We start from the raw sequence: 54,317 nt of genomic DNA, 5'->3' as shown, positions 1-54,317 counted from the left end.
CAGATCCTGTCGGCACTTGGGCTGTCGAAACTGGTCCTGCTGACGAATTCGGGCCTGCCGAAGGTGGTCGGGCTTGAGGGCTACGGGCTCGAAATCGCGGGCACGCGCGGATACTGAGGAGACGATCATGGCCGGACACGAGTTGCACTACACCCCGCCGATGCCTAGCTTTGACAAGCCGGTGCGTTTGCTGATCGTCGTGGCGCCTTACTACAAGGATATTGCCGACAACCTGATCTCCGGAGCAAAAGCCGTTGCCGCTGAAGCCGGCGCTAGCGTCGATCTGATCGAGGTGCCCGGCGCGCTCGAGGTGCCCACCGCTATCGGGATGGCCTCGCGCATGGCCGACTATGACGGCTACGTCGCGCTTGGCTGCGTGATCCGGGGCGAGACCACGCATTACGACACCGTCTGCAATGACAGCTCGCGCGGGTTGACCCTGCTGGGCCTGCAGGGCGTGTGCATCGGCAATGGCATCCTGACGGTCGAGAACCGCAAGCAGGCCGAGGTCCGCGCCGATCCGGCCGACCAGAACAAGGGCGGCGGCGCTGCCGCTGCGGCCTTGCATCTTGTCGCGCTATCGCGCAAATGGGCGGGCCGGACGAAAGGGATCGGATTCCGCCCGCAGGGTGAGTCGTTCCGCATCGCCGGCGAGACCGAAGGACCGAGCCAAGCATGACCGACGACACCGCCCCCGAAACGCCGAAGAAGCGCACGCTTGAAGAAAAGCGCCAGATGAAATCCGCCGCCCGACTTTATGCGGTGCAGGCGCTGTTTCAGATGGAAGCCTCGGGGCAGGGGGTGGACCGCGTCGTGCGCGAATTCGAGTCCTTCCGGTTCGGCACCGCGCTGGAAGACGGCGGCGATGAGCTGGCCGAGGGCGACAGCAAGCTTTTCCGCCGCCTGATGGACGACGCGGTCGTCTGGCAGGCCAAGATCGACCAGGCGACGGATCGTGCGCTGGTGGCGAAATGGCCGATCGACCGGATCGACCCGGTTCTGCGCGCGCTGTTTCGTGCGGCGGGCGCCGAGCTTCTGAACCCCGGCACCCCGCCCAAGGTGGTCATCACCGAGTTCGTGGATGTCGCGCGGGCCTTCTTCCCCGACGGGAAAGAGCCGAAATTCGTCAATGCCGTGCTTGACCACATGGCCCACGAGTTCCGCCCCGAGGCGTTCTGAGCCTCTAACTCTGCCAAACCGTTGGGCAAGTGGCGGTATTTTCACGCCGAATTCCGCCGCGACGCCGCCCTGCGGCGAGATAGCCCGTTTGATTCTGCGAATCCTGCGCTACATTGGAGGCAATGGAAGGGGAGTCGCCATGCCTGAACTCGTTCGGCTTTACATTCGCAACGTCATCGCCGGTCTCGGCCTTTCGGTGGCCTTCGTCGGACTTCTGCTGTGGTTCAACGTCGCGAACCTGTGGCACCTGATCTCCAGCTCGGACATCGGCTATATCGCGGTGGCGCTTCTGGTGGTGTTCAACACGGTCGTCTTCTCGGGCGTGCAATTCGCGATCAGCATCATGCGCATGGCGCATGACGACGATACCCCCGGCGGCGGCAAGCGCGATGCGATCCCTGCGGTCGATGCCTCGGCGCAGATGGTGCCCGTGCGGGTCGAGGCCCCGGTGCAGCGCCGCAAGATGCCGCGCTGATTCAGCCGACAAGATGCAAGGCCCTCCGGTTTCGGGGGGCTTTTTCTTTGCGCTGAGGGAAGGTGGCGGAAACCGCAGCGACCGTGGGGGCGTGAATTTCCCGAGAGCCTGAATAAATCAGGTGGGAGCCAGATACCGAGACCACGATCCCGGCAGAGCCAGCCCCCTCGGAAATGCTTATCGGCCACTGGAAAAGGGCCCCGTTCACGAGAAGAGCAGTAACCGCCGCTCCCACAGATAGGCGCGCGCTGGCCGCTCGACAAGGGCCATCATGCGCTTGCCTTGCCGCGCCGGGTCGTGCACCGTCGCCCTGACCCGGAGGCGCCATGACCCCACCAGATCGGATTCCCCCGCGCAAGCATGGGCTTGCCCATCTCTTTGCCGCTGCGCGCTACTCGGCCAGCGGTCTGCGGCGGCTGTCGCGCGAGTCTGCCTTCCGGCATGAGGTGCTGGCCTTCGTCGCGCTGCTCGCGGCCTATCTGGCGCTTGGGGCCGGGGCGGCGGTGATCCTGGGCTTCGTTATCCTGTTTTGCCTGCTGGTCGCGGTCGAGGCGCTGAATACCGCGATCGAGGCGCTGGTAGACCGCGTCTCGCCCGAATGGTCCGAGGCGGCGCGGGACGCCAAGGATCTCGGCTCGCTTGCGGTGATGTGCCTGCTGGTGGCGCATGGTGCGTTGCTGGCCTGGGTGCTCTTGCAGGCATTCGTCGGCACATAGCCCGCGCTGGACTTGTGTTCACGCTTCGTTCATATTTTACCTATGAACACCGAGACTGCCCTTACCCCCGGTCAGATTCTGGCGCGCGGCACCAGCCGGTGCCTACTTGATCTGGGATTCGCCTGCGTGTCCGAGATGCCCCTGCGCCCGCGCCTGCGCGCCGATGTGATGGCGCTTGGCCGCAAGGGCGAGGTCTGGATCATCGAGTGCAAGTCCAGTCGCGCGGATTTCATGTCCGATCGCAAGTGGGAGGGCTATCTCGACTGGTGCGACCGCTATTTCTGGGCGGTGGACCGGGACTTTCCGATGGATCTGCTGCCTGACGAAACGGGGCTGTTCATCGCCGACGGATACGGCGCCGAAATGTTGCGCGAGGCGCCGAACCGGGCTTTGGCGCCCGCGCGGCGCAAATCTCTGATGCTTGATTTCGCGCGCGTCGCGGCGCAGCGCCTGCACGCGCGGACTGATCCGGGCATGCCGCGCGCCGGGCTGATCTAGCCCTTAACGCTTGCCCTTCTTGGGCTTGCCACCCGAGGTGTTCGCGCCGCCTGAAAGGATCTCGCGCGCGGCCTCGGCGGCTGCCAGAAGCTCTTCGGCGATTTCCTCGGCCTCTTCGGGGTCGAAATCCAGCGGCAGGTCGATTCCCTCGCCCTCGACATAGATCCGCACCATCCCGATCGAGGTCGGCCCGATCTGAAGATTCGCCGCGACGTCGCTTTCGCTGTCGATACCCATGCTGGCCTCCGTTTTCTCTGAATAGCTTCGGTAGCGTTGAAGGGGCCGCGGCGCAACGGAAATCGCCGGAAGCATTGGGGCGGAAAATGCGCGCGCTTTGGTCCACAGGCTCTTGCAATCCCCGGTCACTGAGGCTAAATCCGCCCGCAGTGCAGCCTTAGCTCAGTTGGTTAGAGCACCAGATTGTGGATCTGGGGGTCCCCCGTTCGAGCCGGGGAGGCTGTACCATCTCTCCCCATAGCTCCCGATTGTCATGGCCCATCAGGCCTTGCGCGCGTTCCGCCGCCAATCAGATGGGGTTTGCCCGAACATCGCCCGAAACAGCCGCGAGAATTGCGCCTGGTCCGAGAAGCCGAAGCGATAGGCGATCTCGGCCATCGGCACGTGCAGTGACGAGCCGATCATGTCGCGCGCGGCGATCAGGCGCTCATCCCGGATGAACTGCGAGACGGTCTTGTTGGTGTCGCTGAACAGCTCGTGCAGGTAGCGCTTCGAGATGCCGCAGGCATCGGCCACCAGATCGGGGGCGAGGTTCGGATTGGAGAGGTTCTGGCGGATGATCTGTTCCGCGCGGCGCAGGTGCCCCGCGCGGACAGCGGTGCGCACGCCCTCGTCGCGGTCAATCTGATCGTCAAGCGCGAGTGCCAGCACCTCGATCAACTGACGGCCAAGGATATCTGCGGCCCGCGCCTCGGTCGCCGGCAGGGCCTGCAACTGCGCCATCATCTGCGTGAAAAGCGCAGGCAGCCCCTCGCTGGCGTCAAAGACCCGCGCGCAAAGCCTGTCCGGGTCGCGCAGCTTCTCAGAAAGCGCGCGCTTGGAGATCTTGAGCACGCCAAGCTCATTCGGCGCGCCGTAAGAAAATCGGTAGGGCTCATCCCCGCGTTCCAGGATGAACCCGCCCGGATCGCAGCGCACCTCGCGGCCAAGCTGGCGAAACTCGACCGGGCTGAGGCGCGGCACGGTGATCAGATATTCCTCGTCATCGGCGTAAGAGATGTGAGTGGGGCGGCGCTCATATTGCAGCGGCTCGGTTACCAGACGCGATAGCGACACGTGGCCCATCTGCCGCTTTTCCAGCAGACCGCTGAAGGAACCCGCATCGCGAAAGGTCAGGTGCAGGGGAAAATAGGTCTCCGCGATCACGCGATTCCAATGCGCGGATCGGTGGGCCGGTTCTATCTGTGCCGTGCTATGTGCCGTCAGTTCCATGCGCCTTCTCCCTCAGCGCCTGTAGAATCGCTAGCCGTGGGCACCCAGCATATCAAGAAAATTGCGTGACGGATTTGTCCCTGTGCGCGGATTGCCAAGGTTTCATGCGCGCAGGGATAAATGCGCCCGCTGGACTGCACGGAATTGCAAATCATCCCGCACGGCGCTGCAAGATCGCGGCACGATTTCCCCGCAAGCTGATCGTCATGTTGAGAGGCCGGAAAGCGGCCCGGTGAACAGGGAGACTAACGACAGCGCCGTTTCGGCGCCCCTGTCGTCGTGGCTGCTTCCCAAACGGGGAGAATGCAAATGCCTAAACGTAATGTGGACCCGATCACCCTGTCGGTGGTGCGGGGCGTGCTGGAAACCACGCAGCGCGAAATGACGCTGACCCTTGAGCAGACGGCGCGCTCGTCGGTGTTCAACCTGGCGCATGACTATTCGACGGCGCTGTTCAACCACACGCCCGAGATGATCCTGCAGGGGCAGGACATCCCGATTCACCTCGGCTCGCTGATTCCGGCGATGAAATCGGTGGCCGGGTTCTTCGATGGCGACATCAATGAGGGCGACCTGATCCTGCATAACGATCCGGCCTATGGCGGCAGCCATATCATCGACACCTGCATGTATATGCCCGTCTTCTACGAGGGCGAGTTGGTGTTCTGGACCGTCTGCAAGGGCCACCTGACCGATATCGGCGGCCCGGTGCCCGCCGGCTACAACCCCAATGCGACCGAGATTTTTGCCGAGGGTCTGCGCATTCCCCCGGTGAAGCTGTGGGACAAGGGCAAGCCGCGCCATGACGTGATGAACCTTCTGCTGACCAACATGCGCGCCCGCCGCGATCAGGAAGGCGATTTCAACGCGCTGATCGGCGCCTGTCAGGTGGGGGCGCGCAACCTCAAGGGGCTGATGGACAAATACGGCAAGGATGTCGTGCAGGATTGCATCGCCGAGCTGCTCGACATGGCCGAGGCGCATATGCGCAAGCTGATCTCGGAAGTGCCCGACGGCACCTATACCGGCACCGCGATCCTCGAAGACGCGGGCCACGGTTTTGGCGATTTCGAGATCAAGGCGACCGTCACCATCACCGGCGACAGCTGCCATATCGAGATCGTGAGCCCGCCGCAGATCCCCTATTTCATCAACAGCTATGAGGGCAACAGCCACTCGGGCGTCTATCTCGGGCTGATGATGTTCGCTCAGTTGCCGCCACCCTATAACGAGGGGCTGTACCGCTGCGTCAGCACCGACATGGGGCCGAAGGGCACGCTGTGCAACGCCAAGTCGCCGGCGCCGCACATGAACTGCACCACTACGCCGATGGAGACCCTGACCGATGCGGTGCGCCTTGCCTTCGAACAGGCCGCGCCCGCCAAGGTCTCGGCCAGCTGGGGCCATGCCAACGGCTGCAACATCGCGGGCTGGGACAACCGGCACGACGAGGAATACGTGACCATGGTGCTGGCCTCGATCATCTCGGGCGCCGGGGCTACGGCCAGCCAGGACGGCTGGCACGCCTGCGGACCCGAGTGCTGCTTCGGCGCGCTGACCTCGGGCGATATCGAGATGCTCGAACACAGCTACCCGATCATCATCCATCGCTACTCGCTGATGGAAGACTCGGGCGGGGCGGGCAAGAACCGTGGCGGCTCGGGCACCTGCTGGGAGGTCGAGCCCCTGGACAGTCCGATGACGCTGATCACCTTTGGCGAGGGCCGCCGCATTCCCGCGATGGGCGCGGCCGGGGCGAAATCAGCGATGGTGCAGCCCAAGGTCGGGCGGCTTGAGGTGACCCGAAACGGCGAGACGCAGATCATCACCGAGAACGTCATCGAGACGATCCAGCCCGGCGAGCGCGCGGCCAACAAGAACCCCGGCGGCGGCGGCTATGGCAACCCCTTCGAGCGTGACATCCAGAAGGTGGTCGAGGATGTGCGCAACGGTCTCGTCAGCCTCGAAGGCGCCCGGCAGGACTATGGCGTCGTCATCACCGACCGCGACACGCTGAGCGTCGATACCGAGGCTACGGCCAAGCTGCGCGCCGCCTGATCCGTTCATCTGACTGAAATCACCGGACTTTCCGGGGGGTGCGACGCTCCCCGAATGACCCCGGCCATCCGAAAGGAGCAACCCATGCAGAACCAGTATCGTCTTGGCATCGACGCCGGCGGCACCTTCACCGACTTCATCCTGGCCGATCGCAAGGGCGGGGTGCGCATCTTCAAGGTGCTCTCGACCCCGACCGACCCGACCATGGCCATCCGCAATGGCCTGAAGCTGATCGAGGAAGAAACAGGCCTGTCGCCCGAGACCATCGTGTCGAACTCGGACCTGTGCATCAACGGCACGACCGTGGGCCTGAACGCGCTGATCACCCATAACGGCGCCAAGACCGGCCTGATCGCCACGAAGGGCCATGAGGACAGCATCGAGATCCGTCTGGGCCACAAGGAAGACGGCTACCGCTACGATCCGGAATATCCGCCCGCGACCATGCTCGTGCCACGCTACCTGCGCCGCGGCGTGTCCGAGCGCGTGCTCTCGAACGGCACAGTCCACACTGCCCTGAACGAGGAGGAGGTGCGCGAGGCCTGCCGCCATTTCCTGCGCGAGGGCGTCGAGTCGGTCTCGATCTCCTTCGTCTGGTCCGTCCTGCACCCCGAGCATGAGCTGCGCGCCGGCGAGATCGTGCGCGAGATGATGCCCCATGTGCGCCTGACCATCGGTAGCCAGCTGTATCCGCAGGTGCGCGAATATACCCGCACCTCGACCGCCATCGTGAACGCCTATCTCGCGCCGATCCTGCAACGCTATGTCGAAGCGGTGGACGCCTATTTCCAGTCGCTCGGGGCGCGGCACCCGGTGCGCTACTTCCAGTCGAACGGCGGCCTTGCGCTTGGCAAGGTGGTCACCGACCAGTCGGTCTACGCGATCAACTCGGGCCCGGCCTCGGCGCCGCAGGCTGCGCTCTGGCTGGGCGAGCCCTGGGCGATGAAGGACATCATCACCGTGGACATGGGCGGCACCTCGTTCGACATCACGCTGACGCGTGACGGGCGCGCGAATGTGTCGAAGAACATCGACTTCCTGCGCTACCGCATCGGCATTCCGATGATCCAGGTTGAAACGCTTGGCGCGGGCGGTGGCTCGATCGGCTGGATCGACAGCATGGGCCTGATGCAGATGGGGCCGCAGTCGGCGGGCTCCGAGCCCGGCCCGGCCAGCTACGACCAGGGCGGCGAGCGGCCCACGACCACCGACGCGAACCTGATCCTTGGCTATCTCAATCCCGATGGTCTCGTCGGCGGGCGCCTGCCTCTGAACGTCGAGAAGGCCCGCAAGGCGATCAAGACGCATCTGGCCGATCCGCTTGGCATCAGCGTCGAGAAAGCGGCCTTTGGCATGTTCACCATCGTCAACAACAACATGGTCAACGCCATCCGCCGCGTCTCGGTCGAGCGTGGCTACGACCCGCGCGACTTCGTCCTGAACTGCGCGGGCGGGGCCACGGCGGCGCATATCACCGCGCTGGCGCGCGAGATGGGCATCCGCAAGGTGTTGATTTCCAAGCTTGCCTCGGGACTTTGCGCCTTTGGCCAGATCATCTCGGACGTGAAATACAACTACATGGCCCCCGCGCCGGTGCGTCTTGAGGGCGCCGAGGCGGCGGCGCGTCTGGACGGGCTGTTCAACCAGCTGGAATCGCGCGGCACCGAGGATCTGAAGTCCGACGGCTTCACCGATGACAACATCTCGGTGCGTCGCAGCCTTGATATGCGCTACGTCGGGCAGGTCCATGAATGCACCGTCGATGTCGAGCCCTTCGAGGTCACCGAAGCGGCGCTGGCGCGCCTCAAAGCCGCGTTCCACGCCCGTCACGAAGAGCTGTACACCTATTCCGAGCCGCAAAGCGCGGTCGAGGTGGTGAACGTCGAAAGCGCGATCACCGGCGCCGTGGATAAGCCCGGCCGGATGGAGATTGCACCGGGCAAGGGCGCGCATGCCGCCCTCAAGGGCACGCGCGAGATGATCTTCAACGCCGACGGTATCGCGCATGAGACGCCGGTCTATGACGGTGCGCTCTTGGGCGCGGGTGATCGCATCACCGGCCCCGCCGTCATTCAGGAGGTCACGACCACCATCGTGATCGAGCCGGGGTGGTTGGCGGAACTTGATGCCTCGGGCGTCTATCTGCTCTCGCAGCACGAGGCCCACGCCGCGCGCGTTCTGGCAGATGCCGTGACCGAGGACGCGTAAGATGTCGCTTGCGCTGGAAAACGTGGGGGTCGCCTTTGGCGGCTTCCAGGCCCTCGCCGGGGTGACCTTGGCGGTCGAGCCGGGGCAGGTGATGGGGCTGATCGGCCCCAATGGGGCGGGCAAGACGACCTGCGTCAACACGCTCACCGGCTTTCAGCGCCCGACCACCGGGCGGGTGCGGCTTGAGGGGCGGGATGTCTCGGCGCTGGCCGCCCACGGGTTCCGGCGCGAGGGCGTCGCGCGCACCTTTCAGGCGGGGCGTTTGTTTGGCGGGCTCGACGTGCTCGACAATCTCGCCTGCACAGGCGTGGGCCTGGGTCAGCGCCGGGCCGCGGCCGAGCACGAGGCCTCGGACATCCTTGGCTGGATGGGGATTTCCGATCTGGAAAGCCGCCCCGCCGCGGGCCTGCCTTATACCGACGAGCGCCGCGTGGCGATCGCGCGGGCACTGATGGGGGCGCCGCGCTACCTGCTGCTCGACGAACCCGCCGCGGGCATGTCCGAGAAGGAGGCCGCCGATCTGGCCGATCTGATCCGCCGCATCGCCTCGGAGCGCGGCATCGGCTGCCTGCTGATCGAGCATAACGTGGGCCTTGTCCTTTCGGTTTGTGCCCATGTCGTCGTGCTCGACGGCGGGCGCGTCATCGAGGCGGGCGACCGCGCTGCGATCTTGGCCTCGGACGCCGTGCGCGAGGCCTACTTCGGCGCCAATGTGGAGGTCGCGTGATGGCCAAGATCGGCGTTTTCGACCTTTCGGTGCGCTACGGCAAGCTGACTGCGCTGTCGGACCTGTCCTTCACCATGCCCGAGGGCGAGCGGCTGTTCATCTCGGGGCCCAACGGGGCGGGTAAATCCTCGCTTCTGGGGGCGATCTCGGGGGCGGTGCGCGCCGCGCATGGCCGCATCGAGATGGATGGAGAGATCCTGTCGGGCCTCGGCCCCGAGCAGATCGCGCGGCGCGGGCTGTCGATGGTGCCCGAGGGGAGGCGCATCTTCGCAAGCCTGAGCGTGCGCGAGAACCTTATGGTGGGCACCGGTCTGCGGCGCGATGAAAGTGCCGTGGCCGACGATCTGGAGGCCGTGTTCACAGCCTTCCCGATCCTGCGCGAACGCGCGAACGCCCCCGCCGGCGCGCTCTCCGGCGGCCAGCAGCAGATGCTGGCGATCAGCCGGGCGCTGATGACCAACCCCAAGGTGATGATGGTGGACGAGCCCTCGCTAGGCCTCGCGCCCAAGGTGGTGGACGAGGTCTATGACCGACTGTGCGAGCTGCAAAAGCTGCGCGGCCTGACGCTTGTGATCGTCGAGCAATCCTCGGCCCGTGCGGCGCGCGTGGGTGGGCGGATGCTGCTGATGCGCGGCGGGCGCATCGTCGCCGACGGAGACGCCGCGGAATTCGCCGCAGGCGATCTGTTGACCGAGGCCTATTTCGGAGATCCGGCATGAGTATCCAGCTGCTGTTCGACGCCCTTGCCCTGGGCGGCATCTACGCCATCGCGGCGCTTGGCATCGCGCTGATTTTCGGGGTCATGAAGCTGGTGAACTTTGCCCATGGCCAGTTCATCGCCTGCGCGGTCTTCGCGCTGATCATCCCCTCGACCGATGCGGTTGCGGTGATGGGGCTGGGGCGGTTGCCCGCGCTGATCCTGATCCCGGCCGTTCTGGCGGTGGGCGCCTTGCTGGCGCTGGCGGCCGAGGCGCTGGTCTTCCGGCCGCTGCGCAATGCCTCGCCCGTGGCGCTGATGGTGGGCAGCTTCGCGCTTGGCGTGGCGCTGCAAAACCTTCTGCTGGTGCTTTATGGCGGGCGCCCCAAGGCCGTCAGCCTTTGGGCGGATCTGGGTGCGCCGATCGCGCTTGGCCCGGCGCAGGTGCCGCTTTTGCAACTGATCGTCATCGTGGCGGTGGGGGCGATCCTGCTGGCGCTGGCGCTGATGCTCAAGCACACGCGGATCGGCCTCGAGATGCGCGCCGCGGCCGAGGACTTCGGTATGGCGCGGTTGCTTGGGGTGCGCGCAAACCGCGTGATTTCGGGCGCCTTCGCGCTGTCCGGGGCGCTCGCGGCGGTGGTTGCGCTGGTTCTGGTTGCGCAGACGGGGGTCGCCGATGTGCGCATGGGCGGGCAGATCATGCTGGTGGCCTTCATCGCGACCGTGGTCGGCGGCATGGGCAGCCTGGCCGGTGCAGTGGCGGCGGGCCTCGCGCTTGGCGCGGCCTCGGCGCTATTGCAGGCGGGCCTGCCGCCCGAGGCGCGCCCGTTCCGCGATGCCTTCCTCTACGCGCTTGTCATCTTCGTTCTTCTGTTCCGTCCGCAGGGTCTTTTTGCCTCTGCGGGTGCCAAGCCGAGGGTCTGAACCATGATCACCCAACACCAGATCCGCCGCCGCATGGCCGCGACCACGCCGCTTCTGCTCTCGCTGCTGATCCTTGCCTTCGTGGTTGCTGCCGTGACTCTGGGCGACCGCGCGACCGCGCGCATGGCCTCGGAAACGCTGATCCGCGTCACGCTTGTCGTGGGCTTCTGGATCTTTGCCGGAAACTCGGGCGTCATCAGTTTCGGCCACGCGGCCTTTGCCTGCGTGGGGGCCTATGTCTCGGCCTGGACCACGCTCAACCCGATGATGAAGGGCACGTTGCTGCCCGGCCTGCCCGCCGCGCTGGCCGAGCTGCACTGGCCTGTTCTGCCCGCGGCTATCACGGGAGGGCTTGTCGCCGCGGCATTGGCGTTGGTCTCGGGGGCGGCGATCCTGCGGCTGTCGGGGATCGCGGCCTCGATCGCCTCATTCGCCTTTCTTGCGATGATCAACACGATCTGGGCGAACTGGACGCCGGTCACCGGCGGCACCTCTTCGGTCGTGGGGCTTGCGCGCTATATCACCCCTTGGGTAGCACTTGGATGGGCGGTGTCGGCCATCGTAATCGCCAGCGTCTACGCCGCCTCGGCCTCGGGCCTTGCCCTGCGCGCCACGCGCGAAGATGAGGTCGCCGCCGCGGCCTCCGGCATCGACCAATACCGGCACCGGCTGCTGGCCTATACCGTCTCGGCCTTTTTCTGCGGGGTTGGCGGGGCGCTGATGGGGCATTTCATCGGCGTGATCAACCCGGACGGGTTCTACCTCGACCTGACCTTCCTCATGCTGGCCATGCTGGTCGTGGGGGGGATCGGCTCGCTCTCGGGTGCTGTCGTGGGTGTGCTGGCCGTCTCGCTCGCGGTCGAGGCGCTGGTGCGCCTGGAAAAGGGCATCACCCTGGGCGCCACCACCTTCGCGCTGCCTCCGGGCAGCCAGGAAATCCTCATCGCCATTGCGATGATCCTTGTTCTGGTCTTTCGCCCCACCGGCCTGATGGCCGGGCGCGAGATCATGCTGCCCGCCCGTTGGGTCGTCGGACGCGGCACATCCCAAGACAGACCCGAAACCGACAGGAGATAACCATGAAACTTGCCTGCTCCATGCTGGCCGTGCTGGCGCTTGCCGTGCCGGTTCAGGCCGACGATATCACCGTGGGCTTCGCCATCGCCAAATCCGGCTGGATGGAAGCCTATGACACCCCCGCCGCCACCGCTGCGAAGATCCGCATCGACGAGATCAACGCCGCGGGCGGCCTGCTTGGCAACCAGATCGCCGTGGTCGATGCCGACACCCGCACCGACCGCGCCGAAAGCGCCAAGGCCGGGCTCGATGTGCTCGATCAGGGCGCGCAGATGATGGTCGTGTCCTGCGACTATGACTTCGGCGCCCCCGCCGCGCTGGTGGCCGAGGGCGAGGGGATGAACAGCTTCTTCCTTTGCGCCGAGGATGTGAAGGCGGGTATTCAGGGCGTTGGCCCGAACAGCTTCTCGGCCTCGGTGCTGGCGCCGGTTCAGGGCGCGACCATGGCCGAATGGGCCCATGCCAAGCGCGATGCGCGCGCCGCCTTCGTACTTGAGGATACGTTCATCGAATACAACAAGGGCATCTGCACCGGGTTCGAGTGGATGTTCCCCCAGCTTGACGGGGCCGAGATCGTCGGTCGCGATACGTTCAAGAACGACGATGCCTCGATCGCCAGCCAGATCACGCGGATCAAGTCGCTTGAGAAGGCGCCCGACGTGATCATGCTGTGCTCGGTCATGCCGGGGGCGGCGGCGGCCGTGCGCCAGATCCGCGCGGCGGGGATCGATGCGCTGATCCTGAACGGTTCGGCGGTCGACGGGTCTTACTGGCTTGATGCGGTGCCGGATCTGTCGGGCTTCGTGCTGCCGGTTCAGGGCTCGATCTACGGCGACGATCCGCGCCCCGAGGTCGAGGCCTTCAACAAGGCCTATGAGGCCAAGACCGGTGCGCGCCCGACCAGCCAATATGCCTATCCGGGCTATGTGCTGATCGACCTCTGGGCCAAGGCGGTTGAGCGTGCAGGCACCGTGGATGGCGCCTCCGTCACCGCCGAGTTGGAGAAGATGCAGGCCGAACCCACGGCCTTTGGCCCGCGCAGCTTCAGTGCGGACCTGCACCATCAGAACACCGCGCTGATGCAGGTCATCGAGATCACTGACGGCAAGCCCGCGCGGGTGGACGAATGGCAGATCTCACAGCCGGTGCCGTTGGATGTGCTGATGGGTAAGTGATGCCCGGCGCGCCCTTACCGGGCGCGCCTTCCCCTTTACTCCCCAAACTGGCCCCGTTCTGTACCCGCGCAGGATGCGGGCCACTTTTTTGGAGGCGAGGTCGCCCGTCTGGGCCATGTGGAGTGCGCAACGAAAAAGGCCGCGCCCGGGGGCGCGGCCTTTTCAATTCGCTGATACGCGATCACTTCGGCAGGATGCGCACACCGCCCTTGGCGGCCGACGAGGCCAGCAGTGCATAGGCCTTGAGCGCGGTCGAAACGGCGCGCGGGCGCGGTGCGGCCGGGGCCCAGGGCAGGGGGCCTTTGGCGGCGCGGCGCGCCTCCAGCACGTCCTCGGCCACGGCCAGTTGGATCGTGCGGTTCGGGATGTCGATCTCGATCAGGTCGCCGGTTTCCACCAGGCCGATCAGCCCGCCTTCCTCCGCCTCGGGCGAGACGTGGCCGATCGAGAGACCCGAAGTGCCGCCCGAGAAGCGACCATCCGTCAGCAGCGCGCACTTGGCGCCGAGGCCCTTCGATTTCAGATACGAGGTCGGGTAGAGCATCTCTTGCATGCCCGGACCGCCACGCGGGCCTTCATAGCGGATCACCACGACCTCGCCAGCGACGACCTTGCCGGTCAGGATACCCGAGACCGCGTCGTCTTGCGATTCGAAGACCTTGGCCGGGCCCGAGAACTTGAGGATCGACTCATCCACGCCCGCGGTTTTCACGATGCAACCATCGAGCGCGATATTGCCAGACAGCACCGCAAGCCCGCCGTCCTTCGAGAACGCGTGCTCGACCGAGCGGATCACGCCCTTGGCGCGGTCGCGGTCCAGCTCCTTGTAGCGGTTCTGGGTCGAGAAGGCCTGCGTGGTGCGCACGCCACCCGGTGCCGCGCGGTAGAATTCCTCGACCTTGGGGTCGTTGGCGGTCATCACGTCCCATTTGGCGATGGCCTCGGCCAGCGTCTCGGAATGGACGGTGCGCACGTCGCCATGCAGCAGGCCGCCGCGGTTCAGCTCGCCCAGAATGGCCATGATGCCGCCCGCGCGGTGGACGTCTTCCATATGCACGTCCTGCTTGGCGGGCGCGACCTTCGAGAGGCACGGCACCTTGCGCGACAGGCGGTCCATGTCGGCCATGGTGAAGTCGACCTCGCCCTCGTAGGCGATGGCCAGCAGGTGCAGCACGGTGTTGGTCGAGCCGCCCATGGCGATATCAAGGCTCATGGCGTTCTCGAAGGCCTCAAAGGTCGCGATGTCGCGCGGCAACAGGCCCTTCTCTTCGCCCTCGTAGTGGCGCTTGGTGATCTCGACGATCTTGCGGCCGGCTTCAAGGAACAGCTCTTTGCGGTCGGCATGGGTGGCCAGCATCGAGCCGTTGCCCGGCAGCGCAAGGCCAAGCGCCTCGGCCAGACAGTTCATCGAGTTCGCGGTGAACATCCCCGAGCACGAGCCGCAGGTCGGGCAGGCCGACTTCTCGATCGCAAGGACTTCCTCGTCCGTGTATTTGTCATCGGCGGCGGCGACCATCGCATCGACCAAATCGAGGTCATGGCCGACGATCTCGGCGCCTTCTTTGCCCGCTTCCATCGGGCCGCCCGACACGAAGATCACCGGGATGTTGAGGCGCATGGCGGCCATCATCATGCCGGGGGTGATCTTGTCGCAGTTCGAGATGCAGACCATCGCATCGGCGCAGTGGCCGTTGACCATATACTCGACGCTATCGGCGATCACCTCGCGCGACGGCAGCGAATAGAGCATCCCGTCATGGCCCATCGCGATACCGTCGTCGATGGCGATGGTGTTGAATTCCTTGGCGACGCCGCCCGCAGCCTCGATCTCGCGCGCGACCATCTGGCCCAGATCCTTGAGGTGGACGTGCCCCGGCACGAATTGCGTGAACGAGTTGACGACCGCGATGATCGGCTTGCCGAAGTCGCTGTCGGTCATGCCGGTGGCGCGCCAGAGGCCACGGGCGCCCGCCATGTTGCGGCCATGGGTGGATTTGCGGGAACGATAATAGGGCATCTGGCTCCTCCGGAATCTTGGGCGCCCTTCGGGCGACGTTGCGCCCTCATAGCGCAGGCGAAGGGGAATTGCCAACGCCGAACGGCGCGGGCGCTCCGCAATTTAAGGGGTCAATCGGCGCAAAGCGGATGCGGCGCGCCGCCGCTGGCGGCCAGCGCGTCGGCAGGGGCAAGGGCGACCATCATGCCGCGTTTGCCACCGTTGATGACGACCTCGGGCTCCGCAAGGGCGCTCGCCTCGAAGGCCACAGGCACACGGCGCTTTTGACCGAAGGGGCTGATGCCGCCGGTGTGAAAGCCGGTCAGGCGCTCGGCCTTGTCAGGCGGCATCATCGTCGCCGCCTTGCCGCCGAAGGCCGCAGCCACCCGTTTCATCGACAGCGAGCGGTCCGAGGGGATCACCGCGCAGGCGGGCTTGCCGTCGACCTCGACCATCAGCGTCTTGAGAACCCGGCCCGGATCGGCGCCGATCGCTTCGGCTGCGTGCAGGCCGATCTTGTCCTGACCGGAAACGTAGTCGTATTCCATCACGCGAAAGGCCACCTTCGCCTGTGTCAGCGCGCGGGTGGCCGGGGTCTGGGTGCTCATCACACGTCCAGCTCTTCCACGAATTGTGCGTTTTCCTGAATGTATTGGAAGCGTAGCTCTGGTTTCTTGCCCATCAGGCGCTCGACCAGATCGGCGGTTTCACCGGGCAGATCGTCGTGGATCGTCACCCGGATCAGCTTGCGCGTGGCAGGGTTCATCGTGGTGTCCTTCAGGTCCTTGGCATCCATCTCGCCCAGACCCTTGAATCGCTGCACGTCGATCTTGCCCTTGCCGCCCAAGCCCTTCTTCAGCCATTCCTCTTTCTCGGCGTCATCGGCCACATAAAGCCGCTTGGCGCCCTGCGTCAGGCGGTAAAGCGGCGGGCAGGCGAGATAAAGGTGCCCCTTGTCGATCATCGGCCGCATCTGGGTGAAGAAGAATGTCATCAGAAGCGAGGCGATATGCGCCCCGTCCACGTCAGCGTCGGTCATGATGATGACCTTGTCGTAGCGCAGATCCTCGACGTTGAACTTGCTGCCGAGGCTTACGCCAAGCGCCTGCGACAGGTCGTTGATCTCCTGGTTCTGGCCGAGCTTGTTCGACGCCGCGCCAAGCACGTTCAGGATCTTGCCGCGCAGGGGCAACAGCGCCTGGGTCTGCCGGTCGCGCGCCATCTTGGCCGAACCGCCTGCCGAGTCGCCTTCGACGATGAACAATTCGGTCCCGGCGCGGTTGGTGGCCGAGCAATCCACGAGCTTGCCGGGCAGGCGCAGCTTCTTGGTGGCGGATTTGCGCTGCGTTTCCTTTTCCTGGCGGCGGCGCAGGCGCTCCTCGGCGCGCAGCACGAGGAAGTCAAGGATCGCGCCTGCCGATTTCGTATCGGCCGCCAGCCAGTTGTCGAAGTGGTCGCGCACCGCGCCCTCGACCAGCCGCTGCGCCTCGACGGTGGCAAGGCGGTCCTTGGTCTGGCCGACAAATTCCGGCTCGCGGATGAAGCACGATACCAGCGCGCAGCCGCCCGTCAGCAGATCCTCGCGGGTGATTTCCTTGGATTTCTTGTTGTTGACCAGCTCGCCATAGGCGCGGATGCCCTTGAGGATCGCGGCCCAGAAGCCCGCTTCATGCGTGCCGCCCTCGGGGGTGGGGACGGTGTTACAGTAGGACTGGATGAATCCGTCGCGCGAGGGCGTCCAGTTGATCGCCCATTCGACCGAGCCGGGCACGCCGAATTTCTCCTGGAACTGCACCTTGCCTGCAAAGGGGCGGTCGGCATAGGTCGCGGCCTTGCCAAGCGTCTCGGTCAGGTAGTCGGCAAGCCCGCCGGGGAAGTGGAAGACCGCTTCGGTCGGCGTCTCGCCATCGTCGATCTCGGACTTCCAGCGGATCTCGACGCCCGAGAAGAGATAGGCCTTCGAGCGCACCATCTTCATCATCCGCGCGGGCTTGAAGCGGTGGTGGCCAAAGATCTGCTCATCGGCGTGGAAGGTGACCGTGGTGCCACGACGGTTCGAGGCGGCGCCGATCTTCGCGACCGGACCCTGCGGGATGCCGCGCGAGAAACGCTGCTCGAACAGCTCCTTGTTGCGCGCCACCTGCACCACCATCGAATCCGACAGAGCGTTCACGACCGAGGCACCCACCCCGTGCAGACCGCCCGAGGTCTGGTAGGCGTCGCCCGAGAACTTGCCGCCCGCGTGCAGGGTGCACAAGATGACCTCAAGCGCCGATTTGCCGGGGAACTTGGGGTGCGGGTCGATCGGGATGCCGCGGCCGTTGTCGCGGATCGTGACCGAGTAATCGGCGTTCAGCTCGACCTCGATCCGGCTGGCATGGCCCGCCACGGCCTCGTCCATCGAGTTGTCGAGGATCTCGGCCACCATATGGTGCAGCGCGCGTTCATCCGTGCCGCCGATATACATCCCCGGCCGCTTCCGCACCGGCTCCAGCCCTTCGAGCACCTCGATCGAGGAGGCGTCATAGGCTTTCTCGGGCTGCGCGGAGAGGAGATCGTCGGCCATGCTGCTCGCTTTCTTTTGTAGCTTTGAGGGAAAGAGATACAGCAGCTAGGGGCAGGTGAGCAAGCGCGGGGGAAAGCCCGCGCCTGCTTTGGGCGCGATCAGGCCGGTTCGCCCTCGCGCGTCGCCCACATCTTCTTGAAGGCCGGGCGCGACTGGCACAGCTCAAGCCAGCTCTTGACGCGCGGCACCTGCGCCATCAGCGGCGCATGGGGTTGGGCATAGCGCACGATCTCGGCCATGTTGATGTCGGCCACGGTGAAGCGCCCGCCAACCATGTGGCTATGCGTCGCCAGATGCGCCTCGAGCGCTTTGAGCGGGCGCAGCAGTTGATCAGCCGAAGCCTCGATCACGCGCTGGCCGCCCTCATCCACGCCTTTGGCATAGGCAAAGGTGATCTCAAGCGCGGGGCCTTCAATAGCGGTCGCGCCGTAAAGCGCCCATTGCGTCATCAGCGCCTCTTCGCGCGCATCGCGCGGGGCCAGCGCACCGCCCGCTTTCTTGGCCAGATAGAGGTTGATCGCGAGCGACTCGGACAGCACGAGGCCCGCATCTTCCATCACCGGGATCGCGCCCGCCGGGGTCAGGCGCAAATATTCCGCAGTGCGCGTGTTGAAGGGCGCATCGGGGGCCAGCGGGTCGATGCCCTTGGCCTCCAGCCGGTAGGCCTGGATGACCGGCTTGAGGGTATAGGGCAGGCCCAGTTCCTCAAGGGCCCAGATGTTGCGCGTCGCGCGCGAGCGGTACATGCCGTAAAGTGTAATCATCGCCGTCTCCTGTTCGATGGGGGCAGGTTGGCGTGCCCGGACGCGGAAGAAAAGAGCGATTTTCAATCTGGAATTGGTCTAGGTTGATGCGCATCAAGGCATGTTTGTGGGTTTTCCGCTATGGCGCATCGAGTTCCGATTGATTGGAGGGATGTGTATGGAAGATCAGATTAAAAAAGAAGAAATTAAAGCAGTAGAAGAAACTCCGGCAAGCCCGGTCGCCAAGGCTGCGGCGGCACCGCTCGCCAAGCCCACCGACCCGGCCGAGCCGCATCCGGCGGTGGTTCCGGGGGAGCCCGAGGCCCGAGGCCCCAAGAGCTTCCCGCGCGTCGATCCCAATGCCATCCGCCTTGCCTTCGAGACTGGCAAGTACCCCTATGCGCATCGTCTGGGCCGCCCCGCCTACGAGAAGGAAAAGGCGCAGCTGCAGGCCGAACTGCTCAAGGTTCAGCTTTGGGCGCAGGAGACGGGGCAAAAATTCGTCATCCTGTTCGAGGGCCGCGACGCTGCCGGCAAGGGCGGCACGATCAAGCGCTTCAACGAACATCTTAATCCGCGTTTCGCGCGCGTCGTGGCGCTGAACAAGCCCTCGGACGAAGAGCGCGGCCAGTGGTATTTCCAGCGCTACATCCAGCACATGCCGACGGCGGGCGAGATGGTTTTCTATGACCGCAGCTGGTATAATCGCGCGGGCGTCGAGCGTGTCATGGGCTTCTGCACGCCCACCGAATATCTGGAATTCATGCGCCAGACGCCCGAGTTGGAGCGGATGCTCGTGCGCTCGGGGATCCGGCTTTACAAATACTGGTTCTCGGTCACCCAGACCGAGCAGCGCGCCCGCTTCAAATCGCGCGAGACCGATCCGCTCAAGCGCTGGAAGCTCAGCCCTATCGACCTTGCGTCGCTCGACAAGTGGGACGATTACACCGAGGCGAAGGAGGCCATGTTCTTCTATACCGACACCGCCGACGCGCCCTGGACCATCGTCAAGTCGAACGACAAGAAGCGCGCGCGACTGAACTGCATGAAGCACTTCCTCTCGACGCTTGATTACCCGGATAAGGACCTGAGCATCGCGACGCCGCCCGATCCGCTAATTGTCGGCCACGCGAGCCACGTGATCCATCAATCGGACCATATCCTGGGCGCCTCGCTGCATCCCGATCAGCGCCGCGCACGGACCTGAACACGCGCGCGCGGCAGGTTGTCAACTTGCCGCGCGCCGATTTTCCACCATCTTTGGTCCAGTCGAACGGGGGCGGGGATGAGCTGGAACGAAAGATTTTCCGGAACCGAATTTCACTATGGCACCGAGCCTGCGGATTTCGTGCGCCGCCAGGCGTGGCGGCTTCCGCCGGGTGCCCGCGTGCTTAGTCTCGCCGAGGGCGAGGGGCGCAACGCGGTCTATCTGGCGGGGCTGGGGCTGAGGGTCACGGCGCTGGAATCTGCCCCTAACGCGCTGGCAAAGGCGCGCGGGTTGGCGCAGGCGCGCGGCGTCAGCGTCGATTGGCAAGCGGTGGATCTTGCGCGCTTCGACTGGCCCGAGGCACAGTTCGACGCGGTTCTGGCCTGTTTCATCCAGTTCGCTGATCCGGCCTTTCGCGCCCGCATATTTGAGGGTGCCGCACGGGCGCTCCGGCCGGGCGGATTGTTGTTGATCCACGGTTTTGCCACGCGCCAGCCCGGCTATGGCTCGGGCGGGCCGGGGAATTTCGATCATCTCTACACGCTCGATCTGCTGCGCGCTGCCTTCCCCGGCTGGCCCATCCTGCATCAGGCCGATTACGACGCGGTCCTTGACGAGGGCGCGGGCCACGCCGGACGCGCGGCGCTCGTTGACTTTGTCGCGAGCAAGCCGTGAGGTACTGGACGTCCCTGTCCGCAGGATGTCACATTTCGATTGAAACATATCTGCGCCGGAAAGCGTGTCTGACCGCGTAAAACCACGACCATACATTCAACGGAGAAGCTTTATGCGCCGAATTGTTCTTGCCGCCATTCCCGCAGCCCTTGTGTTCGCCTCTTCGGCCTTCGCCGACCCGATGGCCACGGTCGAGGCCCGTCAGGCCTATTTCAAGTCGCTTGGCGCGTCGATGAAGGCGATGGGGCCGCTGACCCAGTCCTTTGATACCGAGGTCGCCAAGGTCGAGACCGCCAAGCTGGAAGCTATCTTGGCGACCGATATCTCGCCGCTCTTCGCACCGGGCAGCTCGGATGCGGATGTGCCCGGCAAGACCCGTGCAAAGGCCAAAATCTGGGAAGACATGGAGAATTTCGGCGCCAAGGGCAAAGCCATGCGCGCGGCCGGTGCCGAGTTGATTGCCGTGGCCCAAGGCGGTGACGGCGATGCTTTCGCTGCCGCCTATGGCAAGTTCGGCGGCGCCTGCAAGGCCTGTCACGACGAGTATCGCCTGCCTGAGTGATCGCGCAGCACAATGACCCCGTGGGGTCGCGCCACGCGCGGCCTCGCAAGACGGATCGAGGCCCCTTGAGCACGCCCCATGATAAATCCGCGCCGCAGATCTGGGATCCGGCGCTGCGCGCCTTCCACTGGCTGCTGGTGCTGGCCGTGGTCAGCGGCTGGTTGCTGGGGCAGTTCGGGCCGCTCAAGATGACGCTGCATTTCTACGCGGGCTACGCGGTCGCGGGACTCTTGGCGTTTCGCCTCATCTGGGGGCTGATCGGCCCGCGCAACGCGCGTTTCGTGCGCTTCGTCAAAGGGCCGATGGCGGTGCTCGCCTATGCGCGCACGCTGCCCGCGCGGGTGGCCTCGCATACCGAGGGGCATAACCCGCTTGGCGGCTGGTCGGTCGTGGCGATGCTGCTGGTTCTGGCGGGGCAGGTGGGAACCGGCCTCATCATCGACCCGGAGGATTATATCAATATCGGGCCGCTGGCGGACTCGGTCTCGACGTCCTGGAACCGTTGGGCGCTTGGCTGGCATCACCGGCTTGGGGTGCTGTTGCTGATCCTTGTTGTGTTCCACATAGGCGCCATCCTGTTCTACCGATTCTGGAAGCGCGAAGACCTTGTGACCCCGATGATCACCGGGCGCCGGAAAGAGCGCTAGACCACAGGAATCTGTGGACGGGGCAAATCCGCTCGGCTAGCGTCGCGCGATGTTTACCTTGCAGTCAAATTTAAACACGGGCCGGATGACATTTCCCGGCCATTCCAAGGCGCTCCTGACGCTCGGCCTGCCGATTATCGGCTCCAACCTGGCGCAGATGGGGCTGCATGTCACCGACACGATCATGCTCGGTTGGTATGGCGTGCCCGAGCTGGCCTCGGTCGTGCTCGGCTCCAGCTATTTCTTCATCCTGTTTATCCTGGGGTCCGGGTTTTCCTATGCCGTGATGGGGCGCGTGGCCGCCAGCCTCGGCGCGGGGGACGACACGCAGGCGCGGCGCGATGCGCGGATGGGGCTGTGGCTGTCGATCCTTTATGGCGCGCTGGTGACGCCGCTGATGTGGAGTTCCGGGCCGATACTGCTGTTGCTGGGGCAGCAACCCGAGCTTGCCGCGCTGGCGCAGGATTACCTGCGCGTGGCGATGGTGGGGATGGTGCCCGCGCTGATCATCGCTGTCCTCAAAAGCTTCCTTGCCGCGCAGGAGCGCACGCAGATCGTGATGTGGGTCACCTGGCTGGGGGTTGGCCTGAACATCGTGCTGAACTGGATGCTGATCTTCGGCAATCTTGGCGCGCCCGAGATGGGCGTTCGCGGGGCAGCGCTGGCTTCGGTCGCGGTGCAGATCGTAACGGCGGGGCTTTTGATGCTTTACGCGGCCTATGCGCCCGCCCTGCGCCATGTGCATCTGTTCCAGCGGTTCTGGCGCCCCGATTGGCCCAGCTTTTTCTCGGTCGCGCGGATGGGGCTGCCGATCGGGCTGACCTCGGTTTCCGAGGCGGGGCTGTTCCAGGCCTCGGCGCTGATGATGGGCTGGATCGGCACGCGCGAACTGGCGGCGCATGGGATCGCTCTGGAACTCGCCTCGCTGACCTTCATGGTGCATATGGGCCTGTCGAACGCCGCGACGGTGCGTGCGGGCCGCGCCTCGGGCGCGCGCGACATGACGCGCCTGCGCGATGGGGCGCTGGTGGCGCAGGTGCTTTCGCTCGTGTTCGGTCTGGTCACCGTGGTGGTCTTCCTGGCCATCCCTCAGCAGCTTGTCGGCCTGTTTCTGGACCGCACCAACCCCGAGGCGCCCGAGATCATGGCCTTCGGCGCGCGGCTGATGGTGGTGGCGGCGCTGTTCCAGCTGTTCGACTCGACGCAGGTCATGGTGCTTGGCCTGCTGCGCGGGGTGCATGACACGCGAGTGCCGATGTGGGTGGCGACGATCAGCTATTGGCTGATCGGCATCCCGTCGAGCTACGTTCTGGCCTTCCCGCTTGGGTATGGCGGGGTCGGGCTGTGGCTTGGTCTCGTGATCGGGCTGGCCTGCGTGGGCCTGACGCTCAGCGTGCGCTTCTGGCGCGGGCCGTGGCTGCGCGCATGAAAGGGCGCGTCAGCTGCGGTCGAGGTTCAGCGCGATCAGATCAGTCAGTTGCTGCGCATGGGTCAGGGGCAGCATATGCCCCGCGCCCGGAACGCAGGCGGTGCCGACATCGGGCAGACGCGCGGCGATGGCCTCGCACACGCGGGCCGAGATCGGCGGGCTGCGGTCGCCGTAGACCAGAAGCACCGGCGCGTCGATCTGCTCCATCCCGCCTTCGCGGGTGATCTGCCCGGGGTCGTCGAAATTCGACGGGGTCACGTTGGCCACGATCTCCATCTGCGCGATGAAGCGGGCGCGTTGATGCGGGGGCAGGGTGTCCCACTCTTGCCCGGTGCCCCAGGCGCGCATGAAGCGCCGCGCGGCCTCTTCGTATTGCCGGGTTTGCATCAGCTCATCCAGATGATCCTGATGCGGGCGCAGCTCTTGCCACTCGGCCGAGCCCTCGGCGGCCTTGAACAGCACCGGCTCGACCAGCGTGAGCGAGCGCACCGCCTCGGGCGCCGCCACGGCGATGCGCAGCGCGACCGAGGCGCCGAAGCTGTGCCCGATCAGATCCACGGGACGTTCGATGAACGAGGCCGCGATCTGCGCCGCCAGCCGCTGATAGGCGCCCGGTTCGACTGTCTCCGGGGTCCAAGGCGCACTTTTGCCATGGCCGGGAAGGTCGAAGGTCGTCGCGCTGGTCTGCGCGCCAAGCGGTGCCAGAACCGGCGTCCACATCTCGCCCGAGCCCAACATGCAGTGGATGGCCAGCGCAGGCCGCTCTCCTTCGCCGATGACCTGCCAGTTGGTCTCGGCGCCCTGTCGCATATCCTTGGGCATCAGAGCGATCCCAGATGCTCGTCGAGGAACTCCAGCCGGTCCTGCCCCCAGAACCGCTGATCGGTTTCGCGCACGATGTAGAAGGGCGTGCCGAAGACGCCAAGTTCGGAGGCGTCCTCGAGGTTGCGCTCATAGGCCATCGCGCCGTCGAAGAGCCCGGTGGTCACGAGATTGCCGTCAAAACCGTTGGCCTCCAGCGCCGCGCGGATCACCGCGTCGTCGGCGATGTCCTTGCCCTCGGCCCAACGCGCCCGCAAGATCGCATGGGTCAGGCCGCCCAGATCGCCGTCGCCCGCCTTCTGCGCCGCGATGATCGCGTAAGAGGAGGGGGCAGGGTTGTGCGCTGCGGTCAGGCCGGTGTCCATCTCCATCCCGAGGCGTTTCGACCAGCGATCAAGCTCTTGCTTGCGGTAGGCCACGCGGTTGGGATGGCGCGCGGCGGGGCGCGTGCCGCCGGTGCGGTCGAACAATGACATCACGTCAAGCGGGCGATAGGTGATCTCGGCCCCGTGGCGGGCGGCGATTTCCTCAAGCCGGGTGCCCGCCAGATAGGTCCAGGGGCTGAGAACGGAGAAAAAATAGTCAATATGGGCCATCGGGCACCTTTCACGCGCGCGTCATGTTTGCGGGCAGGCTAGGCCGGTGCTAAGGCAGGCGCAATCCCCCCGAATCCGCCGGCGCTGCTCCCGGCGCAGCCGAAAGGTGACCTGATGCCTGCCATGACCGAACCGAAACTGATCTCCGGCAATGCCAACAAGGTGCTGGCGACTTCCATTGCGCGCCGCATGTCGATGCACCGCGGCATGTCGGTCGGGCTGGTCGATGCGCGTGTCGAGCGGTTCAACGACCAGGAGATCTTCGTCGAGGTCTATGAGAACGTCCGCGGCGAGGACATGTACATCATCCAGTCGACCTCGCGCCCGGCGAACGACAACCTGATGGAACTGCTGATCATCACCGATGCGCTCAAGCGTTCCTCGGCTGATCGCATCACCGCCGTGATCCCCTATTTCGGCTATGCCCGTCAGGACCGCCGCGCCAAGGCGCGCACGCCGATCTCGGCCAAGCTGGTGGCGAACCTGCTGACCGAGGCGGGCGTTGACCGCATTCTGACGCTTGATCTGCACGCAGCCCAGATCCAGGGCTTCTTCGATATCCCGGTGGACAACCTCTATGCCTCGCCGATCTTCGCGCTGGATATCCTGCACCACTTCAAGGGCCAGACCGACGACATCATGGTGATTTCGCCCGACGTTGGCGGCGTGGCCCGCGCGCGTGAGCTTGCCAAGCGGATCAACGCCCCCCTCGCCATCGTGGACAAGCGCCGCGAGAAGGCGGGCGAAGTGGCCGGCATGACCGTGATCGGCGACGTGAGCGGCAAGAAATGCATCATCGTTGACGACATCTGCGACACCGCCGGCACGCTGTGCAAGGCCGCCGAGGTGCTGATGGAAGCCGGCGCGACCGAGGTCCACGCCTATATCTCGCATGGCGTCCTGTCGGGCCCGGCGATTGAGCGCGTGACCAACTCGGTCATGAAATCGCTCGTCATCACCGACTCGATCGAGCCGACCGATGCCGTGAAGGCCGCCAAGAATATCCGCATCGTGCCGACCGCGCCGATGTTCGCCCAGGCGATCCTGAACACCTGGTCGGGCACCTCGGTCTCGTCGCTCTTCGAGACCGATACGCTCGTGCCGATCTACGAAGGCCTCTATTCGCAGGGCTGAGTTCTGGCCAGCACCCGCGACCAGAGATAAGGTCCGGATCATGTGGATCCGGGCCTTTTTTCTTTTCCTGCTGACGACCTTGCCCGCCTCGGCGGAATGCGTCGTGCTGCTGCACGGGCTTGCGCGCGGCCCCGCCAGCCTGACAGTGCTGGAAAACGTACTCACGGGGCGCGGCTATCAGGTCGTGAACGCCGACTACCCCTCGACCAGCCGCGCGCTGCCCGAGCTTGTAGCCTATGTCGAGGAGGCCGTGACCCGCTGCCCCGAGGGGCCCGTGCATGTCGTGACCCATTCCATGGGCGGGATATTGCTGCGCCTTTGGGCGATCGAACCCGGAAACAGCGCGCGTATCGGCCGCGCGGTCATGCTGGCACCCCCTGCGCAGGGATCGGAGATCGTCGATACTTTCGGCGATCAGGCGTGGTTTGCCTGGCTCAACGGCCCCGCCGGTATTGCCCTCGGGACCGGCCCCGACGGGATCGCCGCTGAGTTGCCGTCCGTAGATTTCCCCGCCGGGGTGATCGCGGGCAACGAGAGCCTCAATCCGGTGACCTCTGCGCTCATTCCCGGACCGGATGACGGCAAGGTGTCGGTCACCAGCACCCTCGGCGCGGGGATCAGCGCGCATATCGTTCTGCCTGTCACCCATACCTGGATGATGAACGATCCCCGCGTGATCCTCGAGGTGCTCAGCTTCCTCGAAACCGGCCAGTTCCGCCCCGCGATGAGCTGGCTTGACGCCTTCAAAGAGCTGTCCTCGCACCGTTGAGCCCCACCAAAGGCGCGATTGCATTCCCCTCCGCCCACGCGCAGGATGCCGCCATGCGCCTTTTCCTGCTTGTCTCCCTTGTCATGGTGGCCTTCGCCTCGAATTCGGTGCTGAACCGGATGGCGGTTTTCGGCGCTGGTCTTGACCCGGAATGGGTGGCGGTGCTGCGCCTTGGCGCGGGGGCGGTCGTGCTGCTCGGCCTGACACTGACACTGCAAGGCGCGAAGTCGTTGCGGATCAGTCCCAAGGTCGTCGCGGCGGGCATGGCGACGCTGTTTCTCTATATCTACGGCTTTTCCATCGCGAGCGGGCTGATCGACGCGGGCATCGGCGCGCTGGTGCTGTTCGGCTCGGTCCAGATCACCATGTTCCTGGGGGCCTGGATGATGCGTGAACGCCTGACGCGCTGGCGCCTGATTGGCGCGGCACTGGCCTTCGTGGGGTTGATGACGCTGCTCCTGCCCGGCACAAGCGGGGCCGCCATCAACCCCGCCGGAGTTGGCCTCATGGCGCTCGGCGGCATCGGCTGGGGGCTCTATTCGCTCAACGGCAAGCGCGTGCGCGACCCGCTCGCGGCAACCGCCCTCAACTTCACGCTGGCGCTCGTCCTGGCGCTCGGCTGGCTTGCGGCCTCGGGCGATCCTGGGCAGGGACAGGTCTGGGGTATCTGGCCCGCGCTGGCCTCGGGCGCAATTACCTCGGGGCTTGGCTATGCGCTCTGGTATCGCGTCCTACCACAGGTTCCCGCCAGCCTCGCCGCAATAGCACAGCTATCGGTGCCCCTGATCGCGGCACTTGGCGGCGCGCTTCTGCTCGCCGAGATCCCCGGCCCACGCTTCTGGATATCGGCCACCCTTGTCCTGGGCGGCATTGCCCTCTCGCTGAAGAAACGCTGATTTCTTCTTGGCGAAAATACCTCGGGGGAGAGGGCCGCAGGCCCGAGGGGGCAGCGCCCCCATGCGCTCAGAGCACGCGGTTCACATGCCCCATCTTGCGCCCGGGCTTGGCCTCTGCCTTGCCGTAGAGATGGATCTGCGTGCGCGGCGCCTTGGCCAGATCGGGCACCATCGCCACATCGTCGCCAATCAGGTTCAGCATCTCGACATCGGCATAGCGGCTGCCATCGCCAAGCGGCCAACCGGCGACCGCGCGGATATGCTGCTCGAACTGATCGACCGTGCAGCCCGCCTGCGTCCAGTGGCCCGAGTTATGCACCCGCGGCGCGATCTCGTTCACCAGCAGCCCCTTGGGGGTCACGAACAGCTCCACCCCCATCACGCCGACATAGTCGAGCGCATTGAGGATCCGCGCCGCGATCAGGATCGCATCGGTGCGCTGCGCCTCCGAGATCCGCGCGGGCACGGTGGTGGTGTGCAGGATGCCGCTCTTGTGGACATTCTCGCCCGGATCGAAACAGGCGACCGAGCCATCCAGCCCGCGCGCCGCGATCACCGAAATCTCGGCCGAAAAATCGACAAAACCCTCAAGAACGGCGGTGGCCCCTTCCATCGCGGCCAACGCGGCGGGGGCATCCTCGGGCGCCATGATCCGCGCCTGGCCCTTGCCGTCATAGCCAAGCCGCGTGGTTTTCAGGATCGCCGGAGTGCCGATCTTTGCGATCGCGGCCTCAAGCGAGGCCATATCGCTCACCTCGGCCCAGGGAGCGGTGGCCAGACCGATCTCGTTCACAAAGCTCTTCTCGTGAATACGGTCCTGGCTGATTGCCAGAACGCGGCGGCCCGGGCGGATCGCGCGGGTGGCCTCAATCAGATCGAGCGCCTCGGTGGGGATATTCTCAAACTCATAGGTCACCACATCGACCGAGGCTGCGAACTCGGCCAACGCCACGGCATCGTCATAGCCTGCGGTGGTCACCCGATGCGCAACATGGCCCGCGGGGGGCTCCGCGCCGGGCTCGAAGATGTGGCACTTGAAGCCAAGCCGCGAGGCCGCAACCGAGAGCATCCGCCCCAGCTGGCCGCCGCCGAGAATACCAATGGTCGCGCCGGGGTGCAGCATCTCACTCATCGGCGGGCTCATCGGGGATCGAGGCTGAAAGGGCGTCGCGCCAGGCATCGAGGCGGGCGGCCAGATCGGCGTCGTTGATCGCCAGGATGCCAGCCGCCATCAGGCCCGCATTGGCCGCGCCCGCCGCACCGATTGCCATGGTCGCAACCGGAAAGCCCTTGGGCATCTGCACGATCGAATAAAGGCTGTCCACGCCCGACAGTGCACGGGTCTGCACCGGAACGCCAATCACCGGCACGCGGGTCTTCGAGGCCATCATGCCCGGCAGGTGCGCCGCGCCACCCGCGCCCGCGATGATCACATGCAGGCCGCGCTCGACGGCGCTTTTGCCATAGGCCCAGAGACGGTCGGGGGTGCGGTGGGCCGAGACGATCTTTTTCTCATAGGCGATGCCCAGTTCGTCGAGGATTGTTGCCGCCTCCCGCATGGTGGACCAGTCCGACTGGCTGCCCATGATGATTCCAACTTTAACGCCCATGATCGTCCCTCCGTCAGAGGCGCGCACTATAGGCAGGTGCGCCGTGGGGGCAAGGGCTCAGGCGATGATGTCGGGGGTCAGCTGGTCCTCGATCCGCGCAATCTGGTCCTTGAGCGCGAGTTTCTGCTTTTTCAGCCGCACAAGGCGCAACTGATCCGGGTGTCCGGTCTGTTGCAGCGCGTAGATCGCCTCATCAAGGTCGCGGTGCTCGCTTCTGAGCACCCCAAGCTTCATGCGGAGCACCTCTTCTGGGTTCATTTCGATATGTGCGTTCATATCTGGCTTCCGTTTGGCTGGCAGGGCGACTCGGTCGGGGTGAGGGTTAATATAACAATTCCGCGCCCTTGCGGTGGAAAAATCGCCCTGTGCGCGAAGGCCGCACCCTCTTGCAGGCCATCTTTCGCCTGCCCATATCTTGGGGGAAGGGATCGCCGCAGAAGCGGGATCCGGTTTGCAACGTCGCTTGAAGAAGGGCTTGCCTCATGACGAAACTGAGCTTTGGCGCACATCCTTACCTGCTGGGCTTCGACCAGCTTGAGCGCCTTGTCGAGCGGACGGTCAAAACCGGCTCGGACGGTTACCCGCCCTATAACATTGAGCAATCCGGGGCCGATGCGTTCCGCATCACGCTGGCGGTTGCCGGTTTTTCCGACGCCGATCTGTCGATCACGATGGAGGACCGCGCGCTGGTCATCCGCGGGCGGCAGGCCGACGAGGGGGCCGAGCGGCTGTTCCTGCACCGCGGTATCGCGGCCCGCGCCTTCCAGCGCAGCTTCGTGCTGGCAGAGGGAGTCGAGGTTGCGGGCGCGGGGCTGGAGAACGGCCTTTTGCATATCGACCTGAAGCGGGCGCAGCCCGACCCGGTTGTGCAGACGATCCCGATTCACCGCAGGTAAGGAGGCGCGCATGGAGACGAAATTCGAATTCGGCCACGAAAGCGACGAGCGCATCGTCTATGTCCGCCCGGTCGATGTGAGCGAACTGCCCGAAGAGGTTCAGGCCCAGGCGGGCGGCTTGCGCAAACTTTACGCCGTGCATGATGCCAATGGCGAGCGGCTTGCGCTGGTGAAGGAGCGTGAGCTTGCCTTCATCCTTGCGCGGCAGAATGATCTGGCGCCGGTGAACGTGCACTGAATTACGAATACCGAAGGGGGCCGCTGGCCCCCTTTTCATTTGCCCCAGGCATGCAAAACGCCCCGGTGGGCCGGGGCGCGTGCTGTTTCTGCGTTCTAAGGTGCGGTTATTCGTGCTCGGCCAGCCAGCGCTCGGCATCAAGCGCCGCCATGCAGCCCATGCCCGCCGAGGTCACGGCCTGGCGATAGACATGGTCGGTCAGGTCGCCCGCGGCGAACACGCCCTCGACCGAGGTGCGCGTGGTGCCCGGCTCAACCTTCACATAGCCGCCGTGGTGCAGCTCCAACTTGTCCTTGACCAGTTCCGAGGCGGGCGCATGGCCAATCGCGACGAAGAAGCCGTCGCAGGGGATCACGCGCTCTTCGCCGGAATTCACGTCTTTCGCGCGCACGCCAGTCACACCAAGCGGCGCCTCGGTGCCGACGATCTCTTCGACGGTGTGGTTCCAGACTACTTCGACCTTGGGGTTCTTGAATAGGCGCTCTTGCAGGATCTTCTCGGCGCGGAAGCTGTCGCGGCGGTGGATCACCGTCACTTTCGAGGCGAAGTTGGTCAGGAAGAGCGCCTCTTCAACAGCCGTGTTGCCGCCGCCGATCACCACGACTTCCTTACCGCGATAGAAGAATCCGTCGCAGGTCGCACAGGCCGAAACGCCAAAGCCCTTGAACTTCTCTTCCGAGGGCAGGCCAAGCCAGCGCGCCTGCGCGCCGGTCGCGAGGATCACGGCGTCGGCCTCATAGGTGGTGCCCAGATCGCCCTGTGCGACGAAAGGGCGTTTCGACAGATCCAGCGACAGGATCGTGTCGCTGATGATCTCGGCGCCCATGGCGCGGGCGTGCTCTTCCATCTGCACCATCAGGTCGGGGCCCTGCACCTCGGTGCGGCCCGGCCAGTTCTCGACCTCGGTGGTGATGGTCAGCTGGCCGCCGGGTTGCAGACCCTGCACCAGAACGGGGTTCAGCATGGCGCGCGCGGAGTAAACCGCCGCCGTATAACCCGCCGGGCCGGACCCGATGATCAGAACCTTGGTTTTCTTCGTCTCGCCCATGCCGGCCTCCTGTCATTCTCCGACCGATATAGTCAGAGCGGAGCGCGGCGGAAACCCCTTCGTTGCGCTTGGGTGACTATGGTCAATTGCTCTTGATCTCGCCTGTGCGAAATATTATTGCGCCCGTCCCGTCTCACGAGTAAGTTCGCGCACAATTGTGGAGGAAACCATGGCCAGTACAAAGCTTGACGAGATCGACCGGAAGATTCTGGCCGAACTTCAGGCGGACGGCCGGATGACCAACGTCGAACTGGCCAAGCGCGTCGGGATCTCGGCGCCGCCCTGCCTGCGCCGTGTCCGCACACTCGAGGAGGCGGGCTATATTCGCGGCTACCATGCCGATGTGAACCCGCGCGAACTGGGATTCGAGGTTCAGGTCTTCGCCATGGTGCGGCTGCAAAGCCAGGCCGAGGCCGACCTGTCCGCGTTTGAAAACCGCTGCCGCGCCTGGCCGCTCGTGCGCGAGTGCCACATGCTGAACGGCGAGATCGACTTCGTGCTGAAATGCGCGGCCCCCGATCTGAGCACCTTCCAGAGCTTCCTGACCGGGCAACTGACCGCGGCCGAGAACGTCGCCTCGGTCAAGACCTCGCTGGTGATCCGCTGTGCCAAGGATGAACCCGGCGTGCCCTTCGACGTGCTCGAAGAGCGTCTGGCCAAGCTGGCCTGATCAGACCTCCGACGCCCGTACCTTGTCGATCATCGCCTGACCCGCGCGCGCGTCTTCAAGCGTCCAGGGGTAGGGTGCGCCCTCGCGGATATGGCGGGTGAAATTCTCGACCTGAAGCACGTATTGATTGATGCCGGGATAGCGCAGAACGCGGTCGGGCTCGCCCATGCGTTGCAGGGTCAGGCTAGCCTCGCCAAACACCCCCGCGTTGAAGGGCACATGCACCCGGATCAGGCCGCGATCGCCCTGGAAGGTGACTTCTTGCCTCGGGTGCAGGCGCGTCGAAGTGATGGCTGAATAGCTGAAGCTGCCCTGCGGCCCGATCATCTCGCCGGTCACCTGCGCAAAGACATCCACACCGTTCTCGCGACGGATCTGTGCGCGCAATGCGCCCGGTTCCGCCCGCGCGGCGTAGCGCACCGAGGAATAGGCATAGACGCCGATATCGGGGATCGAGCCGCCCCCGGTTTCCGCCCGGTTGCGGATATTCGCAGGGTCGGGGTTGTTGAAGGAAAAGGCCACGTCGGCATGGCGCAACTCGCCGATCTGCCCTTCGTCGAGCCACTCGCGCACCTGCTCCCATTGCGGGTGATGCGCGATCATATAGGCCTCGGTCGCAAATAGGCCCGAGGCATCGCGCGCGGCGATCAGCGGGTCGATTTCTTCGGCGCGCATGGCAATGGGCTTTTCGCACAGAACATGCTTGCCCGCCGCCAGCGCCTTCAGGCTCCATTCGATATGAAGCGTGTTGGGCAGGGGGATATAGACGGCCTCGATCTCGGGGTCGGCCAGTAGCGCCTCGTAGCTGTCATGCACCCGCAGATCGGGGCAGAAGGCACGGAAGGGCGCGGCTTTCTCGGGCGATGCGGTAGCAAGGGCGCCAAGCCGTGCGCCGTTTGCGGCGTGGATGGCGGGCCCCATGTGTTTCAGCGCGAAGTTCGACGCCCCCAGGATGCCCCAGCTGATCGGTTTCATTATGCCCCTCCGTTTGCGCTAACGCGGGCACCCTATCGCGAAGTGCGGGGGTGGTCTAGTGGCGGGCAAGGGCCGCGCGCATCAGCGCAAGCGAGGCCTCGTATCCTTCGACCACCTCTTCCTCATAGCGGGCATCGCGGCCATTTGCGCGGCGTTCGGCCAGTGCCATCTCGGCCTGCGCGGCCTTCACGGCGAAACTGCCGATGACCGGGCGCGGGTCGGCGCCGTGTTCAAGCAGCAGGCGCAGCTTGCCGGCCTGATGCCCGGCGGCGATCAGCATATGCTCGGCGCGTGTATAGCCGGGGGCGGCGCGCTCGGCCGGGGCGGCATTCGGATCGGCGCCATGGCGTAGCAGGGCCGCGACTTCGGTCGTATTGCCCTCGAAGACCGCGCGGTAAAGCGGCGTCCAGCCCCAATGGGTGCGCCCTTCCATCCGCGCGCCGTGCTTTTTTAGCAGCGCGACGATGGCGCAAAGCTCATTCGGTGTTTCATCGCCCCAGGGGTAGCCACCGACGAAATGCAGCGGGTTATAGCCCTCGTCGCTGACAAAGCGCGCGTCGGCCCCATGGGCCAGAAGCGCACCGATCACCTTGGCCGAGCGGTGATTGGCGCTCATGGCCCAGATCAGGGGGGGCATTCCGAAGCCGTCAGTCAGGGCGTTCAGGTCGATGCCCGTGGCCAGCAGATCGGACAGCGCAGCAAGATCGCCACTTTCGATCGCATCGCGGAGTTCATGGTTCGGATCGGCGTTATTACAGGTCGGTCGCGCCGAGTTCGCGCGCAGCATCTGCACCAGTGCGGCCACGCGCTCCATATTGCCCGATTGCTCGGCCGCGCGGACCTGGGCCAGCCAATGCTCGGCCCGATCGGCGGCGGCGTTCCGGGCGACATCTTCAATTGCAACCGGCTGCACCGTGCGCGCACGGGGTGCGGCGGTGGTGGGGCGCAGGGGCGTATGCGGGTGCAAAGCACTATCTTTGCGAATCTTCGTCATGAAATCCTCGGCAAGAAAAACGGGCCGTGATGGCCCGTTCTTGCAGAGTTTCATGGCGCGAATGCGGCCTTAAGCGGGTATTGCCATGCCCTTTTCGCGGGCAAGGGTCCGCATCCGGTCTTGCAGCTTCTCGAAGGCGCGCACCTCGATTTGCCGAATCCGCTCACGCGAGACGTCATACTGGCTCGAGAGTTCTTCCAGCGTGACGGGCTCGTCGCGCAGGCGGCGCTGCATCAGGATATCGCGCTCGCGCTCGTTCAGAACGTCCATCGCGGCGATCAGCATGGCACGGCGGGCCTCCAGCTCGTCGGCCTCGGCATACGCCTCGGCCTGGTCGGCATCCTCGTCCTCAAGCCAGTCCTGCCACTGCGAGCCGCTGTCGCCATCGGTCGCGCCCACCTGCGCGTTCAGCGAGGCGTCCGAGCCCGACAGGCGGCGGTTCATCGAGATGACCTCGTCCTCGGTCACGTTCAGATCGCGCGCGATCTGGGCCACGTTCTCGGGGCGCAGGTCGCCGTCTTCATAGGCGCCGATCTTCGACTTGGCCTTGCGCAGGTTGAAAAACAGCTTCTTCTGCGCCGAGGTCGTTCCAAGCTTCACCAGCGACCACGAGCGCAGGATGTATTCCTGGATCGCGGCACGGATCCACCACATCGCATAGGTCGCCAGACGAAAGCCCTTTTCCGGGTCGAAACGCTTCACCGCCTGCATCAGGCCCACGTTCGCCTCCGAGATCACCTCGGCCTGCGGCAGGCCATAGCCGCGATAGCCCATGGCGATCTTGGCGGCGAGACGTAGGTGCGAGGTCACCAGCCGGTGCGCAGATTCCGAATCCTGATGATCGACCCAAGCCTTGGCCAGCATGTATTCTTCCTCGGGTTCGAGGAGCGGAAACTTGCGGATTTCCTGCAAATAGCGGTTCAGGCCCTGTTCGGGGCTGGGTGCAGGCAGGTTGGCATAAGTTGTCATTCAGACCTTCTCCCTTATCGACCCCCAGAAGTGGGAGCGCTGACGCGCCGTTCAAGTGCTGTCCGGCCGATTTCTCAGAGTTCTGAACGCAGAATGGTGCGCTTTCCGTCGCATCGCAACACTTGCTGACGCTTTCGTGAACGCTAACAGCTCAGGCCTTCTGCGCGCCGTTGCGCAAGCTTTCCAGCAGCGCCTCCATGTCGGCGGGCAGGGGGGAGGAGAAGCTTAGTTCCTCGCGCGTGACGGGGTGGATGAAGCCAAGCGTGGCCGCGTGCAGCGCCTGCCGGGGGAAGCTGGCGGCAGCCTGGGCGGCGGCCTCGCCGATCACCTTGGCGGGCAGCTTGCGCTTGCCGCCATAGACCGGATCGCCGATCAGCCCGTGACCCGCATGGGCCATGTGCACGCGGATCTGGTGCGTGCGCCCGGTCTCGAGCCAGCAATCCACAAGTGCTGCGGTGCCCGCGAAATCCTCGACCACGCGGGCGCGGGTGACGGCATGGCGGCCGCCGTCGAACAGCACGGCCTGACGCTGTCGGTCGGTCTTGTGGCGCGCAAGCTGTGAGGTGATTTTCAGGATATTCCCCGCCTCGAAGCTGACCCCGCGGGTGCCGCGCAGGCGCGGGTCGGCGGCGTCGGGCACACCATGCACTACGGCCAGGTAATGACGGTGGACCGAGTGCTTCTCGAACTGCGCGGCAAGGCCGTGATGCGCGCGGTCGGACTTCGCCACGACCAGCAGCCCCGAGGTGTCCTTGTCGATACGGTGAACGATGCCGGGCCGTGCCTCGCCGCCGATGCCCGACAGGTTGCCGCCGAAATGATGCAAGAGCGCGTTCACCAGCGTGCCGTCCTCGGACCCCGGTGCAGGGTGGACGACCATGCCCGCGGGCTTGTCGATGACGATCAGGTCGTCATCCTCCCACAGCACCACAAGCGGGATTTCCTGCGCGACGGTTTCAACAGGCTTGGGGGGGGCCAAGGTGATCTCGAAGATATCGCCCACGGCCACCTTGGCCTTCTGGTCGGTAATCGGCGCGCCGTTGCGCAACACCGCGCCCTCGGCGATCATCTTCGCCAGACGCGAGCGCGACAGAGCCGCTTCCTCTGGCACAATGGCGGCAAGCGCCTTATCAAGGCGGTCAGCGGGGGGATTGCCGTCTTCTCCGGCTTCGATCACCAGCTTCAGGATACGTTCTTCCATGTCCGACATGATGCCTTCCGATCAGACCCCGCTGCCCGAGGTCCGCTTTCTCAAAGTTCTGGTGACGGCGCTGACGGCCACGATGATCCTGGGGCTTATAATCATCGTCGCGCTGATTGTCATCCGCATGCCCGACAAGGCGGTGATGCCCGTCCTGCCCGAGACGATCACGCTGCCCGAGGGGGTTTCTCCCGCCGCCATCACCTTTGCCGGTGAGCGCATCGTGGTGCTAAGCGCCGATGACCGCGTGCTGGTCTATGGCACCGACGGGCGGCTGATCGGCCAAACCGTTCTGTCTGGCGGGCAATGAGCGGGATCCCGCGCCTTGGCGTTCTGGCCGTGGTGCTAAGGGGCGACTCGGTCCTGCTGGTGCGCCGCGCCAATCCGCCCGATGTGGGGCTTTGGGGCTTTCCGGGTGGCAAGGTCGATTGGGGCGAGACGGTCGAGGCCGCGGCCCTGCGCGAACTGGCCGAGGAAACCGGCGTCAGCGCCGATCAGGGGCAAATCATCGCCAGCGCCGATGCGATCTCGCACGATGACAGCGGTGCCGTGGCCTTCCACTATCACCTCGTCGCGGTGCAATGCCGCTACCGGGCGGGGGAGCCTCTTGCCGCCGATGACGCGCTTGAGGCGGCATGGGTCGAGGTAGGGCAGGTGCTCGCGCGGCAACTCCCGATGAGCCGCCGCGTCGATGAGGTTCTGCGTCGCGCGCTCGGGCGCGGGTAATTATTTCTCGGCGTTCTCGAGCTTGGCGATGCGGGCCTTGAGGGCCTCGTTCTCCTCGCGGGCCTTTTGGGCCATGGCTTTCACCGCGTCGAATTCCTCGCGGGTGACGAAATCGCGGTCGGCCAGCCAGCGGTCCATCCAGCTTTTCATCGCGGTCTCGGCCTCGGTCTTGGCGCCCTGCGCCACGCCCATGGCGTTGGTCATCAGCTTGGACATTTCATCAAAGAACTTGTTCGGCGCTTCCATCGGGTCTCTCCGGTCGTGTCACGGGGTTTTGCCCTATATGAGCCTGCGCGCGCCCAGAGACAAGGTTGACTTCGACGCGGGGCCGGGGTGTTGTGCGCCCCGACACGAGGAGCGCCATGGCCATTCCCTTCCCCGATATCGACCCGAACGCCTTTGTCATTCCGGGCGTGGATCTGCCGATCCGCTGGTATGCGCTCGCCTATATCGCGGGGCTGGTGCTGGGCTGGCGCATGGTCGTCGGACTGATGCGGCGCCCCAAGCTGTGGGGCGGGCAGGCGCCGATGCTACCCGAGCGGGTCGAGGATCTGCTGACCGCCGTCATCGTCGGCGTCATTCTGGGCGGGCGGCTTGGCTTCGTGCTGTTCTACCAGCCGGGTTATTACCTTTCCCATCCGCTTGAAATCCTGAAGGTCTGGCAGGGTGGCATGTCCTTCCACGGCGGGTTTCTGGGCGTTGTCGTGGCGATCTGGTGGTTCTGCCGCCGCAACATGCTGCCGGTTTTGAACATCGCGGATGCCGCCGCGCTGGTGGCGCCGATCGGGCTGTTCCTTGGCCGCATCGCGAATTTCATCAAGCCCGAGCTTTGGGGCCGCCCGACCGACATGCCCTGGGGCGTGATCTTCCCGGTGCCCGAGGCGCAGGCCTGTTACGGCTGGGCCGGGCAGGTCGATGGCCTCTGCGCGCGCCATCCCTCGCAGCTTTACGAGGCGGGGCTTGAGGGGCTTTTGCTCGGCGTCATCCTGTGGGTGATGTTGCAGGCGGGCGCACTGCGCCGCCCCGGCACGCTCTTTGGTGTGTTCCTGATCGGCTACGGCGCGGCCCGCGCCTTTGTCGAGCTGTTCCGCCAGCCCGACGCGCAATTTGCCAGCGTGGACAACCCCTTGGGCTATGCGCTGCAATTCGCGGGCGGTGGGTTGACGATGGGTCAAATCCTGTCGCTGCCGATGATCGTCGTGGGTCTGTGGCTGATCTGGCGCGCGCGGAGCGCGGCATGACCCCGCTCGCCGCGATCCTCGCCCGCAAGATCGCGACCGAGGGGCCGATGCGGCTCGATCACTACATGGCCGAATGCCTGCTACACCCCGAACACGGCTATTACGCGACGCGCGATCCCTTCGGGGCTGGCGGGGATTTCATCACCGCGCCCGAAATCTCGCAGATGTTTGGCGAGATGCTGGGCCTGTGCCTCGCGCAGGTCTGGGTCGATCAGGGCCGGCCTGCGCGCTTCATCCTGGCGGAGCCGGGGCCGGGGCGCGGCACCCTGATGGCCGATATGACCCGCGCGATGCGCGCCGTGCCCGGCATGATCGATGCTGCCGAGATCCATCTGATAGAGGCTTCGGCCACCCTGCGCGGCATTCAGCGCGACCGGCTGGCGGGGCTGAACGTGACCTGGCACGAAAGCGTCGAGGCGCTGCCCGAAGGCCCGCTTTATCTGGTCGCCAACGAGTTCATCGACGCCCTTCCGATCCGCCAGTTTGAGCGTCACGGCAATGCCTGGGCCGAGCGTCAGGTGGGCCTTGGCCCCGATGGCGCGCTGGTGCCCGGCCTCACCGCGCCGCTGCCGCTGGCTTTGCTGCGCGATCGCATGGCCGATACGGCCGAGGGCGATGTCGTCGAGGTCTGCCCCGGTGGCCCGTCTGTCGCCTCGGCTGTCGCGGGGCGCATCGCGGCGCAGGGCGGGGTTGCGATCTTCATCGACTACGGCAACTGGCGCAGCTTGGGCGATACCTTCCAGGCCCTGCGCGCGCACCAACCCGAAAGCCCCTTCGCCAACCCCGGCGAGGCCGACCTGACGGCCCATGTCGCGTTCGAGCCGCTTGCCCAAGCGGCGCGCGACGCGGGCGCCGCCGTCAGCGCGATGACCCCGCAGGGTGTGCTGCTGGAACGTCTGGGGATCACCGCCCGCGCGCAGGGCCTTGCCCGTAAGCTGAGCGGCACGGCGCTCGAAAGCCATATCGCCGCGCATCGCCGCTTGACCCACCCCGAGGAAATGGGTCACCTGTTCCAGACCCTTGCCATTTATCCCGCCAACGCCCCGCTGCCGCCGGGGTTCGATAGGGCCCGTGACTGATCATGCCGACCACTCTTGAAATCCTGACTTCGCCTGCTCTGAACGGTGTTTCGCATGGCTTTTTCACCCGCAAAGGGGGCGCCTCGTCCGGCGTGTTCCAGGGGCTGAATTGCGGCCATGGGTCCAGCGATCTGACGGACGCTGTCAACGTCAACCGCGATCGCGTAGCTGCGGCCATGGGCGTGACGCCCGAGGCGATGGTGGGTGTGCACCAGGTCCATTCCGCCGATGTGCTAAGCGTGACAGGCCCGCTTGACGCGGCGGTGCAGGCCGATGCGCTGGTGACGGCGACCCCGGGCGTGCTGCTGACTGTCCTGACCGCCGATTGCCAGCCGGTGCTGTTTGCCGACCGTCAGGCCGGGGTCGTGGGTGCGGCCCATGCGGGCTGGCGTGGCGCACTTGAGGGCGTGCTTGAGGCGACCGTCGAAGCGATGGAGGCCCTCGGGGCGGATCGCGCGAATATCACGGCGGTCATCGGTCCCTGCATCTCGCAGCGCGCCTATGAGGTCGGCCACGACTTCATGGAGAACTTCCTGACCGAAGACCCCGATTATGGTCGCTTCTTCTCCGGCGGACCTGCGGGCAAGCCTATGTTCGATCTGCCTGCCTTCGGGCTGCATCGCTTGCGCGAGGCGGGCGTGGGCGAGGCCGAATGGACGCGCCACTGCACCTATTCGGACAGCGAGCGGTTCTATTCCTATCGCCGCACAACCCATACGGGAGAGGCTGATTACGGCCGCCTGATCTCGACCATCCGGCTGTGATCCGCGATTCGGCTTGTCGGCCCTGAACTGTGGCGAGAATGCGGCGAAATTCTCGTTCGGGGAAACAGTAAGGGATGCGGCGCGCGGACTGGCCACGCGGACTGTCACAATAGCTTCATAAATTTGACGCCAATGCGCCGCCCCGCCATAATCGGGTTGTCTCTCTGCATCCGGTGGGGGCCGTAGCAGATGTGACCAGACCGAAAGGGCTGTTCGCATGTCATATCCTCACCCTCCTGCCATGGGTGTTGCAATCTCTGGCGGGGACCGGTCTGGCCCATCGCACGCGCATCTGCGCGGGCACGTTGGAACTGAGCGGCGGCCTCTGCGCGCGATTCCTCTGACGCGCCGATACGAGGCCGCCTGGCTCACACCTTCGGGTGAGATTGACACATCAAGCCGTATCGCGCCCGCCATTCCGCTGTTCGAGCACGCCTGTTCTGCGCTTGCGCGTGGTGCTGTGGTGCAGACCACCTCTGGCCCCTGCGCGATCGAGGACCTGATGCCGGGTGCCGAAGTTCTGACGGCGGGCGGCGAGGCGCGGCTGGTCCGGTGGATCGGCTCAATGACCCATTTTTCTGCGATGGGGGCCGATTGCGGTGAGGGGCGGACCTGCATGACCCGCCTGACCGCCGAGGCTCTGGGCGAGGGGCGCCCGATGGCCGATCTGGTGTTGGGGCCGGGCGCGCGCATCCGCCTGGACAGCGCGCGGGTTCGCCGCATCTCGGGCGCCGAGGCGGCCTTTGTGCCGGCTTGCGCGCTGGTGGACGGCATCGGCATCATCGAGGTGGCCCCCGTTGCGCCGATCACCACCTATCACATCGTGCTCGACCACCACGCGGCCTTCAGGGTCGGGGGCGTCGATGTCGAAAGCTATCATCCTGGGATCGGCCTTGACGAACTGGTCGATCCGCGAATGCTTGAACTGTTCCTTGCGCTTTTCCCGAATATGCACCGTCTCGAGGATTTCGGCGAACTGGCCCTGCCGCGACTTGGCCTTAAGGCGATGGCGGCACTCTGGGATTGAAAACGGGGCCTCGCGGCCCCGTTTCGCTATCAGTCTTCCATCGCTTCCAGCTCGTCGATGAAGCCTGCGATCATCGACAGGCCCTTGTCCCAGAAGGCCGGGTCCGACGCATCGAGCCCGAAGGGCGCCAGCAATTCCTTGTGGTGCTTCGAGCCGCCCGCCTTGAGCATCTCGAAATACTTCTGCTGGAATTCCGGTAGCCCGTCGGCATAGGCCGCGTAAAGCGCGTTCACCAGCCCGTCGCCGAAGGCATAGGCGTAGACGTAGAAGGGCGAATGGACGAAATGCGGGATATAGGACCAGAAAGTCTCATATCCCTCCATGAACTCGAACGCCGGGCCAAGGCTTTCGGCCTGCACCGACATCCAGAGCGCGTTGATGTCGTCGGGCGTCAGCTCGCCCTGCGCGCGGGCGGCGTGCAACTTGCATTCGAAATCGTAGAAGGCGATCTGGCGCACGACCGTGTTGATCATGTCCTCGACCTTGCCCGCCAGAAGCGTCTTGCGCTCGGCCTTGGTCTTGGCGCCGTCGAGCAGTTTACGGAAGGTCAGCATCTCGCCGAAGACCGAGGCGGTCTCGGCCAGCGTCAGCGGGGTGGAGGCCAGCATCTCGCCCTGACCGGCGGCGAGAACCTGGTGCACACCGTGGCCAAGCTCATGCGCCAGGGTCATCACGTCGCGCGGCTTGCCCAGGTAGTTCAGCATCACATAGGGGTGCACGGTGGTCACGGTCGGGTGCGCGAAGGCGCCCGGCGCCTTGCCCGGTTTGACGCCGGCATCAATCCAGCCCTTGTCGAAGAAGGGCTGCGCAATCTCGGCCATCTGCGGGGCGAAGGCGGCATAGGCCTCAAGCACGGTCGCGCGCGCCTCGTCCCACATGATCTTGCGAGGGGCCTCGGTCGGCAGGGGCGCGTTGCGGTCCCAGACTTGCAGCTTGTCGAGGCCAAGCCAGCGCGCCTTCAGGGCGTAATAGCGGTGTGACAGGCGCGGGTAGGCGGCGACAACGGCGTTGCGCAGCGCCTCGACCACCTCGGGTTCGACATCGTTCGACAGGTGACGCCCGGTCTGCGGGGTGGGCATCTTGCGCCAGCGGTCCTCGATTTCCTTTTCCTTGGCCAGCGTGTTGTGCACACGCGCGAAGATCTTGATGTTCTCGCCAAATACGCGGGTCAGTTCGCGCGCGGCGGCCTCGCGCTTGGCGCGGTCATGATCCGACAGCAGCGTCGTCGTGGCCTCAAGGTTCAGCGTCTCGCCCAGCACCTCGAATTCGAGCGCGGCCGTGGTTTCATCGAAGAGGCGGTTCCAGGCGGCGGCACCAACGACCGACTGGTCGTGCAGGAACTTCTCCATCTCGTCCGAAAGCTGGTGCGGCTTCATCGCGCGCATCCGGTCGAAGACGCGTTTGTAGCGGTTGACCAGCGGATCGGCGAAGACCTCCTCATAGCGGGCGTCCTCGATGCGGTTGAATTCCAGCGAGAAGAACACCAGCGGCGTGGTGAAAGTGGTGATCTTGTCCTGCGCGTCGGCCATCAGTTTGACCCGCCCGGCATCGGTCGTGTTCTGATAATAACGCAGCCCGGCATAGGACATCAGCCGCCCAGCGGTGGTTTCGATGACCTCGTAGCGCGCAATGCATTGCGCCATGGCGGCGGCGTCGAGTGTGGCCAGCTTGCCCTCATAATCGGCGGCAAAGGCAGCGCAGTCTTTCTCAAGCTGCGCCATGTCGCGCGCGAATTCGGGGGCGTCCGGGGCGGGGTAGAGGTCGCTCAGATCCCAGTCGGGCAGATCGCCAAACCCCCCGGTGCTGGCGTTCGCATCGAAGACGGGTTGGGGCAGGGGAAATGTCATGGCGGCCTCTTGCTTGGTATAGCCCAAGACATAGGGGCTTGGCCCCGGTGGGGGCAAGGGGCGCGGAAGGCCGAAGTTTTGCGCCAGTAAGGGTTGATCGCTTATAATTTGGGCGTAATCCCAAAATTCAGGCGAATGGCGCGCTGTTTTCCCTGTCGTATGCGGCATCCGCTTTCACTCGCCAATTCCGCTGCCTAAGATTCGATCAAGGCCGGAGGAATCACGCCCCATGACGAACTATTTCAACGAAATGTATGACGCCGGAAAAGTCCGCGAGCCTTACGCCCGGCTCGAGGGCTGGACCAAGGATATGCCGGCCGAGTTGCGGCAGATGAAGCAGGCCGAGGCCGAGGCCTTGTTCCGCCGTATCGGGATTACCTTTGCAGTCTATGGCGAGGGCGGAGACCCGGATCGCCTGATCCCCTTCGACATGTTCCCGCGCGTTTTCACGCAGCTGGAATGGCGCCGGCTTGAGCGCGGCATCAAACAACGCGCAAGGGCGCTCAACGCCTTCCTGCTCGACGTCTACGGTCGCGGCGAGATCGTGCGGGCGGGCAAGATCCCGGCCAAGCTGGTCTATCAGAACGAGGCCTTCGAGCGCGCCGTGACGGGCTTTACGCCCCCGCGCGGGATCTACAGCCACATCGTCGGCATCGACCTGGTGCGCACGGGGCCCGACGATTTCTACGTGCTTGAAGACAACTGCCGCACGCCCTCGGGCGTCAGCTACATGCTGGAAAACCGCGAGATCATGATGCGCATGTTCCCGCAGATCTTCCGCGAGAACCGGATCGAGCCGGTTGACGGTTATGCCGATGCGCTGCGCCGCACGCTGGCCTCGGTCGCGCCCGCGAAATGCGATCGTGAACCCACCATCGCCATCCTGACACCGGGGCATTTCAACTCGGCCTATTACGAGCACAGCTTCCTGGCCGACCTGATGGGGGTCGAGCTGGTCGAGGGCGCGGATCTGTTCGTCGAGGGCGGCTTTGTGTGGATGCGCACGACCGAAGGGCCGAAGAAGCTCGACGTGATCTATCGCCGGATCGATGACGCTTTCCTTGACCCGCTCTGCTTCCGGCCGGATTCTATGCTGGGCGTGCCGGGGCTTATGGATGTCTATCGTTCGGGCGGGGTGTCGATCTGCTCGGCGCCGGGTGCCGGCGTGGCCGATGACAAGGCCGTCTATACCTTCGTCCCCGAGATGGTGCGCTTCTACCTCGGCGAAGAGCCGATCTTGCAAAACGTTCCCACCTGGCAATGCGCCAAGGCGGATGAATGCAAATATGTGCTTGAGAACCTTGGCGATCTGGTCGTCAAGGAGGTCCATGGCTCGGGCGGTTACGGGATGCTCGTTGGTCCGAAATCGACCAAGGAGCAGATCGAGACCTTCCGCGCCAAGATCACCGAAGACCCCGACAATTACATCGCCCAGCCGACGCTGGCGCTGTCGACCACGCCGACCTTCGTCGAGGAGGGGATCGCGCCGCGCCACGTCGATCTGCGGCCCTATTGCCTGGTGGGCGAGAAGATCGAGCTGGTGCCCGGCGGGCTGACGCGCGTGGCGCTGACCGAAGGCTCGCTGGTGGTGAACTCGTCGCAGGGTGGCGGGGTCAAGGATACATGGGTGCTGGCCGAATGAGACAGCGACCCGAAGCGAGCCATCAATACCGTTCCGCGACAATCGGAACGTCCTATTTCAGCGGAGAGGCGGAATGCTAAGCCGGACTGCGGAAAACCTGTTCTGGATCGCGCGCTATATCGAGCGGGCCGAAACCATGGCGCGACTGCTTGAGGTCGGCGCGCGTATCGCGCTGATGCCTTCGGCGGGGCACGGCTACCGCTCGGAATGGGAAAGCCTGTTGCAGGCCTCGGGCACGTCCGAGGGCTTTGCCGCGAAATATGGCGACCCGGTGCAGCGCAATATCGAAAGCTACCTGTTCTTCGATCGCGACAACCCGTCCTCGGTGATCTCCTGCATTGCCCGCGCGCGCGAAAACGCCCGGATCGTGCGCACGGCGATGACCAGCCAGGTTTGGGACGCGCTGAACATGGCCTATCAGGAAATCCGGCAATTGGAGCGCAAACCGCGCTCGGAACTGGAGCTGACCGAGCTGACCGAGTGGGTGAACCGTCAGGCGGCGCTGGTGCGCGGCACGATGGATGCCACGCTGCTGCGCAATGACGGCTACAGCTTCCTCAATCTTGGCTTCGCGCTGGAGCGCGCCGACAACACTGCGCGCCTGATCGACGTGAAATATTACGTCCTGCTGCCCTCGGTGGATTTCGTGGGTTCTGGGCTGGACAATTACCAGTGGCAGACGCTCTTGCGCGCTTTCTCGGCCACGCGGGCCTTCCACTGGGCGTATGGCGGCGAGGTCACGGCCGCCAAGATCGCCCATTTCCTGATCCTGAACCGGCAGTCTCCGCGCTCGCTGATCTCGGCGACCAATGCCGCGATGGAGCATCTTGATGAGCTTAGCCACAATTACCACAAGAGCGGCCCGGCGCAGATGCGCGCCCGCGCGATGCTGGGCGAACTGGCCGAAACGCGCACCGAGGATATCTTCGAAGAGGGCCTGCACGAGTTCCTCACGCGGTTCATCCGCGAGGTCGGAGAGCTGACCGAGATGGTGCACAACGCCTATCTGAGCGGAGAAGCCAGATGATCCTGACGGTCAATCACGTTACCACCTATCAATACGACGCGCCGATGCGCTCGGCCGTGCAGTCGCTGCGCCTTTTCCCGTCGCGCTTCGATGGCCAACGGATCATCCGCTGGGATGTCTCGGTCGAGGGCGGCATCCGGGGCGGCTCGTTCAAGGACGGCGCGGGCGACAAGATCGAGGCCTGGTCGGTGCGTGGCCCGGTTGCCGAGGTCACGATCACCGCGACCGGGCAGGTCGAGACGACTGACCTTGCCGGCGTGCTGCGCGGCCACCGCGAGCATGTTCCCCCGCTGTCCTACCTGTGCGAGACCCCGGCGACCTGGGTCGATGATGCGCTGGAAACCCTTGCCAATGAGGCGATCCTTGGCGCCGAGGACGATCTGGAGCGCGCGCACCGTCTGGCCCGCGCGGTGTCCTCCGCGATTGCTTACAAGCCCGGTGTCACCCATGCCCATACGACCGCTGCCGAGGCGCTGGCCCTGGGTGAGGGCGTCTGCCAGGATCACGCCCATGCGCTGATCGCCGCGGCGCGGACCGTGGGCCTTCCGGCCCGTTACGTGTCCGGCTATCTCTTTGCCCGCGACGATGGCGAGCCGCATGAGGCCGCCCACGCCTGGGCCGAGGTGCATGTGCCGACTATCGGGTGGATCGGCTTTGACCCCGCAAACGAGTGCTGCCCGGATGAGCGGTATATCCGCCTTGGCTCCGGCGCGGACGCGAGGGATGCGGCGCCGATCAAGGGCATTGCGCTTGGGCTTGGCGAAGAGAGCCTTGATGTCGCAGTTGCCTTGGAGGCAACCCAACAATAATCTCGGTCGTCGGCGCGAATCCCCGGGGGGAAAGAATGACTTATTGCGTTGGCCTGCTGCTGGATGCGGGCATGGTGCTGCTGAGCGATACACGCACGAATGCGGGGCTCGACAATATCGCGACCTACCGCAAGATGTTCACCTTCGAGGATGCGGGCGAACGGGTCATCACCGTGCTGACGGCAGGGTCGCTTTCGGTCACGCAGACCACCATCGCGCGCCTGCGCGAGGCGATTGAGGATGACGACGCGACCGGCGAGACCTCGATCATGCTGGCGCCGACCATGCTGAAAGTGGCCGAGATCATCGGCAACACGCTAGCCTCGGTGCGCGAGGATATCGATCACAAGATGAACGCCACGAAAGTCAGCGTCTCGGCGTCAATGATCGTGGCCGGGCAGCGCGCGGGCGGGGCGATGCGGATGTTCCTTGTCTACCCCGAGGGCAATTTCATCGAGGCGACCGAGGACACGCCCTTCCTGCAAATCGGCGAGCATAAATACGGCAAGCCGATTCTTGATCGGGTGGTGAAGCCTTCGACCAGCATCGAAGACGCGCAGAAGGCGGTGCTGCTGTCGATGGATTCGACGCTGCGCTCGAACCTCTCGGTCGGGATGCCCCTGGATCTGGCGGTGATCGAGCGCGACGCCTGCCGGGTTTCCTCGCGCCGTCGGATCGAAGCGAAAGACCCCGATTTTGCCCGCATGTCCGAGGCCTGGTCGAACGCGCTGCGCGAAGGCTTCAGCCAGATCGAGCTTTAATCTGCGCCCTAGGCCGCGTCGAACAGCGCCAGGCAACTGGCAAAGAAACGCGCGCCGGTTTCGGGCTTGTCCATCATGATCTCGTGCTGCACGCCGGGGAACATCTCAAGCCTTGCGGCGGGCCAGTCGTTCAGTCGCTGCCGGATGGCAGTGCTGTCCACGACGCGCTCATCCGTGCCAAGGGCGCAGTAGCAGGGCAGATCGGGCGCGGGCAGTTTCAGCAGCGCCTGACACTCCAGCAGCGCCTCGGCCACCCAGTGCAGCGAGGGGCCGCCAAGCGCAAGCGCGGGCACCTCGGCCACCTGATCGATCAGCTTGGCCCACATCTTCGCGTCGGTCGTCAGGAAGTTGTTGAGGAACCCGTCGGTCAGCACATAGGTGACCTCGCTGGTTTCCGGCGCGTAGCGCCGCGCACGCGGGTTGTCGAGCAGCACCCGTGCCAGCGGCAGGGCGATCTGGCGCATCGGCGCGTTCAGCGCGATCCCCAGCATCGGGGCCGACAGGGCGACGGCGGCAAAAGGATGCGGTCGGCTGAGGGCACGCAGTGCGATCGTGCCGCCCATGGAGTGCCCAACCGCCAGCCAGGGGCGGGGCAGATCCAGCGCCTCGGCGGCATGAAGCACCGCGGCGAGGTCGATCTGATACTCGGCGAAACGCTCGACATGGCCCATCATCTTGTCGGCAAGGGGGCGATCCGCCAGCCCTTGCCCGCGCCAGTCGATGGCCAGCACATCATAGCCCCGCGCGGTGAACTCGGCCGCGGCAAACCCGTATTTCTCGATATATTCGGTGCGGCCGGGGAAGATGAACACCGTCCCGCGCGCCTCTCCCGCCGCGGGCCAAAGCCCCAGACGGATACGCCGCTCGTCGGCCGTATGCAGCCAGAGGGCGCGCCCCCCTTCAGGACCGCCGGAAATCGCGGCGTGAAAGGGGGCCTCTTCCATCAGCTCAGCGCCGAACCAAGCTGCATCGCCAAGCCCATCGAGCCGTCGATCTTCAGCTTGCCGGTCATGAACGCCATGGTCGGGTTGACGTCGCCGTTCAGGATGCCCTTGAAGGTTTCGGCATTGGCGGTCAGCGTCACGTCCGCCTCGTCATCGCCCGCGCGCACCCCGTCGGCGTCGATCACGATCGCGCCCTCGTCGGTGATGACGAATTTCGCGGTCGAGGGAAAACCGTTCGGCATTTTCTCTTGCAGCGCGGCAACGGCCTTCTCGATGATTTCGCTCATGAACTCCTCCGAAATGTGAACGCCGGGCCTATCGCTTTCTCCGGCGGTTGCGTTACATTTTATTTATGCGCGGGCCAACAGCCATAAACAAATATGCCGTTGCGGCATTTCTCACGCTGTTTTGCAGCGCCGTTACGGCACATTCCGAGACGGCGGGGCTGGAGCGATATTTCGACGAACTGGCCGATCCAGATTATCCCGGCTGGGCGCGCGCGCAATCGGATATCGAACGGGCATGGTCGCGTTCGGGATCCCCTGCCATGGATCTTCTGCTCAAGCGCGGGACCGAAGCGCTGGACACGGGCGACCTTGACGCCGCGATCGAGCACCTGACCGCGCTGACCGATCACGCGCCAGACTTCCCCGAGGGCTGGAATGCTCGCGCCACGGCCTTCTTTGTCGCGGGCCGTTATGGGCCTGCTCTGTCGGATATCGCGCAGACCCTGCGGCTTGAGCCGCGTCATTGGGGTGCCCTGAATGGTCTGGGCATGATTCTCGACGATATGGAGCAGCCTGAGCGCGCGCTGGCGGCTTATCGCGCCTCTTTCGCCTTGAACCCGCACCAGCAGGATGTGAAAGACGCAATCGACAGGCTGGAGAAGGCGCTCGCGGGCGTCGCGCTGTAAGACTGGGCGGGGAAAATGTCTGCGCGTATCACGGCCGTGCTGGGGCCGACCAACACCGGCAAGACGCATTACGCGATTGAACGTATGCTGGCGCATCGCACCGGTGTGATCGGTCTGCCGTTGCGGCTTTTGGCACGCGAGGTCTATGACCGGATCGTCAAGGCGCGCGGCCCCTCGGTCGTGGCGCTGGTGACCGGCGAGGAGCGCATCGTTCCCGAGCGCACGCAGTATTGGGTCTGCACCACCGAGGCCATGCCCGATGTCGGCGCCGATTTCCTGGCCATCGACGAGATCCAGCTTTGTGCCGACCCCGAGCGCGGCCACGTCTTCACCGACCGTCTGCTGCATGCGCGCGGCCTGCACGAGACGCTGTTTCTGGGCTCGGAGACTATGCGCGGCGCCATCGCGGCGCTGGTGCCCAAGGCGCAGTTCACCCGGCGCGAGCGGTTTTCGGAGCTCAAGTGGGCAGGCTCGAAAAAGATAAGCCGGATGCCGCCTCGCAGCGCCATCGTCGGCTTTTCGGTTGAAAATGTCTATGCCATCGCCGAGCTGATCCGTCGCCAGAAGGGTGGCGCGGCGGTCGTCATGGGGGCGCTGAGCCCGCGCACCCGCAATGCGCAGGTCGCCATGTACCAAAATGGCGACGTCGATTACCTCGTCGCCACCGATGCCATCGGCATGGGCCTCAACCTCGATATCGAGCATGTCGCCTTTTCGGCCACGGCGAAATTCGACGGGCGCCGGATGCGGCATCTGTTCCCGCACGAGCTTGGCCAGATCGCCGGGCGGGCAGGGCGGCACACGATGGACGGCACCTTCGGCGTGACCGGCGAGGCCTCGCCGCTGCCGCCCGAAGTGATCGACGCGGTCGAGAACCACCGCTTTGCCCCGATCCAGCGCCTGCAATGGCGCAACCCGCGCCTTGAATTCGGCACACTGCCCCGGTTGATCCAGTCGCTTGAAGAAAGCCCCGGCGATGAATGGCTGACCCGTGGGCGCGAGGCGGACGATCTGCGCGCGCTTAAGGCGCTGAGTGAGTATCCAGAAGTCATCGACCGCGTGCAGCACCCAAATGATGTGCGTCTGCTTTGGGATGTCTGCCGGATTCCCGATTTCCGCTCGATATCGCAGACGGAACATGCGACCTTGCTGGCGCGCATTTTCGGCTTCCTGCAAGGCGGAAAAGGGATCCCCTCGGACTGGCTGCGCGGCCAGATCCAGCGGATCGACCGGGTGCAGGGGGACATTGACGCGCTGTCGAAGCGGCTCGCGTTTATCCGCACCTGGACCTACGTTGCGCAGCGCAAGGGATGGGTCGATGACGAAACCCATTGGCGCGAGGAGACTCGCGCTGTAGAAGACCGCCTGTCAGATGCGCTGCATGGCGCGCTGACCCAACGATTTGTGGACCGGCGCACCTCTGTGTTGCTGCGCCGGCTCAAGCAGAAGGAGACCCTCGTGGCCGAGGTGAACGACAAGGGCGAAGTGATGGTCGAAGGCGAATTCGCCGGCCGTCTGGACGGATTCCGGTTCCGGCAGGATGCGACCTCCTCGCCCGATGAGGCGAAGATGCTGGCACGTGCCGCCTACGAGGCGCTGCGTCCCGAGTTCAGCCTGCGGGCGGACCGTTTCTACAACGCGCCCGATACCGAGATGGACTTCACCGAGCAGGGTGGCCTGATGTGGGGCGAGATCGCGGTCGGCAAGCTCGTGAAGGGCTCCGAACCGGCGAAACCCTCGGTCGAGGCATTCGTCGATGAAGAGGCGGGCGCCGATGTCGCCGAGAAGGTCAAGCGCCGCCTCCAGCACTTTATCGACCGCAAGGTCGCGACCCTGTTCGAGCCGCTTCTGGCGATGAGCCGTGACGAGGCCCTGACCGGTCTGGCGCGCGGCTTTGCCTTCCGCCTCGTCGAGGGCATGGGCATCCTGCCGCGCGAAGGCGTGGCCAACGAGGTCAAGGAGCTTGATCAGGACGCCCGCGGCGCACTGCGCAAGCACGGTGTGCGCTTTGGCCAGTACACGATCTTCATGCAGGCGCTGCTGAAGCCAGCGCCGACCCGTCTGCGCCTGGTGCTTTCGGCGCTCTGGGAAGGCCTGTCGGAATTCCCCGAAAGCCCTCCTCCGGGTCTGGTGACCATCCCGCATATCCCCGAAGTGGGCATGCAGGCCTACACGCTCTCGGGCTACCGTCCGGCGGGGTCGCGCGCGATCCGCATCGACATGCTCGAGCGGCTGGCCGACCTGCTGCGCGGTCAGGACAGCCGGGGTGGCTTCGAGGCCAATCCCGACATGCTCTCGATCACCGGCATGACGCTGGATCAATTCGCCGACCTCATGGAAGGCCTTGGCTACAAGGCCGAGAAGGGCGAGCGCGAGAAAGCACGCCCGGCGGTCGAGCCGAAGGCCCCCGAGGGCGGAGCCGAGAACCCCATCCCCGAGGATGCCTCGCCGATCGCGGATGCCGAGGCCGAAGCGGCCTCTGTCGCGCCCGAGATGGAGGTGTTCTACACCTTCACTTGGGCGCCGCGTCCGCGCCACAACCCGCGCCCCGAGCGTGCCCCGCGTCGCGAAGGTGGCGAGGGTAATCGCCGCGAAGGCGGTGAGGGCAAGCGCCGTGAGGGCGGCAAGCCCGAGTTCCGCGGCGATCGCAAGGGTGGTGGCAAGCCCAAAGGCAAGGGCAAGCCTCATGAGGGCAAGGGCGCGCGCCACTTCGAGGCGCATCCGCCCAAGAAGGAAAAGCCCATCGATCCCGACAGCCCTTTCGCGATTCTCGCGGCTCTGAAGGGCAAGAAGTAAGCGATGGTGCACGGATCTGACCGGATCCGTATCGACAAGTGGCTCTGGCACGCGCGGTTCGTCAAGACGCGCGGGCTGGCCGCCGATCTGGTGCAGGCCGGGCGCGTGCGCGTGAACGGCCAGCGCATCGACAAGCCGGGGCGGGCGGTTGGCCCCGGCGATGTCCTGACGGTCAGCGTTGCAGGGGCCGTGCGTGTCGTCCGGATCGAGGGCTGCGGTCTGCGTCGCGGCCCGGCGACCGAGGCCGCGACCCTCTATACCGCGCTCGATGAGCCCATTGTTCCGCGCGCGACGCCTGAAACCGAACACCCGTTCTGAGCCTGGGGCCAGATCGCCGCAGCCCGGCTTTTCTGTGACACTCTCCCTTGATTGATCCGCAGCGCCCCGCTAGGTATCGCCAGAACCTAATCGATCCGGGGTTGGCTCCATGACCTATGTCGTCACCGATAACTGCATCGCCTGCAAATACACCGACTGCGTCGAAGTCTGTCCCGTCGACTGCTTCTACGAGGGCGAGAACACGCTGGTGATCCACCCCGATGAATGCATCGACTGCGGCGTATGCGAGCCCGAGTGCCCCGCCGACGCGATCCGCCCGGACACCGAGCCGGGGATGGAAGACTGGGTTGAGTTCAACCGCAAATACGCCGAGCTTTGGCCCGTGATCACGCAGAAGAAAGACCCGATGCCCGATCACGAGAAGTATGACGGCGAGGCTGGCAAGCTCGAGAAATACTTCAGCCCGAATCCCGGCAAGGGCGACTGATTCTCGGCCTCGCCGGAGCGCCCCCTGATTCGGGGCATGCATAATGCATGACGCTAGGGAAGGTGTAAGGCTTTTTGCTATTCAAGGGCTTGAGTTTTTGCATTCGCATAACCGTGATACTTTGCCACGCTTTGAATCGCTCCAATTTTGTGCTACATTCTTGTGACATTGGAGTTTGATCCCGCCCTCGCAGACCTGCTCGCCTGCCGGGGGTTTATCTTTGACTGCGAGAGACATCGCGGAGCTTTAAGCGCCGTGGGTGTCTTGTGCGCTGTCGGATAGGGTGAACGCCCCGGCTGCAAGGAAGCGACTGAATGACCAAGACCAAGAAAACCGAGTTTCGCCCGGACGATTTCGTTGTTTATCCCGCACATGGCGTCGGCAAGATCATGTCGATCGAAGAGCAGGAGATCGCTGGTATCCGCCTCGAACTGTTCGTCATCTCGTTCGAGAAAGACAAGATGACGCTGCGCGTTCCCACCAACAAGGCCGTCGATATCGGCATGCGCGGGCTCAGCTCGCCCGAGGTGGTGACCCGTGCGCTGGAAACGCTGAAAGGCAAAGCCAAGGTCAAGCGGGCGATGTGGTCGCGCCGCGCCCAGGAATATGAGCAAAAGATCAACTCGGGCGATCTGCTGTCGATCGCCGAGGTCGTGCGCGATCTGCACCGCGCCGACGATCAGCGTGAGCAGAGCTATTCCGAGCGTCAGCTGTACGAAGCCGCGCTGGAGCGCCTGACCCGTGAGGTTGCCGCCGTGTCGGGCACCGACGAGGCTGGCGCCGCGAAGACCGTCGATGACGTTCTGGTTGGCCGCGCCGCCTGATCGCATTGAGATTTACGCAAAACGGGCCCTTCGGGGCCCGTTTTCGTTTCAGCCGTCCTTGGTGACGCCCGCATCGGCGGGCCGATCTTCGGCATCGGCCTTGCTGGTGCGGCGCGAGAACCGCTCCATCATCTCGGCTTCCAGTTCGGCGTTCAGCTCGCGCGTGCGCTTGATGTAGTCCGGGTTCTGCTCGACCGGGACGCCGGGTTTCCAGACCTGCGCCAGATCGCGCACCGCAGCACGGTCGAGTTTGAAGAAGGTCTTTTCAAGCTCGGCGGCTTCGAACTCGCTCAGCCCCACATTCTCAAGCACATAGCGCGCGCAGCGCAGCGAGGAGTCGAACATCTCGCGCACGATGTCGTCGGCGCCGGCCTTGTATAGCTCAAACACGTGGATGCGGTCGCGCGCGCGGGCGATGATGTGCAGATCCGGCCTCAGGCGCCGCGCATAGGCGACAAGGCGCGTGGTCGAGGCCTTGTCGTCGAGGCACACGACCAGCACGCGCGCCTTGGCCAGCCCCGCGGCGGCCAGCAGGTCAGGCCGCGTCGGGTCACCGAAATAGCTTTTGAAGCCGAAGGTGCGCATCAGCTGGACGGTTTTGAGATCGGCATCCAGAACGGTGGTCTGAAAGCCCGACATGGTGACCATGCGGTTGACCACCTGGCCGAAGCGGCCGACCCCGGCGATGATGATCGGCTGCTGCTCGTCAATCTCATCGGCCGAGGGGCCATCCTCATCGCGTCGGAACCGGGCGAGTTGTTCATGCGCGATGAACAGCAGGGGGGTGATCAGCATCGAGAGCGCGATGATCAGGAGCGTCTTCTCCGCGATCGCCGCGGGCAGGATGCGTTGGCTGACCGCGAAGGAGACCAGCACGAAGCCGAATTCACCCGCCTGCGCCAGCCCAAGCGTGAACAGCGTCTTGTCCCCGCCCTTCAGCCGGAAGGCCCGTGCGAGCACATAAAGGATCGCGGCCTTCAGGCCCACCAGCGCGAAAACCAAAAGAACGGTCGTGAAGGGCGCCGCCGTGAAGACCGTGAAGTTGATCCCGGCGCCCACGGTGATGAAGAACAGCCCCATCAGCAGGCCCTTGAAGGGCTCGATATCGCTTTCCAGCTCGTGCTTGAACTCGCTGTCGGCCAGAACGACGCCCGCGAGGAAGGTGCCAAGCGCGGGCGACAGCCCCACGAGGTTCATCAGAGAGGCAATGCCGACCACGATCATCAGTGCCATCGCGGTGTTGATCTCACGCAGCTTGGCGGCGTGGACGAAACGGAAGAGGGGGCGCACCAGAAGGTGACCGGCCAGGATGACAAAGGCCA

General features: G+C 65.0%; 60 protein-coding genes and 1 tRNA gene (2 of these 61 only partly in view). 40 read left to right on the top strand and 21 right to left on the bottom strand.

All coding sequences use genetic code 11. The annotated features are described in order from the left end of the window. From ribB to LZA78_RS04555, 6 genes are all read left to right on the top strand, one after another. On the top strand, positions 1-117 hold the 3' portion of the coding sequence (ribB, locus tag LZA78_RS04585; protein ID WP_233675758.1) for a 3,4-dihydroxy-2-butanone-4-phosphate synthase. The gene continues 1,017 nt to the left of window position 1, outside the view; 117 of the gene's 1,134 nt are visible here — the last part of the coding sequence; its start codon lies beyond the left edge, outside the window; its stop codon occupies positions 115-117. A gap of 10 nt (positions 118-127) precedes the next feature. Continuing rightward, positions 128-679, top strand: coding sequence for a 6,7-dimethyl-8-ribityllumazine synthase (locus tag LZA78_RS04580; RefSeq protein WP_233675757.1), 552 nt, complete (start codon positions 128-130; stop codon positions 677-679). After that, positions 676-1,179, top strand: a complete 504-nt coding sequence (nusB, locus tag LZA78_RS04575) for a transcription antitermination factor NusB (RefSeq protein WP_233675756.1) — start codon at positions 676-678, stop codon at positions 1,177-1,179. Before LZA78_RS04580 ends, nusB begins: the two co-directional genes overlap by 4 nt. A 139-nt stretch (positions 1,180-1,318) precedes the next feature. Next, complete coding sequence (locus tag LZA78_RS04570) at positions 1,319-1,654, top strand: hypothetical protein (RefSeq protein ID WP_233675755.1); 336 nt, start codon at positions 1,319-1,321, stop codon at positions 1,652-1,654. A gap of 326 nt (positions 1,655-1,980) precedes the next feature. Next, positions 1,981-2,370, top strand: a complete 390-nt coding sequence (locus LZA78_RS04560) for a diacylglycerol kinase (RefSeq protein WP_233675754.1) — start codon at positions 1,981-1,983, stop codon at positions 2,368-2,370. Between the two features lie 42 nt (positions 2,371-2,412). After that, positions 2,413-2,868 carry an MmcB family DNA repair protein gene (locus tag LZA78_RS04555; RefSeq protein ID WP_233675753.1) on the top strand — a complete coding sequence of 152 codons (456 nt, stop codon included), beginning with the start codon at positions 2,413-2,415 and terminating at the stop codon, positions 2,866-2,868. Between the two features lie 3 nt (positions 2,869-2,871). Here the strand turns inward: LZA78_RS04555 and LZA78_RS04550 are convergent, their stop codons facing one another. Beyond that, the gene (locus LZA78_RS04550) at positions 2,872-3,105 is read right to left on the bottom strand and encodes a DUF6324 family protein (RefSeq protein ID WP_233675752.1); all 234 of its coding nucleotides are present in this window, start codon (positions 3,103-3,105) and stop codon (positions 2,872-2,874) included. A gap of 151 nt (positions 3,106-3,256) precedes the next feature. Between LZA78_RS04550 and LZA78_RS04545 the strand changes: the two genes are divergently transcribed. Next, positions 3,257-3,333, top strand: a tRNA-His gene (locus LZA78_RS04545). A gap of 33 nt (positions 3,334-3,366) precedes the next feature. On the opposite strand, the gene LZA78_RS04540 is transcribed toward LZA78_RS04545, so the two are convergent. Then, on the bottom strand, positions 3,367-4,317 hold the full coding sequence (locus LZA78_RS04540) for an AraC-like ligand-binding domain-containing protein (protein ID WP_233675751.1): 951 nt from the start codon (positions 4,315-4,317) through the stop codon (positions 3,367-3,369). A 309-nt stretch (positions 4,318-4,626) separates the two neighbouring features. On the opposite strand from LZA78_RS04540, the gene capB reads away from it, so the two are divergent. The 7 genes from capB to LZA78_RS04505 all read left to right on the top strand — a co-directional run bounded on the left by capB (position 4,627) and on the right by LZA78_RS04505 (position 13,186). Beyond that, positions 4,627-6,375, top strand: a complete 1,749-nt coding sequence (capB, locus tag LZA78_RS04535; RefSeq protein WP_233675750.1) for a caprolactamase subunit beta — start codon at positions 4,627-4,629, stop codon at positions 6,373-6,375. Between the two features lie 84 nt (positions 6,376-6,459). Beyond that, positions 6,460-8,583 (top strand): caprolactamase subunit alpha, encoded by a 2,124-nt coding sequence (gene capA / locus LZA78_RS04530; RefSeq protein WP_233675749.1) that lies wholly within the window; start codon positions 6,460-6,462, stop codon positions 8,581-8,583. Between the two features lies 1 nt (position 8,584). Next, a complete protein-coding gene (locus LZA78_RS04525; protein WP_233675748.1) occupies positions 8,585-9,310 on the top strand; it encodes an ABC transporter ATP-binding protein in 726 nt (241 codons plus the stop codon). Then, on the top strand, positions 9,310-10,029 hold the full coding sequence (locus tag LZA78_RS04520; protein ID WP_233675747.1) for an ABC transporter ATP-binding protein: 720 nt from the start codon (positions 9,310-9,312) through the stop codon (positions 10,027-10,029). Before LZA78_RS04525 ends, LZA78_RS04520 begins: the two co-directional genes overlap by 1 nt. Beyond that, positions 10,026-10,934 (top strand): branched-chain amino acid ABC transporter permease, encoded by a 909-nt coding sequence (locus tag LZA78_RS04515; RefSeq protein ID WP_233675746.1) that lies wholly within the window; start codon positions 10,026-10,028, stop codon positions 10,932-10,934. The genes LZA78_RS04520 and LZA78_RS04515 overlap by 4 nt, the downstream gene beginning before the upstream one ends. Positions 10,935-10,937: 3 nt before the next feature. After that, on the top strand, positions 10,938-12,011 hold the full coding sequence (locus tag LZA78_RS04510) for a branched-chain amino acid ABC transporter permease (protein WP_233675745.1): 1,074 nt from the start codon (positions 10,938-10,940) through the stop codon (positions 12,009-12,011). 2 nt (positions 12,012-12,013) lie between these two features. After that, positions 12,014-13,186 (top strand): ABC transporter substrate-binding protein, encoded by a 1,173-nt coding sequence (locus LZA78_RS04505; RefSeq protein ID WP_233675744.1) that lies wholly within the window; start codon positions 12,014-12,016, stop codon positions 13,184-13,186. A gap of 181 nt (positions 13,187-13,367) precedes the next feature. Here the strand turns inward: LZA78_RS04505 and ilvD are convergent, their stop codons facing one another. From ilvD to LZA78_RS04485, 4 genes are all read right to left on the bottom strand, one after another. Continuing rightward, positions 13,368-15,203: a dihydroxy-acid dehydratase gene (gene ilvD / locus LZA78_RS04500; RefSeq protein ID WP_233675743.1), complete on the bottom strand. Its 1,836-nt coding sequence runs from the start codon at positions 15,201-15,203 to the stop codon at positions 13,368-13,370. 110 nt (positions 15,204-15,313) lie between these two features. Beyond that, positions 15,314-15,790, bottom strand: coding sequence for a Cys-tRNA(Pro) deacylase (ybaK, locus tag LZA78_RS04495; RefSeq protein ID WP_233675742.1), 477 nt, complete (start codon positions 15,788-15,790; stop codon positions 15,314-15,316). Continuing rightward, positions 15,790-17,748, bottom strand: coding sequence for a DNA topoisomerase IV subunit B (gene parE / locus LZA78_RS04490; protein ID WP_233675741.1), 1,959 nt, complete (start codon positions 17,746-17,748; stop codon positions 15,790-15,792). Before parE ends, ybaK begins: the two co-directional genes overlap by 1 nt. A 98-nt stretch (positions 17,749-17,846) precedes the next feature. Then, complete coding sequence (locus tag LZA78_RS04485) at positions 17,847-18,512, bottom strand: glutathione S-transferase family protein (protein ID WP_233675740.1); 666 nt, start codon at positions 18,510-18,512, stop codon at positions 17,847-17,849. A 157-nt stretch (positions 18,513-18,669) separates the two neighbouring features. On the opposite strand from LZA78_RS04485, the gene ppk2 reads away from it, so the two are divergent. From ppk2 to LZA78_RS04460, 5 genes are all read left to right on the top strand, one after another. Next, on the top strand, positions 18,670-19,698 hold the full coding sequence (gene ppk2, locus LZA78_RS04480) for a polyphosphate kinase 2 (protein ID WP_233675739.1): 1,029 nt from the start codon (positions 18,670-18,672) through the stop codon (positions 19,696-19,698). A gap of 78 nt (positions 19,699-19,776) precedes the next feature. Beyond that, the gene (locus tag LZA78_RS04475; RefSeq protein WP_233675738.1) at positions 19,777-20,373 is read left to right on the top strand and encodes a class I SAM-dependent methyltransferase; all 597 of its coding nucleotides are present in this window, start codon (positions 19,777-19,779) and stop codon (positions 20,371-20,373) included. Positions 20,374-20,485: 112 nt separating this feature from the next. Further along, complete coding sequence (locus LZA78_RS04470) at positions 20,486-20,935, top strand: c-type cytochrome (protein WP_233675737.1); 450 nt, start codon at positions 20,486-20,488, stop codon at positions 20,933-20,935. A gap of 65 nt (positions 20,936-21,000) precedes the next feature. Continuing rightward, positions 21,001-21,582 (top strand): cytochrome b/b6 domain-containing protein, encoded by a 582-nt coding sequence (locus LZA78_RS04465; protein WP_233675736.1) that lies wholly within the window; start codon positions 21,001-21,003, stop codon positions 21,580-21,582. Positions 21,583-21,667: 85 nt separating this feature from the next. After that, entirely contained in the window at positions 21,668-23,011 is a 1,344-nt protein-coding gene (locus LZA78_RS04460; RefSeq protein WP_233675735.1) for an MATE family efflux transporter, read from the top strand. Between the two features lie 9 nt (positions 23,012-23,020). On the opposite strand, the gene LZA78_RS04455 is transcribed toward LZA78_RS04460, so the two are convergent. Then, positions 23,021-23,833 carry an alpha/beta fold hydrolase gene (locus LZA78_RS04455; protein ID WP_233675734.1) on the bottom strand — a complete coding sequence of 271 codons (813 nt, stop codon included), beginning with the start codon at positions 23,831-23,833 and terminating at the stop codon, positions 23,021-23,023. Continuing rightward, a complete protein-coding gene (locus tag LZA78_RS04450; protein ID WP_233675733.1) occupies positions 23,833-24,429 on the bottom strand; it encodes a 2-hydroxychromene-2-carboxylate isomerase in 597 nt (198 codons plus the stop codon). Before LZA78_RS04450 ends, LZA78_RS04455 begins: the two co-directional genes overlap by 1 nt. 114 nt (positions 24,430-24,543) lie before the next feature. Between LZA78_RS04450 and LZA78_RS04445 the strand changes: the two genes are divergently transcribed. From LZA78_RS04445 to LZA78_RS04435, 3 genes are read left to right on the top strand one after another with little or no spacing between them, the layout of a single operon-like run. Next, a complete protein-coding gene (locus LZA78_RS04445) occupies positions 24,544-25,563 on the top strand; it encodes a ribose-phosphate pyrophosphokinase (RefSeq protein ID WP_233675732.1) in 1,020 nt (339 codons plus the stop codon). A gap of 40 nt (positions 25,564-25,603) precedes the next feature. Further along, positions 25,604-26,332 carry an esterase/lipase family protein gene (locus LZA78_RS04440; RefSeq protein WP_233675731.1) on the top strand — a complete coding sequence of 243 codons (729 nt, stop codon included), beginning with the start codon at positions 25,604-25,606 and terminating at the stop codon, positions 26,330-26,332. Positions 26,333-26,385: 53 nt separating this feature from the next. Next, on the top strand, positions 26,386-27,228 hold the full coding sequence (locus tag LZA78_RS04435; RefSeq protein WP_233675730.1) for a DMT family transporter: 843 nt from the start codon (positions 26,386-26,388) through the stop codon (positions 27,226-27,228). A gap of 67 nt (positions 27,229-27,295) precedes the next feature. On the opposite strand, the gene LZA78_RS04430 is transcribed toward LZA78_RS04435, so the two are convergent. Genes LZA78_RS04430 through LZA78_RS04420 form a run of 3 tightly spaced genes read right to left on the bottom strand, consistent with a single transcriptional unit; the run spans position 27,296 to position 29,114 of the window. After that, positions 27,296-28,360: a 5-(carboxyamino)imidazole ribonucleotide synthase gene (locus LZA78_RS04430; protein WP_233675729.1), complete on the bottom strand. Its 1,065-nt coding sequence runs from the start codon at positions 28,358-28,360 to the stop codon at positions 27,296-27,298. After that, positions 28,353-28,841 (bottom strand): 5-(carboxyamino)imidazole ribonucleotide mutase, encoded by a 489-nt coding sequence (purE, locus tag LZA78_RS04425; protein WP_233675785.1) that lies wholly within the window; start codon positions 28,839-28,841, stop codon positions 28,353-28,355. The genes LZA78_RS04430 and purE overlap by 8 nt, the downstream gene beginning before the upstream one ends. A 54-nt stretch (positions 28,842-28,895) precedes the next feature. Beyond that, the gene (locus tag LZA78_RS04420) at positions 28,896-29,114 is read right to left on the bottom strand and encodes a YdcH family protein (RefSeq protein ID WP_233675728.1); all 219 of its coding nucleotides are present in this window, start codon (positions 29,112-29,114) and stop codon (positions 28,896-28,898) included. A gap of 206 nt (positions 29,115-29,320) precedes the next feature. Between LZA78_RS04420 and LZA78_RS04415 the strand changes: the two genes are divergently transcribed. Then, on the top strand, positions 29,321-29,734 hold the full coding sequence (locus LZA78_RS04415) for an Hsp20 family protein (RefSeq protein ID WP_233675727.1): 414 nt from the start codon (positions 29,321-29,323) through the stop codon (positions 29,732-29,734). A gap of 10 nt (positions 29,735-29,744) precedes the next feature. Beyond that, a complete protein-coding gene (locus LZA78_RS04410; RefSeq protein WP_233675726.1) occupies positions 29,745-29,972 on the top strand; it encodes a DUF1150 family protein in 228 nt (75 codons plus the stop codon). Between the two features lie 106 nt (positions 29,973-30,078). On the opposite strand, the gene trxB is transcribed toward LZA78_RS04410, so the two are convergent. Next, positions 30,079-31,020, bottom strand: coding sequence for a thioredoxin-disulfide reductase (trxB, locus tag LZA78_RS04405; RefSeq protein WP_233675725.1), 942 nt, complete (start codon positions 31,018-31,020; stop codon positions 30,079-30,081). Between the two features lie 169 nt (positions 31,021-31,189). Between trxB and LZA78_RS04400 the strand changes: the two genes are divergently transcribed. Next, complete coding sequence (locus LZA78_RS04400; protein ID WP_233675724.1) at positions 31,190-31,690, top strand: Lrp/AsnC family transcriptional regulator; 501 nt, start codon at positions 31,190-31,192, stop codon at positions 31,688-31,690. Here the strand turns inward: LZA78_RS04400 and LZA78_RS04395 are convergent, their stop codons facing one another. The 4 genes from LZA78_RS04395 to LZA78_RS04380 form a co-directional block, all read right to left on the bottom strand. After that, the gene (locus tag LZA78_RS04395; RefSeq protein ID WP_233675723.1) at positions 31,691-32,665 is read right to left on the bottom strand and encodes a Gfo/Idh/MocA family protein; all 975 of its coding nucleotides are present in this window, start codon (positions 32,663-32,665) and stop codon (positions 31,691-31,693) included. Positions 32,666-32,720: 55 nt separating this feature from the next. Then, entirely contained in the window at positions 32,721-33,659 is a 939-nt protein-coding gene (locus tag LZA78_RS04390; protein ID WP_233675722.1) for an ankyrin repeat domain-containing protein, read from the bottom strand. Positions 33,660-33,728: 69 nt separating this feature from the next. Continuing rightward, positions 33,729-34,628, bottom strand: a complete 900-nt coding sequence (gene rpoH, locus LZA78_RS04385) for an RNA polymerase sigma factor RpoH (RefSeq protein ID WP_233675721.1) — start codon at positions 34,626-34,628, stop codon at positions 33,729-33,731. A 151-nt stretch (positions 34,629-34,779) separates the two neighbouring features. Beyond that, positions 34,780-35,829, bottom strand: coding sequence for an RluA family pseudouridine synthase (locus LZA78_RS04380; RefSeq protein ID WP_438811056.1), 1,050 nt, complete (start codon positions 35,827-35,829; stop codon positions 34,780-34,782). On the opposite strand from LZA78_RS04380, the gene LZA78_RS04375 reads away from it, so the two are divergent. Further along, entirely contained in the window at positions 35,828-36,139 is a 312-nt protein-coding gene (locus tag LZA78_RS04375) for a DUF6476 family protein (protein ID WP_233675719.1), read from the top strand. The two genes, LZA78_RS04380 and LZA78_RS04375, sit on opposite strands and share 2 nt — an antisense overlap. Further along, a complete protein-coding gene (locus LZA78_RS04370; protein WP_233675718.1) occupies positions 36,136-36,555 on the top strand; it encodes an NUDIX hydrolase in 420 nt (139 codons plus the stop codon). The genes LZA78_RS04375 and LZA78_RS04370 overlap by 4 nt, the downstream gene beginning before the upstream one ends. Here the strand turns inward: LZA78_RS04370 and LZA78_RS04365 are convergent, their stop codons facing one another. After that, positions 36,556-36,801: an accessory factor UbiK family protein gene (locus LZA78_RS04365; protein ID WP_233675717.1), complete on the bottom strand. Its 246-nt coding sequence runs from the start codon at positions 36,799-36,801 to the stop codon at positions 36,556-36,558. A gap of 116 nt (positions 36,802-36,917) precedes the next feature. Between LZA78_RS04365 and lgt the strand changes: the two genes are divergently transcribed. The 4 genes from lgt (at position 36,918) to LZA78_RS04345 (ending at position 40,666) form a co-directional block, all read left to right on the top strand. Beyond that, positions 36,918-37,796 (top strand): prolipoprotein diacylglyceryl transferase, encoded by an 879-nt coding sequence (lgt, locus tag LZA78_RS04360; RefSeq protein WP_233675716.1) that lies wholly within the window; start codon positions 36,918-36,920, stop codon positions 37,794-37,796. After that, positions 37,793-38,875 carry a class I SAM-dependent methyltransferase gene (locus tag LZA78_RS04355; RefSeq protein WP_233675715.1) on the top strand — a complete coding sequence of 361 codons (1,083 nt, stop codon included), beginning with the start codon at positions 37,793-37,795 and terminating at the stop codon, positions 38,873-38,875. Before lgt ends, LZA78_RS04355 begins: the two co-directional genes overlap by 4 nt. 2 nt (positions 38,876-38,877) lie before the next feature. Further along, the gene (pgeF, locus tag LZA78_RS04350) at positions 38,878-39,639 is read left to right on the top strand and encodes a peptidoglycan editing factor PgeF (RefSeq protein ID WP_233675714.1); all 762 of its coding nucleotides are present in this window, start codon (positions 38,878-38,880) and stop codon (positions 39,637-39,639) included. A 217-nt stretch (positions 39,640-39,856) separates the two neighbouring features. After that, positions 39,857-40,666, top strand: coding sequence for a Hint domain-containing protein (locus LZA78_RS04345; protein WP_306798959.1), 810 nt, complete (start codon positions 39,857-39,859; stop codon positions 40,664-40,666). Positions 40,667-40,695: 29 nt separating this feature from the next. On the opposite strand, the gene LZA78_RS04340 is transcribed toward LZA78_RS04345, so the two are convergent. Then, the gene (locus LZA78_RS04340; protein ID WP_233675712.1) at positions 40,696-42,513 is read right to left on the bottom strand and encodes a M3 family oligoendopeptidase; all 1,818 of its coding nucleotides are present in this window, start codon (positions 42,511-42,513) and stop codon (positions 40,696-40,698) included. Between the two features lie 229 nt (positions 42,514-42,742). Between LZA78_RS04340 and LZA78_RS04335 the strand changes: the two genes are divergently transcribed. The 4 genes from LZA78_RS04335 to LZA78_RS04320 all read left to right on the top strand — a co-directional run bounded on the left by LZA78_RS04335 (position 42,743) and on the right by LZA78_RS04320 (position 46,752). Then, complete coding sequence (locus LZA78_RS04335) at positions 42,743-44,155, top strand: circularly permuted type 2 ATP-grasp protein (RefSeq protein WP_233675711.1); 1,413 nt, start codon at positions 42,743-42,745, stop codon at positions 44,153-44,155. A 73-nt stretch (positions 44,156-44,228) separates the two neighbouring features. Next, positions 44,229-45,182 (top strand): alpha-E domain-containing protein, encoded by a 954-nt coding sequence (locus tag LZA78_RS04330; RefSeq protein ID WP_233675710.1) that lies wholly within the window; start codon positions 44,229-44,231, stop codon positions 45,180-45,182. Next, entirely contained in the window at positions 45,179-45,991 is an 813-nt protein-coding gene (locus LZA78_RS04325; protein ID WP_233675709.1) for a transglutaminase family protein, read from the top strand. The genes LZA78_RS04330 and LZA78_RS04325 overlap by 4 nt, the downstream gene beginning before the upstream one ends. A 35-nt stretch (positions 45,992-46,026) precedes the next feature. Further along, positions 46,027-46,752: a proteasome-type protease gene (locus LZA78_RS04320; protein ID WP_233675708.1), complete on the top strand. Its 726-nt coding sequence runs from the start codon at positions 46,027-46,029 to the stop codon at positions 46,750-46,752. Between the two features lie 8 nt (positions 46,753-46,760). Here the strand turns inward: LZA78_RS04320 and LZA78_RS04315 are convergent, their stop codons facing one another. Both LZA78_RS04315 and LZA78_RS04310 read right to left on the bottom strand, forming a co-directional pair. Next, a complete protein-coding gene (locus tag LZA78_RS04315; RefSeq protein WP_233675707.1) occupies positions 46,761-47,696 on the bottom strand; it encodes an alpha/beta fold hydrolase in 936 nt (311 codons plus the stop codon). Beyond that, positions 47,696-47,983, bottom strand: coding sequence for an SCP2 sterol-binding domain-containing protein (locus LZA78_RS04310; protein WP_233675706.1), 288 nt, complete (start codon positions 47,981-47,983; stop codon positions 47,696-47,698). Before LZA78_RS04310 ends, LZA78_RS04315 begins: the two co-directional genes overlap by 1 nt. Positions 47,984-48,048: 65 nt before the next feature. Here LZA78_RS04310 and LZA78_RS04305 point away from each other — a divergent pair, with 65 nt between their 5' ends. From LZA78_RS04305 to LZA78_RS04285, 5 genes are all read left to right on the top strand, one after another. Next, on the top strand, positions 48,049-48,609 hold the full coding sequence (locus LZA78_RS04305) for a tetratricopeptide repeat protein (protein ID WP_233675705.1): 561 nt from the start codon (positions 48,049-48,051) through the stop codon (positions 48,607-48,609). Between the two features lie 15 nt (positions 48,610-48,624). Beyond that, positions 48,625-51,405, top strand: a complete 2,781-nt coding sequence (locus tag LZA78_RS04300) for a helicase-related protein (RefSeq protein WP_233675704.1) — start codon at positions 48,625-48,627, stop codon at positions 51,403-51,405. 3 nt (positions 51,406-51,408) lie between these two features. After that, positions 51,409-51,723, top strand: a complete 315-nt coding sequence (locus LZA78_RS04295) for an RNA-binding S4 domain-containing protein (protein WP_233675703.1) — start codon at positions 51,409-51,411, stop codon at positions 51,721-51,723. Positions 51,724-51,832: 109 nt separating this feature from the next. Further along, positions 51,833-52,171, top strand: a complete 339-nt coding sequence (gene fdxA, locus LZA78_RS04290; protein WP_233675702.1) for a ferredoxin FdxA — start codon at positions 51,833-51,835, stop codon at positions 52,169-52,171. Positions 52,172-52,485: 314 nt separating this feature from the next. Next, positions 52,486-52,995 carry a CarD family transcriptional regulator gene (locus LZA78_RS04285; RefSeq protein ID WP_233675701.1) on the top strand — a complete coding sequence of 170 codons (510 nt, stop codon included), beginning with the start codon at positions 52,486-52,488 and terminating at the stop codon, positions 52,993-52,995. Between the two features lie 48 nt (positions 52,996-53,043). Here LZA78_RS04285 and LZA78_RS04280 read toward each other — a convergent pair whose 3' ends face one another. After that, positions 53,044-54,317, bottom strand: the 3' portion of a protein-coding gene (locus LZA78_RS04280; protein ID WP_233675700.1) for a monovalent cation:proton antiporter-2 (CPA2) family protein. Its footprint extends 616 nt past the window's final position; 1,274 of the gene's 1,890 nt are visible here — the last part of the coding sequence; its start codon lies off the right edge, out of view; the stop codon is at positions 53,044-53,046.

The organism is Rhodobacter flavimaris, assembly GCF_021378075.1.
GTDB classification, from domain to species: Bacteria; Pseudomonadota; Alphaproteobacteria; order Rhodobacterales; family Rhodobacteraceae; genus Rhodobacter; species Rhodobacter flavimaris.
This window is presented reverse-complemented; position numbering and strand designations above follow the sequence as displayed.

Bases quoted from the DNA above. Each gene is read 5' to 3' on its own strand.
- LZA78_RS04550 (WP_233675752.1), bottom strand. From the start codon at position 3,105: ATGGGTATCGACAGCGAAAGCGACGTCGCGGCGAATCTTCAGATCGGG.
- LZA78_RS04315 (WP_233675707.1), bottom strand. From the start codon at position 47,696: ATGGAAGAGGCCCCCTTTCACGCCGCGATTTCCGGCGGTCCTGAAGGG.
- parE (WP_233675741.1), bottom strand. From the start codon at position 17,748: ATGGCCGACGATCTCCTCTCCGCGCAGCCCGAGAAAGCCTATGACGCC.
- LZA78_RS04415 (WP_233675727.1), top strand. From the start codon at position 29,321: ATGACGAAACTGAGCTTTGGCGCACATCCTTACCTGCTGGGCTTCGAC.
- LZA78_RS04355 (WP_233675715.1), top strand. From the start codon at position 37,793: ATGACCCCGCTCGCCGCGATCCTCGCCCGCAAGATCGCGACCGAGGGG.
- LZA78_RS04520 (WP_233675747.1), top strand. From the start codon at position 9,310: ATGGCCAAGATCGGCGTTTTCGACCTTTCGGTGCGCTACGGCAAGCTG.
- LZA78_RS04375 (WP_233675719.1), top strand. From the start codon at position 35,828: ATGTCCGACATGATGCCTTCCGATCAGACCCCGCTGCCCGAGGTCCGC.
- LZA78_RS04515 (WP_233675746.1), top strand. From the start codon at position 10,026: ATGAGTATCCAGCTGCTGTTCGACGCCCTTGCCCTGGGCGGCATCTAC.
- LZA78_RS04335 (WP_233675711.1), top strand. From the start codon at position 42,743: ATGACGAACTATTTCAACGAAATGTATGACGCCGGAAAAGTCCGCGAG.
- LZA78_RS04320 (WP_233675708.1), top strand. From the start codon at position 46,027: ATGACTTATTGCGTTGGCCTGCTGCTGGATGCGGGCATGGTGCTGCTG.
- nusB (WP_233675756.1), top strand. From the start codon at position 676: ATGACCGACGACACCGCCCCCGAAACGCCGAAGAAGCGCACGCTTGAA.
- LZA78_RS04305 (WP_233675705.1), top strand. From the start codon at position 48,049: ATGCGCGGGCCAACAGCCATAAACAAATATGCCGTTGCGGCATTTCTC.
- ilvD (WP_233675743.1), bottom strand. From the start codon at position 15,203: ATGCCCTATTATCGTTCCCGCAAATCCACCCATGGCCGCAACATGGCG.
- LZA78_RS04540 (WP_233675751.1), bottom strand. From the start codon at position 4,317: ATGGAACTGACGGCACATAGCACGGCACAGATAGAACCGGCCCACCGA.
- LZA78_RS04340 (WP_233675712.1), bottom strand. From the start codon at position 42,513: ATGACATTTCCCCTGCCCCAACCCGTCTTCGATGCGAACGCCAGCACC.
- LZA78_RS04365 (WP_233675717.1), bottom strand. From the start codon at position 36,801: ATGGAAGCGCCGAACAAGTTCTTTGATGAAATGTCCAAGCTGATGACC.
- ppk2 (WP_233675739.1), top strand. From the start codon at position 18,670: ATGGAAGATCAGATTAAAAAAGAAGAAATTAAAGCAGTAGAAGAAACT.
- LZA78_RS04410 (WP_233675726.1), top strand. From the start codon at position 29,745: ATGGAGACGAAATTCGAATTCGGCCACGAAAGCGACGAGCGCATCGTC.
- LZA78_RS04440 (WP_233675731.1), top strand. From the start codon at position 25,604: ATGTGGATCCGGGCCTTTTTTCTTTTCCTGCTGACGACCTTGCCCGCC.
- LZA78_RS04330 (WP_233675710.1), top strand. From the start codon at position 44,229: ATGCTAAGCCGGACTGCGGAAAACCTGTTCTGGATCGCGCGCTATATC.
- LZA78_RS04345 (WP_306798959.1), top strand. From the start codon at position 39,857: ATGTCATATCCTCACCCTCCTGCCATGGGTGTTGCAATCTCTGGCGGG.
- LZA78_RS04470 (WP_233675737.1), top strand. From the start codon at position 20,486: ATGCGCCGAATTGTTCTTGCCGCCATTCCCGCAGCCCTTGTGTTCGCC.
- LZA78_RS04395 (WP_233675723.1), bottom strand. From the start codon at position 32,665: ATGAAACCGATCAGCTGGGGCATCCTGGGGGCGTCGAACTTCGCGCTG.
- LZA78_RS04325 (WP_233675709.1), top strand. From the start codon at position 45,179: ATGATCCTGACGGTCAATCACGTTACCACCTATCAATACGACGCGCCG.
- LZA78_RS04300 (WP_233675704.1), top strand. From the start codon at position 48,625: ATGTCTGCGCGTATCACGGCCGTGCTGGGGCCGACCAACACCGGCAAG.
- LZA78_RS04505 (WP_233675744.1), top strand. From the start codon at position 12,014: ATGAAACTTGCCTGCTCCATGCTGGCCGTGCTGGCGCTTGCCGTGCCG.
- trxB (WP_233675725.1), bottom strand. From the start codon at position 31,020: ATGGGCGAGACGAAGAAAACCAAGGTTCTGATCATCGGGTCCGGCCCG.
- capB (WP_233675750.1), top strand. From the start codon at position 4,627: ATGCCTAAACGTAATGTGGACCCGATCACCCTGTCGGTGGTGCGGGGC.
- LZA78_RS04450 (WP_233675733.1), bottom strand. From the start codon at position 24,429: ATGGCCCATATTGACTATTTTTTCTCCGTTCTCAGCCCCTGGACCTAT.
- LZA78_RS04400 (WP_233675724.1), top strand. From the start codon at position 31,190: ATGGCCAGTACAAAGCTTGACGAGATCGACCGGAAGATTCTGGCCGAA.
- pgeF (WP_233675714.1), top strand. From the start codon at position 38,878: ATGCCGACCACTCTTGAAATCCTGACTTCGCCTGCTCTGAACGGTGTT.
- LZA78_RS04370 (WP_233675718.1), top strand. From the start codon at position 36,136: ATGAGCGGGATCCCGCGCCTTGGCGTTCTGGCCGTGGTGCTAAGGGGC.
- LZA78_RS04435 (WP_233675730.1), top strand. From the start codon at position 26,386: ATGCGCCTTTTCCTGCTTGTCTCCCTTGTCATGGTGGCCTTCGCCTCG.
- LZA78_RS04455 (WP_233675734.1), bottom strand. From the start codon at position 23,833: ATGCCCAAGGATATGCGACAGGGCGCCGAGACCAACTGGCAGGTCATC.
- LZA78_RS04560 (WP_233675754.1), top strand. From the start codon at position 1,981: ATGACCCCACCAGATCGGATTCCCCCGCGCAAGCATGGGCTTGCCCAT.
- LZA78_RS04525 (WP_233675748.1), top strand. From the start codon at position 8,585: ATGTCGCTTGCGCTGGAAAACGTGGGGGTCGCCTTTGGCGGCTTCCAG.
- LZA78_RS04580 (WP_233675757.1), top strand. From the start codon at position 128: ATGGCCGGACACGAGTTGCACTACACCCCGCCGATGCCTAGCTTTGAC.
- capA (WP_233675749.1), top strand. From the start codon at position 6,460: ATGCAGAACCAGTATCGTCTTGGCATCGACGCCGGCGGCACCTTCACC.
- ybaK (WP_233675742.1), bottom strand. From the start codon at position 15,790: ATGAGCACCCAGACCCCGGCCACCCGCGCGCTGACACAGGCGAAGGTG.
- lgt (WP_233675716.1), top strand. From the start codon at position 36,918: ATGGCCATTCCCTTCCCCGATATCGACCCGAACGCCTTTGTCATTCCG.
- LZA78_RS04420 (WP_233675728.1), bottom strand. From the start codon at position 29,114: ATGAACGCACATATCGAAATGAACCCAGAAGAGGTGCTCCGCATGAAG.
- LZA78_RS04510 (WP_233675745.1), top strand. From the start codon at position 10,938: ATGATCACCCAACACCAGATCCGCCGCCGCATGGCCGCGACCACGCCG.
- LZA78_RS04390 (WP_233675722.1), bottom strand. From the start codon at position 33,659: ATGACGAAGATTCGCAAAGATAGTGCTTTGCACCCGCATACGCCCCTG.
- LZA78_RS04460 (WP_233675735.1), top strand. From the start codon at position 21,668: ATGACATTTCCCGGCCATTCCAAGGCGCTCCTGACGCTCGGCCTGCCG.
- LZA78_RS04295 (WP_233675703.1), top strand. From the start codon at position 51,409: ATGGTGCACGGATCTGACCGGATCCGTATCGACAAGTGGCTCTGGCAC.
- LZA78_RS04570 (WP_233675755.1), top strand. From the start codon at position 1,319: ATGCCTGAACTCGTTCGGCTTTACATTCGCAACGTCATCGCCGGTCTC.
- LZA78_RS04380 (WP_438811056.1), bottom strand. From the start codon at position 35,829: ATGGAAGAACGTATCCTGAAGCTGGTGATCGAAGCCGGAGAAGACGGC.
- LZA78_RS04555 (WP_233675753.1), top strand. From the start codon at position 2,413: ATGAACACCGAGACTGCCCTTACCCCCGGTCAGATTCTGGCGCGCGGC.
- LZA78_RS04310 (WP_233675706.1), bottom strand. From the start codon at position 47,983: ATGAGCGAAATCATCGAGAAGGCCGTTGCCGCGCTGCAAGAGAAAATG.
- LZA78_RS04475 (WP_233675738.1), top strand. From the start codon at position 19,777: ATGAGCTGGAACGAAAGATTTTCCGGAACCGAATTTCACTATGGCACC.
- LZA78_RS04485 (WP_233675740.1), bottom strand. From the start codon at position 18,512: ATGATTACACTTTACGGCATGTACCGCTCGCGCGCGACGCGCAACATC.
- LZA78_RS04285 (WP_233675701.1), top strand. From the start codon at position 52,486: ATGACCAAGACCAAGAAAACCGAGTTTCGCCCGGACGATTTCGTTGTT.
- LZA78_RS04445 (WP_233675732.1), top strand. From the start codon at position 24,544: ATGCCTGCCATGACCGAACCGAAACTGATCTCCGGCAATGCCAACAAG.
- LZA78_RS04430 (WP_233675729.1), bottom strand. From the start codon at position 28,360: ATGAGTGAGATGCTGCACCCCGGCGCGACCATTGGTATTCTCGGCGGC.
- fdxA (WP_233675702.1), top strand. From the start codon at position 51,833: ATGACCTATGTCGTCACCGATAACTGCATCGCCTGCAAATACACCGAC.
- rpoH (WP_233675721.1), bottom strand. From the start codon at position 34,628: ATGACAACTTATGCCAACCTGCCTGCACCCAGCCCCGAACAGGGCCTG.